60 protein-coding genes and 2 tRNA genes (1 of these 62 running past the window's edge) are annotated in these 54974 nt (G+C 68.8%); 23 read left to right on the forward strand and 39 right to left on the reverse strand.

From position 1 onward, the window contains the following. Window positions 1-217 precede the first annotated feature (217 nt). Window positions 218-1345, reverse strand: a complete 1128-nt coding sequence (gene ygfZ / locus AVR91_RS01140) for a CAF17-like 4Fe-4S cluster assembly/insertion protein YgfZ (RefSeq protein ID WP_063272417.1) — start codon at window positions 1343-1345, stop codon at window positions 218-220. A gap of 30 nt (window positions 1346-1375) precedes the next feature. Here ygfZ and AVR91_RS01145 point away from each other — a divergent pair, with 30 nt between their 5' ends. After that, entirely contained in the window at window positions 1376-2230 is an 855-nt protein-coding gene (locus AVR91_RS01145) for an aminodeoxychorismate lyase (RefSeq protein WP_063272412.1), read from the forward strand. Here AVR91_RS01145 and AVR91_RS01150 read toward each other — a convergent pair. From AVR91_RS01150 to AVR91_RS01195, 10 genes are all read right to left on the reverse strand, one after another. Then, window positions 2223-2486: a hypothetical protein gene (locus tag AVR91_RS01150; protein ID WP_211282606.1), complete on the reverse strand. Its 264-nt coding sequence runs from the start codon at window positions 2484-2486 to the stop codon at window positions 2223-2225. The two genes, AVR91_RS01145 and AVR91_RS01150, sit on opposite strands and share 8 nt — an antisense overlap. A gap of 64 nt (window positions 2487-2550) precedes the next feature. Beyond that, window positions 2551-3003 (reverse strand): hypothetical protein, encoded by a 453-nt coding sequence (locus AVR91_RS01155; RefSeq protein WP_063272413.1) that lies wholly within the window; start codon window positions 3001-3003, stop codon window positions 2551-2553. Further along, window positions 2991-3863 carry a 5-oxoprolinase subunit C family protein gene (locus AVR91_RS01160; RefSeq protein ID WP_063272414.1) on the reverse strand — a complete coding sequence of 291 codons (873 nt, stop codon included), beginning with the start codon at window positions 3861-3863 and terminating at the stop codon, window positions 2991-2993. The genes AVR91_RS01155 and AVR91_RS01160 overlap by 13 nt, the downstream gene beginning before the upstream one ends. Next, window positions 3860-4471 (reverse strand): 5-oxoprolinase subunit PxpB, encoded by a 612-nt coding sequence (gene pxpB, locus AVR91_RS01165; RefSeq protein WP_063272415.1) that lies wholly within the window; start codon window positions 4469-4471, stop codon window positions 3860-3862. The genes AVR91_RS01160 and pxpB overlap by 4 nt, the downstream gene beginning before the upstream one ends. A 10-nt stretch (window positions 4472-4481) precedes the next feature. Then, window positions 4482-5114, reverse strand: a complete 633-nt coding sequence (locus AVR91_RS01170; protein WP_016338012.1) for an FABP family protein — start codon at window positions 5112-5114, stop codon at window positions 4482-4484. Between the two features lie 209 nt (window positions 5115-5323). Next, window positions 5324-5632, reverse strand: a complete 309-nt coding sequence (locus tag AVR91_RS01175) for a DUF1416 domain-containing protein (protein WP_034312617.1) — start codon at window positions 5630-5632, stop codon at window positions 5324-5326. Then, window positions 5632-6468, reverse strand: a complete 837-nt coding sequence (locus tag AVR91_RS01180; protein ID WP_063272593.1) for a sulfurtransferase — start codon at window positions 6466-6468, stop codon at window positions 5632-5634. Before AVR91_RS01180 ends, AVR91_RS01175 begins: the two co-directional genes overlap by 1 nt. A 21-nt stretch (window positions 6469-6489) precedes the next feature. After that, window positions 6490-6924 carry a DUF4395 domain-containing protein gene (locus tag AVR91_RS01185; protein WP_063272594.1) on the reverse strand — a complete coding sequence of 145 codons (435 nt, stop codon included), beginning with the start codon at window positions 6922-6924 and terminating at the stop codon, window positions 6490-6492. Between the two features lie 194 nt (window positions 6925-7118). Then, window positions 7119-7559: a TlpA family protein disulfide reductase gene (locus AVR91_RS01190; RefSeq protein WP_063272595.1), complete on the reverse strand. Its 441-nt coding sequence runs from the start codon at window positions 7557-7559 to the stop codon at window positions 7119-7121. A gap of 7 nt (window positions 7560-7566) precedes the next feature. Further along, window positions 7567-8460, reverse strand: a complete 894-nt coding sequence (locus AVR91_RS01195) for an LmeA family phospholipid-binding protein (RefSeq protein ID WP_083737298.1) — start codon at window positions 8458-8460, stop codon at window positions 7567-7569. Between the two features lie 144 nt (window positions 8461-8604). Here AVR91_RS01195 and AVR91_RS01200 point away from each other — a divergent pair, with 144 nt between their 5' ends. From AVR91_RS01200 to pstB, 6 genes are all read left to right on the forward strand, one after another. Continuing rightward, complete coding sequence (locus tag AVR91_RS01200) at window positions 8605-9351, forward strand: response regulator transcription factor (RefSeq protein WP_063272596.1); 747 nt, start codon at window positions 8605-8607, stop codon at window positions 9349-9351. A 63-nt stretch (window positions 9352-9414) separates the two neighbouring features. Beyond that, the gene (gene mshD / locus AVR91_RS01205; protein WP_063272597.1) at window positions 9415-10290 is read left to right on the forward strand and encodes a mycothiol synthase; all 876 of its coding nucleotides are present in this window, start codon (window positions 9415-9417) and stop codon (window positions 10288-10290) included. A 229-nt stretch (window positions 10291-10519) separates the two neighbouring features. Beyond that, entirely contained in the window at window positions 10520-11644 is a 1125-nt protein-coding gene (gene pstS / locus AVR91_RS01210) for a phosphate ABC transporter substrate-binding protein PstS (RefSeq protein WP_063272598.1), read from the forward strand. A 200-nt stretch (window positions 11645-11844) separates the two neighbouring features. Then, a complete protein-coding gene (gene pstC / locus AVR91_RS01215; protein ID WP_063272599.1) occupies window positions 11845-12762 on the forward strand; it encodes a phosphate ABC transporter permease subunit PstC in 918 nt (305 codons plus the stop codon). Between the two features lie 2 nt (window positions 12763-12764). After that, window positions 12765-13682, forward strand: coding sequence for a phosphate ABC transporter permease PstA (gene pstA, locus AVR91_RS01220; RefSeq protein WP_063272600.1), 918 nt, complete (start codon window positions 12765-12767; stop codon window positions 13680-13682). Window positions 13683-13692: 10 nt separating this feature from the next. Continuing rightward, window positions 13693-14469: a phosphate ABC transporter ATP-binding protein PstB gene (pstB, locus tag AVR91_RS01225; protein WP_016338000.1), complete on the forward strand. Its 777-nt coding sequence runs from the start codon at window positions 13693-13695 to the stop codon at window positions 14467-14469. Between the two features lie 454 nt (window positions 14470-14923). Here the strand turns inward: pstB and phoU are convergent, their stop codons facing one another. From phoU to AVR91_RS01255, 5 genes are all read right to left on the reverse strand, one after another. After that, entirely contained in the window at window positions 14924-15586 is a 663-nt protein-coding gene (gene phoU / locus AVR91_RS01235; RefSeq protein WP_016337999.1) for a phosphate signaling complex protein PhoU, read from the reverse strand. An 80-nt stretch (window positions 15587-15666) separates the two neighbouring features. Further along, complete coding sequence (locus AVR91_RS01240) at window positions 15667-17061, reverse strand: LCP family protein (RefSeq protein WP_063272602.1); 1395 nt, start codon at window positions 17059-17061, stop codon at window positions 15667-15669. 817 nt (window positions 17062-17878) lie between these two features. Continuing rightward, window positions 17879-18607: a GGDEF domain-containing protein gene (locus AVR91_RS01245; RefSeq protein ID WP_063272603.1), complete on the reverse strand. Its 729-nt coding sequence runs from the start codon at window positions 18605-18607 to the stop codon at window positions 17879-17881. A 65-nt stretch (window positions 18608-18672) separates the two neighbouring features. After that, window positions 18673-19284: an isopentenyl-diphosphate Delta-isomerase gene (gene idi / locus AVR91_RS01250; protein ID WP_063272604.1), complete on the reverse strand. Its 612-nt coding sequence runs from the start codon at window positions 19282-19284 to the stop codon at window positions 18673-18675. 58 nt (window positions 19285-19342) lie between these two features. After that, a complete protein-coding gene (locus tag AVR91_RS01255) occupies window positions 19343-20176 on the reverse strand; it encodes an alpha/beta fold hydrolase (RefSeq protein WP_063272605.1) in 834 nt (277 codons plus the stop codon). A gap of 122 nt (window positions 20177-20298) precedes the next feature. Here AVR91_RS01255 and AVR91_RS01260 point away from each other — a divergent pair, with 122 nt between their 5' ends. After that, a complete protein-coding gene (locus AVR91_RS01260; protein ID WP_037334795.1) occupies window positions 20299-20583 on the forward strand; it encodes a hypothetical protein in 285 nt (94 codons plus the stop codon). Between the two features lie 46 nt (window positions 20584-20629). Here AVR91_RS01260 and dusB read toward each other — a convergent pair whose 3' ends face one another. From dusB to AVR91_RS01275, 3 genes are all read right to left on the reverse strand, one after another. Next, complete coding sequence (gene dusB / locus AVR91_RS01265) at window positions 20630-21775, reverse strand: tRNA dihydrouridine synthase DusB (RefSeq protein WP_016337992.1); 1146 nt, start codon at window positions 21773-21775, stop codon at window positions 20630-20632. A gap of 18 nt (window positions 21776-21793) precedes the next feature. Next, complete coding sequence (locus AVR91_RS01270) at window positions 21794-22042, reverse strand: hypothetical protein (RefSeq protein WP_143253838.1); 249 nt, start codon at window positions 22040-22042, stop codon at window positions 21794-21796. A 212-nt stretch (window positions 22043-22254) separates the two neighbouring features. After that, window positions 22255-22632 carry a HicB family toxin-antitoxin system gene (locus tag AVR91_RS01275; RefSeq protein WP_143253839.1) on the reverse strand — a complete coding sequence of 126 codons (378 nt, stop codon included), beginning with the start codon at window positions 22630-22632 and terminating at the stop codon, window positions 22255-22257. A 362-nt stretch (window positions 22633-22994) separates the two neighbouring features. On the opposite strand from AVR91_RS01275, the gene AVR91_RS01280 reads away from it, so the two are divergent. Together AVR91_RS01280 and AVR91_RS01285 are read left to right on the forward strand one after the other, a co-directional pair. Next, the gene (locus tag AVR91_RS01280; protein ID WP_063272608.1) at window positions 22995-24938 is read left to right on the forward strand and encodes a DUF2339 domain-containing protein; all 1944 of its coding nucleotides are present in this window, start codon (window positions 22995-22997) and stop codon (window positions 24936-24938) included. 43 nt (window positions 24939-24981) lie between these two features. After that, window positions 24982-25383 (forward strand): TIGR03667 family PPOX class F420-dependent oxidoreductase, encoded by a 402-nt coding sequence (locus tag AVR91_RS01285; RefSeq protein WP_063271760.1) that lies wholly within the window; start codon window positions 24982-24984, stop codon window positions 25381-25383. Here AVR91_RS01285 and AVR91_RS01290 read toward each other — a convergent pair. Then, window positions 25380-25931, reverse strand: a complete 552-nt coding sequence (locus AVR91_RS01290; RefSeq protein ID WP_063271759.1) for a superoxide dismutase family protein — start codon at window positions 25929-25931, stop codon at window positions 25380-25382. The genes AVR91_RS01285 and AVR91_RS01290 overlap by 4 nt on opposite strands. Window positions 25932-26014: 83 nt before the next feature. Here AVR91_RS01290 and AVR91_RS01295 point away from each other — a divergent pair, with 83 nt between their 5' ends. Both AVR91_RS01295 and AVR91_RS01300 read left to right on the forward strand, forming a co-directional pair. Continuing rightward, window positions 26015-26977, forward strand: a complete 963-nt coding sequence (locus tag AVR91_RS01295) for a DMT family transporter (protein ID WP_063271758.1) — start codon at window positions 26015-26017, stop codon at window positions 26975-26977. Then, window positions 26922-27386 (forward strand): DUF6328 family protein, encoded by a 465-nt coding sequence (locus tag AVR91_RS01300; protein ID WP_063271757.1) that lies wholly within the window; start codon window positions 26922-26924, stop codon window positions 27384-27386. The genes AVR91_RS01295 and AVR91_RS01300 overlap by 56 nt, the downstream gene beginning before the upstream one ends. Here AVR91_RS01300 and AVR91_RS01305 read toward each other — a convergent pair whose 3' ends face one another. Beyond that, complete coding sequence (locus tag AVR91_RS01305) at window positions 27387-27914, reverse strand: hypothetical protein (protein WP_063271756.1); 528 nt, start codon at window positions 27912-27914, stop codon at window positions 27387-27389. It lies immediately after the preceding gene. A gap of 77 nt (window positions 27915-27991) precedes the next feature. On the opposite strand from AVR91_RS01305, the gene AVR91_RS01310 reads away from it, so the two are divergent. Together AVR91_RS01310 and helR are read left to right on the forward strand one after the other, a co-directional pair. Then, window positions 27992-29803, forward strand: coding sequence for a LamG-like jellyroll fold domain-containing protein (locus AVR91_RS01310; protein WP_063271755.1), 1812 nt, complete (start codon window positions 27992-27994; stop codon window positions 29801-29803). A gap of 180 nt (window positions 29804-29983) precedes the next feature. Then, window positions 29984-32188 (forward strand): RNA polymerase recycling motor ATPase HelR, encoded by a 2205-nt coding sequence (gene helR, locus AVR91_RS01315; RefSeq protein ID WP_267284088.1) that lies wholly within the window; start codon window positions 29984-29986, stop codon window positions 32186-32188. 79 nt (window positions 32189-32267) lie between these two features. Here the strand turns inward: helR and AVR91_RS01320 are convergent, their stop codons facing one another. From AVR91_RS01320 to AVR91_RS01345, 6 genes are all read right to left on the reverse strand, one after another. Further along, entirely contained in the window at window positions 32268-32762 is a 495-nt protein-coding gene (locus AVR91_RS01320; protein WP_016337981.1) for an Lrp/AsnC family transcriptional regulator, read from the reverse strand. Window positions 32763-32930: 168 nt separating this feature from the next. Then, window positions 32931-34274 carry a diaminopimelate decarboxylase gene (gene lysA, locus AVR91_RS01325; RefSeq protein WP_063271753.1) on the reverse strand — a complete coding sequence of 448 codons (1344 nt, stop codon included), beginning with the start codon at window positions 34272-34274 and terminating at the stop codon, window positions 32931-32933. 141 nt (window positions 34275-34415) lie between these two features. Next, window positions 34416-34574 carry a DUF6307 family protein gene (locus AVR91_RS43265; protein WP_170064532.1) on the reverse strand — a complete coding sequence of 53 codons (159 nt, stop codon included), beginning with the start codon at window positions 34572-34574 and terminating at the stop codon, window positions 34416-34418. Between the two features lie 9 nt (window positions 34575-34583). After that, window positions 34584-34763: an RGCVC family protein gene (locus AVR91_RS01330; RefSeq protein WP_063271752.1), complete on the reverse strand. Its 180-nt coding sequence runs from the start codon at window positions 34761-34763 to the stop codon at window positions 34584-34586. After that, window positions 34760-35785: a fatty acid desaturase family protein gene (locus AVR91_RS01335; RefSeq protein WP_063271751.1), complete on the reverse strand. Its 1026-nt coding sequence runs from the start codon at window positions 35783-35785 to the stop codon at window positions 34760-34762. Before AVR91_RS01335 ends, AVR91_RS01330 begins: the two co-directional genes overlap by 4 nt. Window positions 35786-36218: 433 nt before the next feature. Continuing rightward, the gene (locus AVR91_RS01345; protein ID WP_063271749.1) at window positions 36219-37130 is read right to left on the reverse strand and encodes a dihydrodipicolinate synthase family protein; all 912 of its coding nucleotides are present in this window, start codon (window positions 37128-37130) and stop codon (window positions 36219-36221) included. Between the two features lie 71 nt (window positions 37131-37201). On the opposite strand from AVR91_RS01345, the gene AVR91_RS01350 reads away from it, so the two are divergent. Continuing rightward, complete coding sequence (locus AVR91_RS01350; protein WP_063271748.1) at window positions 37202-37639, forward strand: hypothetical protein; 438 nt, start codon at window positions 37202-37204, stop codon at window positions 37637-37639. Here AVR91_RS01350 and AVR91_RS01355 read toward each other — a convergent pair. Both AVR91_RS01355 and AVR91_RS01360 read right to left on the reverse strand, forming a co-directional pair. After that, window positions 37636-38106, reverse strand: a complete 471-nt coding sequence (locus tag AVR91_RS01355; RefSeq protein ID WP_063271747.1) for a heme-degrading domain-containing protein — start codon at window positions 38104-38106, stop codon at window positions 37636-37638. The two genes, AVR91_RS01350 and AVR91_RS01355, sit on opposite strands and share 4 nt — an antisense overlap. Window positions 38107-38139: 33 nt before the next feature. Further along, complete coding sequence (locus AVR91_RS01360; protein WP_063271746.1) at window positions 38140-39369, reverse strand: M20 metallopeptidase family protein; 1230 nt, start codon at window positions 39367-39369, stop codon at window positions 38140-38142. A gap of 76 nt (window positions 39370-39445) precedes the next feature. On the opposite strand from AVR91_RS01360, the gene AVR91_RS01365 reads away from it, so the two are divergent. The 3 genes from AVR91_RS01365 (at window position 39446) to AVR91_RS01375 (ending at window position 40696) form a co-directional block, all read left to right on the forward strand. Continuing rightward, on the forward strand, window positions 39446-39928 hold the full coding sequence (locus tag AVR91_RS01365) for a tRNA adenosine deaminase-associated protein (RefSeq protein ID WP_197684721.1): 483 nt from the start codon (window positions 39446-39448) through the stop codon (window positions 39926-39928). Window positions 39929-39951: 23 nt separating this feature from the next. Beyond that, on the forward strand, window positions 39952-40404 hold the full coding sequence (locus tag AVR91_RS01370; RefSeq protein ID WP_046200068.1) for a nucleoside deaminase: 453 nt from the start codon (window positions 39952-39954) through the stop codon (window positions 40402-40404). Window positions 40405-40489: 85 nt separating this feature from the next. After that, window positions 40490-40696 carry a CsbD family protein gene (locus AVR91_RS01375; protein WP_063271745.1) on the forward strand — a complete coding sequence of 69 codons (207 nt, stop codon included), beginning with the start codon at window positions 40490-40492 and terminating at the stop codon, window positions 40694-40696. Between the two features lie 47 nt (window positions 40697-40743). Here the strand turns inward: AVR91_RS01375 and AVR91_RS01380 are convergent. The 4 genes from AVR91_RS01380 to AVR91_RS01395 all read right to left on the reverse strand — a co-directional run bounded on the left by AVR91_RS01380 (window position 40744) and on the right by AVR91_RS01395 (window position 43345). Further along, window positions 40744-40831, reverse strand: a tRNA-Ser gene (locus AVR91_RS01380). Between the two features lie 42 nt (window positions 40832-40873). Further along, window positions 40874-41419 (reverse strand): DUF305 domain-containing protein, encoded by a 546-nt coding sequence (locus AVR91_RS01385; protein WP_063271744.1) that lies wholly within the window; start codon window positions 41417-41419, stop codon window positions 40874-40876. A 289-nt stretch (window positions 41420-41708) separates the two neighbouring features. Then, complete coding sequence (locus AVR91_RS01390) at window positions 41709-41891, reverse strand: hypothetical protein (RefSeq protein WP_016337972.1); 183 nt, start codon at window positions 41889-41891, stop codon at window positions 41709-41711. A 125-nt stretch (window positions 41892-42016) separates the two neighbouring features. Next, window positions 42017-43345 carry a BNR-4 repeat-containing protein gene (locus AVR91_RS01395; protein ID WP_063271743.1) on the reverse strand — a complete coding sequence of 443 codons (1329 nt, stop codon included), beginning with the start codon at window positions 43343-43345 and terminating at the stop codon, window positions 42017-42019. A 233-nt stretch (window positions 43346-43578) separates the two neighbouring features. Between AVR91_RS01395 and AVR91_RS01400 the strand changes: the two genes are divergently transcribed. Further along, window positions 43579-45981 carry an endonuclease/exonuclease/phosphatase family protein gene (locus AVR91_RS01400; protein ID WP_228709100.1) on the forward strand — a complete coding sequence of 801 codons (2403 nt, stop codon included), beginning with the start codon at window positions 43579-43581 and terminating at the stop codon, window positions 45979-45981. Window positions 45982-46188: 207 nt separating this feature from the next. Here AVR91_RS01400 and AVR91_RS01405 read toward each other — a convergent pair whose 3' ends face one another. From AVR91_RS01405 to AVR91_RS01430, 6 genes are all read right to left on the reverse strand, one after another. After that, window positions 46189-46560 carry a hypothetical protein gene (locus AVR91_RS01405; RefSeq protein ID WP_016337969.1) on the reverse strand — a complete coding sequence of 124 codons (372 nt, stop codon included), beginning with the start codon at window positions 46558-46560 and terminating at the stop codon, window positions 46189-46191. Next, on the reverse strand, window positions 46553-49294 hold the full coding sequence (locus tag AVR91_RS01410; protein ID WP_063271741.1) for an FtsK/SpoIIIE domain-containing protein: 2742 nt from the start codon (window positions 49292-49294) through the stop codon (window positions 46553-46555). The genes AVR91_RS01405 and AVR91_RS01410 overlap by 8 nt, the downstream gene beginning before the upstream one ends. A gap of 15 nt (window positions 49295-49309) precedes the next feature. Further along, entirely contained in the window at window positions 49310-49555 is a 246-nt protein-coding gene (locus AVR91_RS01415; protein WP_016337967.1) for a hypothetical protein, read from the reverse strand. Window position 49556: 1 nt separating this feature from the next. Beyond that, window positions 49557-49817, reverse strand: coding sequence for a hypothetical protein (locus tag AVR91_RS01420; RefSeq protein WP_005167132.1), 261 nt, complete (start codon window positions 49815-49817; stop codon window positions 49557-49559). Between the two features lie 140 nt (window positions 49818-49957). After that, window positions 49958-50042: transfer RNA gene (locus AVR91_RS01425), tRNA-Ser, on the reverse strand. Window positions 50043-50114: 72 nt separating this feature from the next. After that, a complete protein-coding gene (locus AVR91_RS01430) occupies window positions 50115-50861 on the reverse strand; it encodes a PP2C family protein-serine/threonine phosphatase (RefSeq protein ID WP_083715323.1) in 747 nt (248 codons plus the stop codon). Window positions 50862-50938: 77 nt separating this feature from the next. Between AVR91_RS01430 and AVR91_RS01435 the strand changes: the two genes are divergently transcribed. The 4 genes from AVR91_RS01435 to AVR91_RS01450 form a co-directional block, all read left to right on the forward strand. Next, window positions 50939-52579, forward strand: coding sequence for an N-6 DNA methylase (locus AVR91_RS01435; RefSeq protein ID WP_063271739.1), 1641 nt, complete (start codon window positions 50939-50941; stop codon window positions 52577-52579). 1 nt (window position 52580) lies between these two features. Next, window positions 52581-53465, forward strand: a complete 885-nt coding sequence (locus tag AVR91_RS01440) for a serine/threonine-protein kinase (RefSeq protein WP_063271738.1) — start codon at window positions 52581-52583, stop codon at window positions 53463-53465. Window positions 53466-53737: 272 nt separating this feature from the next. Continuing rightward, window positions 53738-54382: a L,D-transpeptidase gene (locus tag AVR91_RS01445; protein WP_063271737.1), complete on the forward strand. Its 645-nt coding sequence runs from the start codon at window positions 53738-53740 to the stop codon at window positions 54380-54382. 301 nt (window positions 54383-54683) lie between these two features. Then, window positions 54684-54974: the beginning of a PQQ-dependent sugar dehydrogenase gene (locus AVR91_RS01450; RefSeq protein WP_063271736.1), read on the forward strand. It continues 2520 nt past the right edge of the window; the window shows 291 of its 2811 coding nt (coding positions 1-291); the start codon lies at window positions 54684-54686; its stop codon lies beyond the right edge, outside the window.

Consider the following 54974-nt stretch of genomic DNA (forward strand, 5'->3'; position numbering starts at 1 on the left):
AAGGGGTCCTTCACGTACTTCGGTCGTGAGTGAAGGCCGAGTTTCCAGCGCTCAGCCGAGGGATGGGGCCCTTCACGCGCGGCCGCCGGCGGAAAGCCGCGGACGCAGTGTCCCCAATGTGGCATTGGNNCCGATGCCACATTGGGCGCACCGGCTGAGGCGCCGGAAGGAGCCCAGACTCTGAGCAGGCTGGTGGACGGACAGCCAGAAACCCAGCTCAGCCCCGCAGCCGCTGAGCAGCTTCCCGGCCGGGAGCCGGAGCCTCCCCCGGAACCGAGTCCGGGTCGATGGTCGCCTGCACGACGCGGTCCTCGGCGCCCACCAGCAGCTCCGCGCCCGGCTGCGTCGAGCGTTTGACCAGCGCCAGCGCGATCGGGCCCAGCTCGTGGTGCTGCACCACGCTGCCGACGCGCCCCACCGTCCGCTCGCCCAGCACCACCGGATCGCCGGTCTCCGGCGTGATCTCCGGCGAACCGTCCAGGTGCAGCAGCGCCATGTACCGTGGCGGCCGCCCGACGTTGTGGACCTTCGCGACGGTCTCCTGCCCGCGATAGCAGCCCTTCGCCACATGCGCGGCGGAGTCGACCCAGTTCACCTCGTGCGGGATCGTGCGCTCGTCGGTGTCGACGCCCAGCCGCGGCCGCAGCGATTCGACCCGCAGCGCGTCGAAGGTCCAGCTGCCCGCCGGTCGCGCGCCGGCGTCGGTCAGGCGCCGCCACCAGTCGGCCAGTTCGGCGCGGGGCACGGCGAGGTCGACGCTGTGCCGTCCCGGCCACGGCATCCGCCGCGCGAAACCGCCGGGGATCGCCACGACCGAGTACGGGTCCGAGCCCACGGAGACACCCACGGCGTCCAGCACGCGGTCCGCGTCGGGGCCGAGGACGGTCAGCAGCGCCAGCTCGTCCGAGACATCGCGGATGTCCACTTTGGACCAGAATTTCATCGCTTCGAGGTAGTCGCGCAGTGTCTGCTTGCCGCCGGACGGCAACGCGCTGGTGGCGACCGCGCCCCGGTCGCTGTCCAGCCACACCGTGCCGTCCGCGTGCGCGACGACCATGTGGGTGTCGACGCGGCCTTGGCTGTCCAGCACGAGCGCCTCGGTGCCGGTGCCCTCGGCGAGCCCGGTGACATGCTGCGAGATCACCAAATGCAACCAGGACAACCGTTCTTCCCCGGTCACGGCCAGGATCTCGCGGTGCGAACGGTCGATCACGACCGCGCCGCGCGCCGCGGTCCGTTGCTCGGCGAAGGGGTCACCCCAGTGCCACGGGACACCTTCCTCCGGATGCCCGTCGGGTGCCGCGATCGGTCCGGGAAGCTCGAGCAAGGGGGAGCGGTAGGGCATGAAACCCATGCTAGTGAGTACCGTGTCCCTATGCGCGTGCTTGCCTTCCTCGACGGGACCCTGGCCGACCCCGAAGCCGCTCACCTGCGGGTGGACGATCTGGGACTGCTTCGCGGCGACGGCGTGTTCGAGACGATCCTCGTCGTCGACGGACGGCCCCGCGAGCTGCGCCCGCACCTCGAGCGGTTGGCCCGTTCCGCGGCCATGCTCGACCTGCCGGAGCCGGACCTCGCGGTCTGGGAGCGCGCCGCGCAGGTCGTCATCGACAACTGGTCCGGCCCGGCCGAGATCGCGCTGAAACTGGTGTACACCAGGGGAATCGACGGCGATCCGGAGGCGAAGCCGTTCGGGTTCGCGCTCGGCGTGGAGATCGACGAGAAGGTCCAGCGGGCCCGCGTCGAAGGCGTCGCGGCGATCACCCTCGAGCGCGGTATCGAGCCCGACCTCGCCGAGCGCGCGCCGTGGCTGCTGCTGGGCGCGAAGTCGATTTCGTACGGCGTCAACATGGCGGCGTTGCGGGAGGCGGGCCGCCGCGGCGCGAGCGATGTGATTTTCACCGCCGCCGACGGTTCGGTCTTCGAAGGGCCGACTTCGACGGTCGTCCTCGCGAAGGACAAGACGCTCTACACGCCGCCGGCGACCATCGGCATCCTGCCCGGGACGACGCAGGCGGCGCTGTTCCGCGGCGCCGAGCGCGCGGGCTGGTCGGTCAAGGTCGAACCGCTCAACGTCTCGGACCTCACCGAGGGCGAAGGGCTGTTCCTCGCCTCGTCGGTCCGCAAGCTGACCCGGGTGCACACGCTCGACGGCGTCGCGCTCACCGACTCCAGCGCGATCCACGCCGAGCTGGCCGCCGCGTACGAGAGCGAGTACGCGATCAGCTGAGCGTCGCGCGCAGCTTGGCGATGGTGCGAAGGATCTCGTCCCGGTGCTTGGCAGTCGTGATCCAGGCGGGCAGCCGGGCGACCAAGGTCATGCCGGGACGATTCCCGAGCCCGCGTTCGCGCGGCTTCGCCGCGACGAATCGTTCGAGCAGGTCGAGGTGACGTTCGTGGAACGCCCAAAGGGTGTTCCCGCCACAGCAGTCGGCGCGCAGCCACAGCGGTTCGCGGAAGAACGGGTCGATGGGCCGGTTCCACACGTGGTAGTGAGGTTCAGGGGGTTCCCGAGCCGAATTTGGGGATCGCGGAACCGCGGCGCGTCCATCAGCCGAGCGGGCTGATGATCAGCAGGTGCGGCAGGATCTCCTCTTCGCGGTAAGCCGCGATCTTGTGGTGCCCGTCGAGGATCACCGCCGCGTCGGTGGTCTCCAGCACGACCGCGACCGGCCGGTGCCCGCTCTTGATCGCGGTCCGGTAGTAGCCGATCCGGGACACGTCGGCGGGCGGCCAGTCGGCGCTCGGGGTCAGGTAGCGGTCCTCGGCCAGCCGTTCGGGTCCGGTGACCTGGTATTCGCCGTCGGCGAAGAGTTCGAGAAGCGGGCGGAGCGTGTCGCCGAGTGGACGCCGTATCTGGCCGGTGGCCAGGGCGATCCGCAGCGACTGCGGGAGTTCCGGTTGGGTTGGGACCCGGTTCGAAGCACTCTTTCCCGCTGAGAACCAGTTTGCGCTGTTCGTGTCGATGACACCCGTGCCACCGTCGACCTTTACCTGTTCCACACCCTCGTGGACGAGTGAAAGCGGAGAAGGGTTCCGGGTCTGGCCTGCGCGAGGGCCGGGAGTGACGCCTGTCTCACCACGGCCGCCACCGGATAACCACCGGTAGTCGGATGATCCGCCAAGAACACCACCGGCAACCCGTTCGGCGGGACCTGCACGGCGCCGGTCAGCAGGCCTTCGCTCGGCAGCTCCCGCTCCGCGTAGTCGTCCCCGCGAGTCAGCGCGGGCCCGTCGAGCCGGAGCCCGACGCGGTTGGATTCCGCCGTCACCGTCCAGGTCTTCGCGAGCCCCGCCGCGAGATCCTCGAACCAATGCGCCCGAGGGCCCGGGTCCACGCGCACGATCAGTTCCGCGGGTGCCGTCGTGGGCAGCACGACGTCGGCGCCGTCGGACACGCGTGGTGTGCCGAGCGGCAGGACGTCGCCCTTCTTGAGCGGCGCGGGGCCGATCTCCGAAAGGACGTCCCGCGACCGGCTGCCGAGTTCCGTGTCGACCGTGATGCCGCCGGAAACCGCCAGATAGCACCGTAATCCGGTGGCAGGCGCGCCGATCGCCACCACCTGCCCCGCCGCCAGCCACACCGGAGCGTGCGAGCCGACAGGACGTCCGTCCACCTCGACGGCGACGGAAGGGCCGGTCACCGCGACCGTGCAGGACGTCGTCGCGCGCAGCCGCAGCCCGCCGAACAGGCACTCCACGCCGGCCGCGTCCTCGGTGTTGCCGACGAGCCGGTTGGCCAGTTTCAGCGCCGGGACGTCGAGCGCGCCCGACGGCGGCACGCCGAGATGGGCGTAGCCGGGCCTGCCGAGGTCTTGGATCAGCGCGATCGGGCCGGTCTCGACCACTTCGAGGGCCCTCATCGTGCACTCCGGAAGCGCACGCGGTCGCCGGGCGACAGCAGTGCCGGCCGGTCGGCGCGGGGATCGAACAGGACGGTCCGGGTGTGGCCGATCAGCCGCCAGCCGCCGGGCGAGACGCGTGGGTACACGCCGGTGAACTCGCCCGCGATACCGACCGAACCCGCCGGCACACGAGTGCGCGGAGCGGACAGCCGCGGTTGCCGGAGCGGCTCGGGAAGTCCGGTCAGGTAACCGAATCCGGGCGCGAACCCGGTGAACGCCACGGTGTAGACGGCGCCGGTGTGCAGCCGGACGACGTCCTCTGTGGACACTCCGGCGTCCCGCGCGACGAGTTCGAGATCCTCGCCGTCGTAGGTCACGTCGAGGGTGATCTCGCGGGATGCGCCTTCCGGCGGATGGTCGAGGTCGGCGTCCGCCAGCAGCTCACGGACGGCCGCGAGCGCGCCCGAGCCGGGGGTTTCCACCACGAGCAGGCTGCGGGCGCCGGGAACGAGTTCGGTGATGCCGTCCGGGCGCGCGGCCGAGACCGCCGCGTGCGCCGCCATCGACTCGGCCAGGGAAGCGCAGTCGAGCAGGGCGGCGTGCTCGCCGTAGGCACGCCACCGCATCGGAAGAACGTCAGCCCACCACGCGACGCAGCAGCGCCGACGTGTGCGGCTGCAGTTCCTGGCCCATCATGGCGCGCTCCTCGACGTAGCCGAGTTCGCCGTTGACGATGCCGTAGAGCCGCTGCGAGGCCGTGACGTCCTTGGCCGTCGACGTGCGGACGACCGCGTCGGTGCCCAGCTCCCAGGCCGGGACCGAGGCCTTGCCGCGCGGCTTGCCGTAGAAGAGCTCCACGATGCCGGTGTTGTGCGTCAGCAGCAGCTCGATCGTGTCGTCGGCCTGCGGACGCCAGAACCCGGATTCGCGCGCGGCGGGACGGATGACCTTGCCGTCCTCGTCGAGCAGCCAGGCACGTGCCTCGTGCGTGAGGAACGGGCGGCCGTCGTGCGCGATGGTCAGCTGCATGCCGAACCGGTACGGGCCCTCGATGGTCGGGTAGTCGACCTCGCCCTCCCCGCGCCACACGCCGACGAGCGGCAGCAGCGCCAGGCAGGCGTCGTTGAGGTTCGGACCCTCGCGCAGGTTCGCGGTGTCGCCCGGGATGGGCATGTCAGGGAAGGTGCCGTACGGAGGCAGGTTCCGGTCGCGCGTGGTCTCCGCGCGCTTTTCCGCGGCCTGGATGGCCTCGTCGCCACTAGCCGTCATGGGTCAGCGCTGGTCCGCGTAAAGCCGGTAGACGACGTACACGGCGAACCAGGTGATCGCGACGCCGGCGAGCACCAGCAGGGTCGTAAACAGGATCTCCACGACACGCACCTTAGTCGCTACCTGCCCGGACAGGCCTGCCGAGGTCGCGTGGCAGTGCCCACACGCGCGTGAAGGCCCCCTTCNNGGGGCCTTCACGCGCGAAAACGTCAGGCGACCGAGATGGCGAGCTGGTGCACGCCGGGTCCCTGCGCGGTGACGGAGGCTTCGCCGTTGCCGGAGCGGTGCAGCGCGCGCACCGTCCAGTCACCGGGGGCCGCGTAGAAGCGGAAGTCGCCGTCGGCCGACGAGACCACCTCGCCGGTGAAGTCGCCGCCGCCGTCCAGCAACCGCACGAAGGCGCCGCCGACGGGGCCCTCCGAGCCGGTCACCTTGCCGGCCAGCACGACCTGGCCGCGGGTGTCGTAATCGGCGGGCGTGGCCTCCTGGGCCGGCGCGCCGCAGCTGTCGTCTGCCATCACTTAGCTCCCAACTCGACCGGCACGCCGACGAGCGAGCCGTATTCCGTCCACGAACCGTCGTAGTTCTTCACCTGGTCGTAGCCGAGGAGCTCGTGCAGCGCGAACCACGCGATGGACGAACGCTCACCGATCCGGCAGTACGCGATGGTGGCCTTCGACTCGTCGAGGCCCTCGTCGGAGTACAGCTCCTTGATCTCTTCCTCGGTCTTGAAGGTGCCGTCCTCGTTGGCGACCTTCGCCCACGGGACGTTCAGCGCGCCGGGGATGTGGCCCGGGACCTGCGACTGCTCCTGCGGCAGGTGCGCCGGGGCGAGCAGCTTGCCGGAGAACTCGTCGGGCGAGCGCACGTCGACGTAGTTGCTCTTGCCGATCTCGGCGACGACCTCGTCGCGGAACGCGCGGATCGACAGGTCCTGCTCCTTGGCCTGGTACGTGGTGGCCTCGCGCTTGACCTCGTCCGCGTTCAGCTCGCGGCCGTCGAGCTCCCACTTCTTGCGGCCGCCGTCGAGCAGCTGCACCTTGTCGTGGCCGTAGAGCTTGAAGTACCAGTACGCGTACGCGGCGAACCAGTTGTTGTTGCCGCCGTAGAGGATCACGCGGTCGTCGTTCGAGATGCCCTTCTCGGACAGCAGCTTCTCGAAGCCCTCCTTGTTGACGAAGTCGCGGCGGACCCCGTCCTGCAGGTCCTTGCGCCAGTCGAACTTCACCGCCCCGCGGATGTGTCCGTTGTCGTACGCGGTCGTGTCCTCGTCGACCTCGATGAACACGACACCCGGGGTGTCCAGGTTCTCCTCGGCCCACTGGGTGGTGACCAGGACGTCTTCACGGCTCATGGAGCTGACTCTCTTTCTGGGTTAGGACGCGCGAGGGCTGGGGCTGAAACGCTTGATGAGCAGGTACATCTCGCAACCGAGACAGAAGTTGAACGCCGCGTTGAGGAACGCCGCGAACAGCGCGAACGCCGTGGCGACGAAGCCGAGCGCGGTCAGGCCGGTGGCGAAACCGACGGTGCCGACGACCGCGAACACGAACCCGACGGCCTGCGCGAACCGCAGCGGGGCGGCGTCTTCGCGTTCGGTCGCCGGGCCCAGCCGCGGCGCGACCAGGTAGCGATAGATCAGGGAGTACGGCGCCGGCTTCAGCCCGATGAAGGCGCCGATCGCGAACACCACCGCCTGCGCCGCGAGCAGTGGCCACCACTGGGTGATGAGCACGACCGCGAGCACGATCGTCGTCAGGATGGCGGCGAAACGCGGACCGCGGGGGTCGACGGCCGGTCCTGCGGACATGGTTCCTCCTGCGAACGAGAGGGAAGGCGATGCGTGCCGGACGGGCACGCGCAGGCGAGGTTCAGCGAACGCCGGGACACAGGCTGCTGCGAACGCGGCACAGATCCACTGCGCGGCGCTGGGTCAGCAAGGTTCGGGGCAGCCTGTTCACGGGCACGAGGGTACGCAGAGCTCCCTCAGGTTGGGAACCGTGTTCACACCTTGGGACGCTTCCCGGAATCCGGGATCAGATGCGGCTCCAGAGCCTCGAGAAGCTCCTGACCTCGGGGAACGCCGCCCACGCGGAAGACCTCCCGGCCGTCCGGCGTCAAGGCCAGCGTCGTCGGGGTCCGCAATATCGAAAGTGCCTGGGCGACTTCGGGGGTTTCGGTGACGTCCAGATCGACGTGTGTGAGGCCGTCGGTCTTGTCCGCGAGCGCCGAGAGGATCGCGCGGGTGTGACGGCACGGCGCGCAGAACGTCGTGGAGATCTGGACCAGGGTGACGCCTTCGGGCGCGAGGGCGCCCGAGACACGACCGGGCAGGGTGGGCGCGCCGGGCTTGGCCGCGCGGATCCGGCCGTTGCGTGCCCGCATCAGCACGCCCGCGACCCCGCCGAGCACCAAGACGCCCAGCAGCACCCACACTCCGGTCATCCGCAAATCACCCCTGAGGCTTCGCTCCGCTGAAGGCGACGTTCTTGCCTTCGCCCTTGATGGTCACCGAGCCGCTGTTCACGCGCACCGACGTCGGGGTCACCGAGAACGGCATCGCTCCGGTGTCGATGGTGGCGTTGAAGTTCGGCAGCAGCGCGTCCTGGACAGCCTGGGGAACGACGGTGGTCTCCTTGTCATTCCCGAACTGCAGCCGCTTCGGCTCGAGACGGATCTTCTGCCCGTCGAGTTCGATCATCGCGAAGCAGAAGATCTCCACCTTCTGCCCGGCGATCTGGACGTTGCCCGAAACCCGGATCCCGGCGCTGGCGGTGTCCACCGGCTCGCCGTTCTCGTTGGTCGCCGTCGGCTTCGTCTCGCCCTGGCCGCTGTCGCCGTTGCGGACGTAGTCCTCGGTGACCGGTTCGATCCGGAGGTTCTCGATCTTGTCCAGCGGCGCCTGCCGCGCGATGTCCGCGGCCTTGATCGTCACCTCGCCCTTGAGCGTGCCGATGACGATCGACTTCGTGTTGCCGGACGTCAGGTCCGAGAGCGGCGCCGTGACGTCGCTCATGTCGGCGTTGAAGTCCACATCCCTCAGACGCGGCGGAACGGCCACGCCCTGGGCGTTGATGGTGATGTGACTGTAGTCACCGGAAAGGGCCTGGGTCAGGAACGGGAAACCGTGCACCGTGACCGCCGGATCGTTGGCCAGGTTCAGCTGTTCGCGGGCCTTCTGGGAGATCGTGTGCTCGGCGTACGCCGCGGCCCCGAAATCGGCGCCGACCAGCAGCACCACCAGTACCGCGAGGGCGATGAGCCAGCCCCGGCCACGGCGCTTTCCTCGCTTGGCGGGCCGCCCGGGAGAGGGTCGGTCGTCCTGCGCCACGGGCCTGCTCACCATTACGTCGAATCTCCTTCGTCAACCTCTTCGGCCAGGTGTGATCGATCCAGCACGGGGTAGGTCCCCGGCTGTTCACCCGCTATTCTCACTAAGCACCGGCGGCCGCCACGTTCGAGGCGGCCACGATCCGAAGGCGGTGCGGCGATGAGCCTGGACCTTCTGGTACTGACCGCGGAAGCAGATGCCACCACGGTGTTGCCCGCCCTGGATCTGCTGCCCCACACCGTACGCGTCCGTGCTCCGGAAGTGACCGCGCTGCTCGACGCGGGCCACCGCGACGTCATCGTCCTCGACGCGCGCACCGATCTCGCCTCCGCGAAGAGCCTCTGCCGTCTGCTCAAGGGCGCGGGTGAGGACGAGACCTCCACGCCGGTCATCGCCGTCGTCGGCGAAGGCGGCCTGGTCGCGGTCAGCGCGGAATGGCGCACCGACGACATCCTCCTCCCGACGGCCGGTCCCGCCGAGGTCGACGCCCGGCTGCGGCTGGTCACCACCCGCGACGGCAGCGCCGCGCAGGTCGACGCCGAACTCCGCGTCGGCGACCTCGTCATCGACGAAGCGACCTACACCGCGAAGCTGCGCAAGCGCACTCTCGAACTCACCTACAAGGAGTTCGAACTCCTCAAGTACCTCGCGCAGCACGCCGGCCGGGTGTTCACCCGCGCGCAGCTGCTGCAGGAGGTCTGGGGTTACGACTTCTTCGGCGGCACGCGCACGGTCGACGTCCACGTCCGGCGTCTGCGCGCGAAGCTGGGGCCGGAGCACGAGCAGATGATCGGGACCGTGCGCAACGTCGGCTACAAGTTCGAGCGGCCTTCGAAGGGAGCGGCCAAGCAGGCCGTCGCCCCGGACGCGAGCGTCTACGAGCCGAGCGAGCTTTCTTCGCACTGAGTCCCCCTTCCTGTGTGACAAGACGTCCAGGCGGAGGGCGGGTTCCCGGGTAGGGTCGATTTCATGCTCGATCTGGCTTGGACCGGTGAACCGGACACGGAAGAGATCCACGACTTCCTCCTCGCCGTGCGCGAGGCCGACGGCCGCCCGGAGGACTCCGGGTTCGACGGTGGGCGGCACCTCCTCGGTCACGTCGACGGCGTGCTGGTCGCGTACGCGCATCTGGACACCGCAGGCGACTCGCATGGCAACCAGGTCGCCGAACTGTTCGTCCATCCCGCGCACCGCCGCTCCGGCCACGGCAGGGCGCTCACCAGGGCACTCGTCGAAGAGACAGCGGGAAAGCCGCTGCGCGTCTGGGCGCACGGCGACCACCCCGCCGCCGTCCATCTCGCCGGGACCGAGGGCTTCGAACGCGCCCGCGAACTGCTGATCCTCCACGCGGACGTCGAGACCGCCGACTGGCCGGAACCCGTGACGCGTGAAGGGGTCACGCTGCGCACGTTCGTCCCCGGCCAGGACGAGGAAGCGATGGTGCGGGTCAACGCCCGCGCCTTCGACTGGCACCCCGAGCAGGGCGCGCTGACCGCCGACGAGGTCCGGTCGGCCGAGAAGGACGCCTGGTTCGACCCCGAGGGCTTCTTCCTCGCGGAAGAGGACGGGAAGGTCATCGGTTTCCACTGGACGAAGGTCCACGAGGCCGTCCCCGGCCGCTTCGGCGGCGAGCCCGCGGGCGAGGTCTACGTCGTCGGCATCGATCCGGACGCCCAGGGCGGCGGTCTCGGGAAGGCGCTCACGCTCGCCGGGCTGCGGTACCTCCGCGACCGCGGGCTGGGCCAAGTGATCTTGTACGTCGAAGGTGACAACGCGCCCGCACTCGCCGTGTATTCGAAGCTCGGCTTCACCCGATACGAGGTAGACGTGCAATACGCACGGTAACCGCGTTCACACGGGCGGCACTTGACCGGTCACGGAGAGCGGACGCGCAGGTCACGGGTGGGACACGGGCCACTTTCGGAGTAGTCGCGCTGCTCACATCGGCCGCCTTGTTCACCTGTCGTTCACCCTTAGACGGCCGCCTGTCCACTGTCGGTGCTTAATGTCCGGGTCCGGAAGGAACGCTCCCGTTCCACCGATCCGGCGAAAGTCTCCCAGTGGAGGAAATGCAGTGAAGATCATGCGGCCCGCGGGCGCGATCGGCATCGTGGCCACCGCCGCCCTCGTGCTCGGCGCCTGTGGATCCGACCCGGCGGCGACCAAGCCCGGCAGCACGGGTGCCGCCGCCGCTCCGAGTGGCGCGGCCAACGTCGAATGCGGCGGCAAGAGCCCGCTTTCGGCCGAGGGCTCGTCCGCGCAGAAGAACGCGATCGACATCTTCGTGCAGGCTTACGCCGCCAAGTGCTCCGGCCAGAAGGTGAACTACAACCCGAGCGGTTCGGGCGCCGGCATCAAGCAGTTCAACGCGAACCAGGTCGACTTCGCCGGTTCGGACTCGCCGCTCAAGGACGAAGAGGCCGAGAAGGCCAAGGCCCGGTGCGCCTCCGACGCGTGGAACCTCCCGCTCGTCGTCGGCCCGGTCGCCGTCGCCTACAAGCTTTCCGGGGTCGACAAGCTGACCCTGACCCCCGAGGTCACCGCCAAGATCTTCAACGGTGGCATCACCAAGTGGAACGACCCGGCCATCAAGGCGGTCAAGGGCAACGAGAGCCTCAACCTGCCGGACAAGGCCATCCAGGTCATCTCGCGTACCGACGAGTCGGGCACCACCGACAACTTCCAGAAGTACCTGAAGGTCGCGTCCAAGGGCGCCTGGACCCAGGGTGACGGCAAGAAGTTCAACGGCGGTGTCGGCAACGGCGCGGAGAAGTCCAACGGTGTCGCCAACGCCGTGAAGTCGGCCGACGGTGCCATCACCTACGTCGAGTCCGCGTTCGCCAAGGACGGCATCAGCACCGCCCTCATCGACAGCGGCTCCGGCGGTGTCGAGCTCAGCGCGGCGAACGTCGCCAAGGCCCTCGACGCGGCGAAGTTCAAGAAGGAGGGCTCGAACGACCTGGCCCTCGACCTGGACGCGATCTACTCCAGCAACGTGCCCGGCGCCTACCCGGTCATCCTCGCCACCTACGAGATCGTGTGCTCCAAGTACGCGGACGCCGAGGTCGGCAAGGCCGTCAAGGCCTTCCTGAACGTCGCCGCCACCGACGGGCAGAAGCCGCTTTCGGAGAAGGGCTACGTGCCGATCCCGCAGAGCCTGCAGGACAAGGTCCTGACCGCCGTCAAGGCCATCGCCTGATCCTTCCGGTTGCTCGGTAAAGACAGGCTGGACAGAAGTAGTCGATGAGCGATTCATCTTCGCCCAGAACGCCCACCGGCGACCCCGGTGGGCGTTCTGGCGTCCGCGAGACCTTCACGGAGGACCCGATTTCGGAGCAATCTGCCGCGTCACCGCCCGAGCAGTCCTCGGTGCGCCTCGCGAGCCCCAATTCCAGGACGGTGCGACCCGGTGACCGCATCTTCCAGATCCTGACCACCGGAGCCGGCGTCTTCGTCGTCTCGCTGATCGGCCTGATCGGGTTGTTCCTGCTGGTGCAGGCCATCCCGGCGCTCCAGGCCGACAACGTGAACTTCCTGACCAGCCAGGTCTGGCAGACCACCCCGGACGACATGCGCTTCGGGATCATGGGCCTGCTGCTGGTCACGGTGTACTCGTCCCTGCTGGCGCTGATCATCGCGATGCCGATCTCGCTCGGGATCGCCCTCTTCCTCACCCAGTACGCGCCGAAGCGGCTGGCGCGGCCGTTCGCGTACGTGATCGACCTGCTCGCCGCGGTCCCCTCGATCATCTACGGCCTGTGGGGCCTGATGGTCTTCGCGCCGGCGATCGAGCCGTTCTCGCAGTGGGTCAACGACACCTTCTCGTGGATCCCGCTCTTCGCGGCGGGCAACGTCTCGCCTGACCTGCGCGGCACCATCTTCACCGCGGGCATCGTGCTGGCCGTGATGATCCTGCCGATCATCACCTCGCTGTCCCGCGAGATCTTCGAGCGGACCCCGACCCCGCATATCGAAGGCGCGCTGGCGCTGGGCGCCACCCGCTGGGAGGTCATCCGCACCACGGTGCTGCCGTTCGGCAAGGCGGGTTACATCGGCGCCTCGATGCTCGGCCTCGGCCGCGCGCTCGGCGAGACGATCGCGCTCGCGATCATCCTGACCGGCGCGGTCGGCCGCGAGTTCACCTGGAGCCTCTTCGACGGCGGCGCCACGTTCGCCTCGAAGATCGCGGCGGACTACGCGGAACTCAACAACGAGATCTCGGCGGGCGCGTACATCGCGGCGGGTCTCGTGCTGTTCCTGCTGACGCTCGTCGTCAACTTCATCGCGCGATCCGTCATCGCCAAGAAGGGGGACTGAGCATGTCCACCACGCTCGAGAAGACCCCCGCCACCACGCCCGCCTTCCAGCAGGTCAGCCTGGCCAGGAAGGTCAAGAACGGCTTCGCCACCACACTGATCTGGCTGTCGTTCCTGATCGCCGTCGTGCCGCTGGTGTGGCTGCTGGCCACGGTGATCATCAACGGGGTCAAGCGGATCCCCTACAGCAACTGGTGGACCGAGGACTTCGGCTCCGTGCTGTCGGACGAGGTCGGCGGCGGCGTGCTGCACGCGGTCATCGGTTCGGTGCTGCAGGGCCTGGTCTGCGCGATCATCGCGGTCCCGATCGGCATGCTGGTCGCGATCTACCTGGTCGAATACGGCCGCGGCAAACTCGCGAAGATCACCACCTTCATGGTGGACATCCTCTCCGGTGTCCCCTCGATCGTCGCGGCGCTGTTCATCTACGCGCTGTGGATCACCACGTTCGGCCTGCCGCGCAGCGGTTTCGCCGTGTCGCTGGCCCTGGTGCTGCTGATGATCCCGGTGGTCGTGCGCTCCTCGGAGGAGATGCTGCGGATCGTCCCGGACGACCTGCGCGAAGCCTCGTACGCGCTGGGCGTGCCGAAGTGGAAGACGATCATGAAGATCGTCCTGCCGACCGCGCTGTCCGGCATCATCGGCGGCATCATGATGGCGCTCGCCCGCGTCATGGGCGAGACCGCGCCGCTGCTGGTCCTCGTGGGCTACTCGGCCTACGTGAACTGGGACATCTTCGGTGGCGAACAGGCCGCTCTGCCGCTTCTGATGAACAACGAACGGGTCAGCAACCCGTTCGACGAGGGTACCGTCGCGTTCGACAGGATCTGGGGAGCGGCGCTCACCCTGGTACTGATCATCGCGATCGTGAACCTCCTCGCCATGCTCTTTGCCCGTCTTGTCGCCCCGAAGAAGAAGTGAGCTGTTTGAGATGGCCAAACGAATCGACGTCAAAGACGTGGACATCTACTACGGCAAATTCCACGCCGTGGACGGCGTCACCCTCTCGGTGCCGCCGCGGAACGTCACCGCGTTCATCGGCCCGTCGGGCTGCGGCAAGTCGACGGTGCTGCGCACGCTGAACCGGATGCACGAGGTCATCCCCGGCGCCCGCGTCGAGGGTGAGGTGCTGCTCGACGGCGAGGACATCTACGGCGCCGGGGTCGACCCGGTGCAGGTCCGCCGCACGATCGGCATGGTGTTCCAGCGCCCCAACCCGTTCCCGACGATGTCCATTCGCGACAACGTCGTGGCCGGCCTGCGCCTCGGCGGCACCAAGGGCAAGAAGGAGCTCGACGACGTCGCCGAGCGTGCCCTGCGCGGCGCCAACCTGTGGAACGAGGTCAAGGACCGGCTGAACAAACCGGGCGGCGGCCTCTCCGGTGGTCAGCAGCAGCGGCTCTGCATCGCCCGGGCGATCGCCGTGCGGCCCGACGTGCTGCTGATGGACGAGCCGTGCTCCGCGCTCGACCCGATCTCGACGCTCGCCATCGAGGACCTGATCGGTGAGCTCAAGAAGGAGTACACGATCGTCATCGTGACGCACAACATGCAGCAGGCGGCGCGGGTTTCGGACCAGACCGCGTTCTTCAACCTGGCGGGCGTCGGCCAGCCGGGTCGCCTGGTGGAGCTGAACGACACGGAGAAGATCTTCTCGAACCCGGACGAGAAGGCGACCGAGGACTACATCTCGGGTCGCTTCGGCTGAGTCTCGTTTGCGCGTGAAGGCCCCCTTCCCTCGGCTGAGCTGTGGGAAGGGGGCCTTCACGCGCTTGGGGCTGTGTTGGGCGCGGCAGGCTGAGGACGTTGCGAAAGCCACTTTCGCAACGTTGAAGGTTGCGAAAGTGGCTTTCGCAACACCTTCCCGCGGTGCGGTGCGGTGAGCGGGTGCTGGGCATCTCGCGTGATTGGACGGGCGACTCGCGTGATTAGACGGACGACTCGCGTGACTGGACGGACAACACGCGTGTCCAGAGGGATGGCTCGCCGCGTAGCTCGGCCGCGGTCGTGTCGTCCATCGGATCACGCGTGTCGTCCGTCCAGTCACGCGAGCCGTCCGTTCCGTCACGCGAAACGGCCGATGTCGGTTCCGGCGCCGGCATGACGAAGGGGCCCTTCACCGTATGGGATGCGGTGAAGGGCCCCTTCGCGGGAAAAGCCCCTTACAGCTCGTCGGGTCCGTAACCGGGCATCTTGCCGGTCACCACGAAGATCATCCGGCGCGCGACCGAGACGGCGTGGTCGGCGAAGCGCTCGTAGAAGCGGCCCAGCAGGGTGACGTCCACGGCCGCGGCGACGCCGTGGTCCCAGTTCCGGTCCATGATGACCGTGAACAGGTGCTTGTGGATCTCGTCGACCTCGTCGTCGTCCGACTCGATCGTGCGGGCGGCCTCGACGTCCTTGGACTTGATGACCTGCTCGACCTGCCGGGCCAGGCTGACACCGACCTCGCCCATCTTGGCGAAGTCCGCCTTCACCTCTTCGGGCAGCACGGGGTCCGGGTGACGGCGGCGCGCGGCCTTGGCCACGTGCAGTGCCAGGTCGCCCATCCGCTCCAGGCTTTCCGCCGCGTGGATCGCGGCGAGCACGGTCCGGAGGTCGGTCGCGACGGGTGCCTGCAGGGCCAGCAGCGCGTACGCCTGCTCCTCGCATTCGGCGCGCGCGTCGTCGACCTTCGCGTCGTCGCTGATGACCTGCTCGGCGAGCCCGAGATCGACCTCGAGCAACGCCCGGGTCGCCCGCTCCATCGCGTCGGCGACCTGGAGGGACATGCTCGCTAGGTTCTCGGCGAGCTGTTCGAGTTCGACATGGTAAGCCTCACGCATGGCCCAACCCTACGGGGAACAGGGGCCAAAAGCCGCATCCCAGAGTGAACCTGACGTGAACCCGGACTAACGAATGATCCTCAGCCTGAGCTGCTGCTCTTCTTGGCGCCGCCCGACTTGGCGGAGCTGGTCGGGGGCGACGCGGTATCGCTCGCTGGAGGGGCCGGGGCCTTCTCTTCCAGCGGGGTGTTGTTGATCAACGCGTCGAAGACGGCCTTCGCCTTGCTCTGCAGCAGCACCTCGTTGCCGCGCTTGTTCGCCTCTTCGGTGGTGGGCACGGTGAGGAACTTGACCTTGTCCGAGCCCATCCCGCGCATCGACTTCGCCAGCGTCATCATCTGCTTGATGCCGAGGTTCTCGCCGAAGGTGGCTTTGGCGAACGCGTCGATGAAACCGCTGAGCTTGCCGGTGTCCAGGATGACGTCCTTCGACATCACCGTCTTCAGCAGCGCGCCGAGGAAGGCCTGCTGCCGTTTGATCCGGCCGTAGTCGGACGTCGGGTCACCCTTGACGTGCCGGGCCCGGACGTAGTTCAGCGCCTGGTCGCCGGAGATCCGCACCTCGCCCGCCTGCGGGATGATCATGCCGAGCGTGGTGTCGTCGATCGGCTTCTCGTTGTACACGGTGACGCCCTGCACGGCGTCGACCATGGATTTGAAGCCGTTGAAGTCGATCCCGACGAAGTGGTTCATCTTCATGCCGGTGATCTGCTGGATCACCTTCGTGACGCACTGCGGGCCGCCGACCGCGTAGGCGGTGTTCAGCTTCGCGATCTTCTGCGCCGGCGAGGTCTCGTCCGAATACGACGACGTCGCCGGGTCCCAGCGCTTGCATTCGGGGCGGCTGATCTCGAGGTCGCGCGGGAACGACACCATGACGACCCGCTGCCTGTCGGCGGGGACGTGCGCGATCATGACCGTGTCCGAGCGGGCGCCCGGGGTGCCGTCGGCGTCGCCGACACCGTCTTCGGCGGCCGCCCCGTCACGGGTGTCGGAGCCGACCATCAGGAAGTTCTCGTCACCGGTCTGGCCCGCGGCGTCCTGGATGTCGGCCGAGTCCTCGTCGAGCGAAGCGACGGTGTTGAACTTCGCGTCGAACCAGGTCTGGGCGCCCCACGCCGAACCGATGGAGAGGAACACGAGCGCCGCGACCACGGCGGCGGTGATCCGGCCCGCCTTGGCCGTCTGCCTGGTCTTGCGTTCCTTCTTCTCCTGCAGCCGGGTCTGCGGCGCGGATTCCTCGGCAGGCTCGGGGTCGGCGGTCGTGACCACCCGTTGCAGCGCCGTGCGGGTCTGCTCCAGCAGGGCGGCGGGGCGCAAGGCGAGCCGCTCGCGGCGCTCGCGCTTCTTGGCCTCTTCGGCCTCGAGTTCGTCGTGCGCGGCGGAGAACCGGGCGAGCGTGTGGTCGATCTTGCGCTTGATGATCGTCGCGTCGTCGATCGCCTCGAGCTCGTCGGTCATGGTGAGCCGGTCCATCTCGGACCGCGGCGGGACACCCGGCGATTGCGGGGCGGGCGCCTGCTGCACCGGCCGCTGCGCCGGGCGGCGGGGACGGCGCGGGGGCGGCGGTACCGCGGGCTGCTGCTGGGCGCCGGGGTTCACCACCGGCGGGCGGCGCTGCGTGGGCGCCTCGGGACTGGGCGCGGCCTGCGGAGTGCGGCGCGGCTGGCGCGCGCGAGGCGGGCGAGGAGCTTCGTCGGGCTGCGGGCTCCGCGGCGGCGTCTGGGCACGCGGCGGGGCGGGTTTGGCCGCGCGAGGCGCGGGTGCCGGGCTCTCGGCGGGGGCGGCGGGCCGCGGGCGTCGAGGCGCGGGAGGCTCCGTCCGGGCGGCTCGCGCACCGGGTCTCGGAGGCGCCGGAGAAGGCTCGCTCTGCCGGAGCCGTCGCGGCGCGGGCGGCTCGGCGGAGGGGTCGAAGATCGGGCGTTCACCGGTATGACGTGCGACGACGTCGGAAACGCTGATCCCGCCGTGGGTGTCCATCGAGCGGCGTCGAGCCCTGCGGCCGCGCTCACCGGCGTTCCTGTCGGTGTTGCTGTGGCGACCGGTCCCCGGGGTGTGGTGCTCGTCGGGCACTCGGTCTCCTTTCAGGCCTGGCGTCGAAGCTCTTTCGTTATCGTACGGACACCTCAGGTTCGTGACGACAACCATCCCGGAATTTTCTTCACCCAAGGTACCGAGAAGCGCCGAACGGTCCATGCGATCGGGTGAGCGGTCGTGGTTAAAGCTGCGTTAAAAGGTTCGAAACCACTACGCAGAGTGCGAACGGTGACTGTGTGAGTGGGCGCCGAGTGGGCTAGGCGCCGGCGGACTCCGCGGCGTTCACCGGATGAGGAATCGTGCGTGAAGATTCCTTATCCCGATACGCCACTTTGTTTCGTCCGGCCCGTTTCGCCATGTACAACAAAGCGTCGGCACTGCGCAACTGCCGTTCCGGTTCGGCCGCGAGATCCGGCTCCATCCGGCTTTCGTGCGCGAGCCCCACGCTGATCGTCACCGAGAGACCGGGGCGGATGCGGCGCCACGGATGGCGGGCCACCCGGATGCGGGCGGTGTCGGCGATGCGCACGGCGCGGGCGGCGTCGACGTCCGGGATGACGAGCGCGAACTCCTCGCCGCCGTAGCGGGCGCAGAACGCCTCCGGCGGAAGTCCCTGTTGCAGCAGGTCGGCCACCTCGCGGAGCACCCGATCGCCCACCAGATGCCCGAACGTGTCGTTGACGTCCTTGAACAGGTCGAGGTCGACCAGCGCGATCGCGACGCCGGGCGGGCCGCGGTGGTCGACGGCCGGGCCGTGCAGCCACTGGTCGAGGTAGCGGCGGTTGTAGCTCGACGTCAGCGTGTCCCGCAGGTTGCCCGCCCTGGCGAGGTCGAAGGCGGATTTGAGGTGGTGGTACGCGCGTCGCCAGTCGCCCTGCGTGGCCAATACCCCGGCGATCGACTCGTGGAGGCTGAGCAGATCGGTGGTCGGCGCGCCCGGTGGGAGCGCGGCCTCGTCGTCGGCTGCCACGCTCACCTCCGCCACGAATTGGTTTTCGTCGTATAGGAGGGATCTCTTGAGGTATGAGTACGGGCCAAAGTGAATATCGCTCAAGAGGACGACGGTTCGGCGCCATTGTCACGCACCGAAGTGCCGTTCCGTAAGGACGAAAACGGCTCGGCGTCCTTGAGCTGGGAAAACTGATCCTTTGCCCAGTAACTCACGTCAGTCACATCGTCATTCAGCAACAGTGCGTAATCATTCCAGCTCAGCCACCGCCAGTCGCCGACCTCGTCGGGATGCGGTTCCGGATCTTCGTCGACCCAGGCGACGAAGACCGGGCAGAACTCGTTCTCGACCACGCCTTCGAACGGCGGCGTGGAGTAACGGTAGGCCGGAAGGACGCACCGGAGCCCGTTCAGCCGGGGCAGCCCGAGCTCGAAGGCGGCGCGGCGCCGGACGGCCTCCTCGATCGGTTCACCCGGTGCGGGGTGCCCGCAGACACTGTTGGTCCACACGCGGGGCCACACCTTCTTGGTGGCGGCGCGGCTGGTGATCAGCAGGGCCTGGTCGCTGCCGCGCAGCAGGTAGCACGAGAACGCCAGGTGCAGCCGGGTGTGCTCGTGGTGCGCGGCCAGTTTGGGCGCGGTTTCGCCGGTCGGCTCGCCGTCCTCGGTGACGTAGACGATGCGTTCGGTGTCCACTTCGGTCATGTTGTTCATCGGCCCCACTGAACCAGCAGGCTCGCTGTAACCGGTACCGCGACCAGAGTTACCCCTGTTAGTGGGACGAAAGGTGCTCCACGAGCAAAGATGTGACGGCTTCGGGAGCCTCCTCCACGACCCAGTGAGAGACGTCCTCGATCATCTCGAAGCGGTACGGCCCGGTGACCCGGTTCGCGGTGTCGAGCGCGGCCGTCGAACCGAAGGCGGCGTCCTCGGTGCTCCAGACGTAGAGCGTCGGGACCTCGATCGGCCCGATCTTCCCGCCGGGACGGCCGGCGCGATACCAGTTGAGCGCGGCGGTCAGCGCGCCCGGCTCGGACAGGCGCTGGACGTACTCGTCGATCTTGCTCGGCGGCACTTTCCAGTCGAACATGCGGCGCAGCGCGTCGGCGTTGTTCTCGAGCATCCGCCGTTCGGTGACGCGGGTCTGCCGCCATTCGGTCATGTAGGCCGACCGGAGGTGCTGGTCCTCGTCGGTCTTCATGGCCTCCGCCAGCGCCGCCGGATGCGGTGTCGAAATCACCGCGAGACTGCGGAGCCTGCCGGGATGCGCGTCGGCCGTCCACCACGCGACGGCGCCGCCCCAGTCGTGTCCGACGAGATCGAATTCGTTCCACCCCAAGCGATCCGCGATCGCGATGACATCACCGACGAGGTCGTCGATCCCGTATTCGGAGGCCTGTTCCGGCCGGACGCCCGGGGAGTAGCCGCGCTGATCCGGGGCGACCGCGCGATAGCCGAGCACGCCGAGCGTCGCGACCTGGTGCTCCCATTCCACCGCGGCCTCGGGAAACCCGTGCAGCAGCAGGACGGGGCGGCCGTCCTCGGGGCCCGCCGCGATGGCGTCGAAGGAACCGGCCGCGGTGGGGATGCTCAGCTGCTCGATCACGACGCCGACTTTACGGGTCCCGGGTTTCCGGCAGGCGGCAAGGGATTGACGACGAGTGTTCCTTGATCGTCTAATGAGCGCGCTGCCGATCTTCGGCCGCACTGGGGAAACTGGGGTATCACATGTCGAACAGTTGGAGGCGCCGGCTCGCCGTCGGCGCCGCTTCCGTCGCGCTCGCGGGCGGAATCGGTGTCACCGCGGCGAATGTCGCGGTCGCGCAGGAAGCACCGGTTTCGGTGCTCGGGGTCTGTGACGGCAACCCGGGTTGTCATCTCGGGCCGTACCCGACCTACGAAGCGTGTCTCATCGAGCAGAGCAACATGGCCCGGTATTACACGATCACCATGCGGTGCTTCGAGGTCGACCACGACCAGTGGAAGTTCGCCTACAAGACCAGGGGAACCTGAGTCCTGAACGAAACGCTCCCGCCGCCCGGCGGGAGCGTTTTCCGGTTCAGCCGCCCGAGTGCATGTCCTCGGCTTCGGGGACGCAGTCGTCGTCCGGGTCGTCGAGCCAGCCGTGCGGCAGCGTGACCTTGCCCGGCGAACCCTGCCGCCCGCGCGGACCGGTGGCCGCGGTGGGGAACGGCGCGTCGTGGTCGAGCTTGGCGATCAGGTCGTCGAGCTGGTCCATGCTGGACAGCATCGCGAAGCCGCGTCGCAGCTCCGAACCGACCGGGAAACCCATGAAGTACCAAGCCATGTGCTTGCGGATGTCGCGCATGGCCTTGTCGTGGCCGTCGTGCTCGACGAGCAGTTCCGTGTGGCGGCGCAGCACCTTCGCGACCTCGCCGAGATTCGGCGGCGTCGGCTGCGGACGACCGGCGAAGGCGGCCTCCAGCTCGCCGAACAGCCACGGCCTGCCCAGGCAACCACGGCCGACGACGACACCGTCGCAACCGGTCTCGTCGACCATGCGCAGCGCGTCCTCGGCGGAGAAGATGTCGCCGTTGCCGAGCACCGGGATACTGGTGACGGCCTCCTTGAGCGCCGCGATCTTCGTCCAGTCGGCCTGGCCGGAGTAGCGCTGCGCGGCGGTGCGCGCGTGCAGGCTGACCGCCGCCGCGCCCTCGGCCTCGGCGATGCGCCCGGCGTCGAGGTAGGTCAGGTGGTCGTCGTCGATGCCCACCCGGAACTTGACCGTGAACGGCACCCCCGCCTCGGCCGCCGCCTTCGCCGACTCGCGCACGATGTCGGCGAACAGCTTGCGCTTGAACGGCAACGCCGCGCCGCCGCCCTTGCGCGTCACCTTCGCCACCGGGCAGCCGAAGTTGCTGTCGATGTGGTCGGCGAGCCCCTCGCCGGTGATGATGCGGACGGCCTCGGCCATGGTCTTCGGGTCGACCCCGTAAAGCTGCATGGACCTGGGCTTTTCGTTCTCGCCGAAGGTCATCATGTGCATGGTGCCGGGGTGGCGTTCGACCACCGCGCGGGCGGTGATCATCTCGCAGACGTAGATGCCGGCGCCGTACTCCTGGCACAGCTGCCGGAACGCGACGTTGGTGATGCCCGCCATGGGAGCGAGCACGACCGGCGGATCGACCTCGTAGGGGCCGATCTTCAGGCTGGGCTTGCTCAGGGTGGCTGTCACGTCCTCCATTGTCGCCTGTGGTGTCTGTCACTCGCAGGTGGGCCGGGCTCCGCCGCCGATTTCCTCGCCGCGCGGGGCGATCACAGTCCATTTCAGCTGCCCGTCGGGATAGGTCCCGTCGATGTAGGTCATGCGACCGGCGGTGATCACGCCCGTGTGCTTCGGGGATCTCAATTCGATCCGCAGGTTGTACATCCGGTACTTCTCGTTCTCGATGACTTCGTCTTCGTCTCTCCATACGGTCAGCTCGGGGAAGTGAAGGTTTTCGAAGCGCACAGACCGGACGCCTTCGAAGAGGAGTTCGACAGGATCGGTCTCCGGCCTGAACCCGGACCGGTGGATCAACTGTGAGTGTCCGGCGCCCGGGCCTGACGTTTGGCTCCCTGCGTGACCGTGTGGATTTTGGGACGTCAGATGTCCCAAAATCCACACAGTGCTCCGTGAGATCGTCGCCGGGCGTGAGTGGTCCGTGCGCGGTCATCGGCAGATCAGGACGACTTCGCCAACTGGCTGACTCGCTGGAAGGACATGCCGAGTACTTCACCCGCTTCGCGTTGTGAAACGCCAAGAGCAAGCAGTTCTTGAACGGCCGCACGGTGTTCCGCGGCCGCTTCGGCCTGCTTGAGCTGGGCCTCTTCGCGAAGGACCTTGGCGCGGGCTTGATGGTCCTTCACCGAACTCGGCAGGTGTACTTCGAGATGTAGGTCGTACTCGTCCTCCTTGACGCTGTCCATGATCTCGATGAGCTCGTTGGCCATCGTCACGACGTCCTTGTAGCGGAGAGCCTGGGCCGAACGGTCGATCTCGCGGACACGGATGAGCCAGAACCTGCCATCGCGAGTGACTTCGGCGTGATAGGTCTTCACCCCTTCCACCGTCCTTTCCCCAGGACGCCCTCGCATTCCTTGAAGATGTCGACGGCGAAGACCTCGCCCAGTTGGTGCGCTTGGCACCTTCACGTCCAGGATCGACGCCGCGCGTTGCCGCCTGGCAGCGACGGCGATCTTCTTGATGACCTCTCGCAAGCGTCAACTGCGGGCTGGAGATCTCCCGAGATCGGAGGAAGGAGGCCGCCTCGTTGCCGCTGCGCATCACGGCAGATCAGCGACGCCAACATCGGCAGATCCACGGAGGCAGGCAGGCCCGATCGCGATGATCTTGCAGGTCGCGACCACATCGTCATCACGATTGAGTAGTGCTACGGATCCCTCGGCGCGCGTCAGGCCGCATGCTGATCGCCATGACCACCGATGGGGATGTGCTCCTCAGGCTCGCCGGGGAGATCGACGACCTTGGGGCCCGCCTCGCGCGGGTCGGCACCGAGCTGCGGACCGTCCGGTCCGCGGCGGAGCCGAAGCACGAAGAGGCGCCTGAGCAGGCCGAAAAGCCCGCCGAGCAGCAGGAAGAGCAGCAGGCAACGGCACCGCAGGCAGAGCAGCCGCAGGCCGGGCAACCGCAGCAGCCCCAGGTGCCGCACCAGGCCCAGCCGCAGCAGCCCCAGATGCCCCAGCAGCCGTACCAGCACTACTACCCGCACCCGCACTACCAGGGCCGGCACCACCAGCAGGCCCAGTACGCACAGTGGCAGCAGTACCAACAGCAGCAGCCGCAGCAGCCCTACCGCCCGTACCAGCCCGCCCCGAAGGTGTCGCTCGCCGAGAAGCTGGGCAAGGAGGGCGCCGGCAGCAGGCTGCTGGCCTGGATCGGCGGCGCGGTCACGTTGCTCGGCATCGTGCTGTTCCTCGTGCTCGCGATCCAGCGTGGCTGGTTCGGCCCGGTGCCGCGGGTGATCGGCGGTGCCGTGCTCGGCGCGGCGCTGGTCGGGATCGGCCTCCGCCTTCACCGCACGCCGGCGGGCCGCACGGGGGCGTTCGCGCTCGCCGCGACCGGGATCGGCGCGCTGTACCTCGACGCCATCGCGGCGACGACGATGTACGAGTACCTCCCGGCTTACGCCGGTCTCGCGATCGGGCTCGTGATCGCGGTCGGCGGGTTGCTGCTGGCCGTGCGGTGGGAGTCGTCGCTGCTCGCGACGGCCGTCGTGCTCGGCTGTGTGATCTGCGCGCCGATCATCACGCAGGGGTTCACCCCGCAGCTGGTCGCGTTCCTTCTTGTCGTCCAGATCGCTTCGACGCCGGTGCAGCTGCGCCAGTCGTGGCCGTCGGTCGCGGTCGCGTCCGGGATCCCGCCGCTGCTCGCCTCGGTCTGCAGCACGGCGTTCGTCGGCTTGGGCGGCAGCACGGCCAACACCGCCGCCGCGCTGGCCGCGGGTGGCACCGCTCTCTCGCTGGCCCTGATCGTCACCCTCAAGCGGCCGGGAGACGCCGCCGGGCTCGCCCTGCTCGCCGTCGCCCCCGCCCCGTCGTTGCTCGCCGCGCTGTTCCTCCCGAAGACCCCGGCCGTGCTCGTCACCGCCTCGGTCGCGCTGGTGCTGCTCGCGGTGTGGGCGGTCGGGCAGTGGCTCGACGGCTGGACGGGTGAGCTCGCCGGAGCCGCCGGGCTCGTCGCGGCCCTGCAGACGACGATGACGCTGTTCGACGGCAGTGCCCGTTCAGGGATCCTCATCGGCGAAGCGGTCCTGCTGGCCCTGGTCGCGCTGTGGACGAAGAAGCACGTGGCGCTCTTCGGCGGCCTCGGGTTCGCCGTCATCGGCGGCATGATCGCGCTGGTCCTCGACGTCCCGCCGACGCTGTTCTTCCTGGTCCGCAACCGGCCGGACGCCGACCTCGCCGCCGCGTTCCTGGTGGCGCTGGCGATCTTGGCCGCCTCGATCACCCTTCCGTGGGTCTCGCACCGATTGGGGTTGTTCAAGGGCGCGGCGGAGAACGTGGTGCCGTGGCTCTTCGCCGGGGTCTGCGGGCTCTACGGCGCGGGCGCGATGGTGCTGGCCGGCGCGCTGCTGGTGGTTCCCGGCCGGTCGGGCTTCCTGCTCGGCCACGTGGTGATCACGGTGTCGTGGACGGTCGCCGCGCTGGTGCTGCTCATCCGTGGCATCTCGGCGGTCAACCTGCGGGTGATCGGGTTCGTGCTGGTCGGCGCGGCGGTGCTGAAACTGGTCCTGTTCGACCTCTCCGCGCTCGACGGCCTGGCCAGGGTCGCCGCCTTCCTCATCGCCGGCCTGGTGCTGCTCGGCGCGGGGACGCGGTACGCGAAACTCGTCGCGTCTCGCTGAGCGGACGCGGAAGAAAAGCCGCGGGGTCGTGGTTGGTCGGTGCATGACCTACCAACCCGATCCGCGGCTCGCCGAGCGGGCGAAGGAGAACGTCGCCTGGCTGACCACGATCAGCCCGAAGGGACGCCCTTCGCCCCGCCCGGTGTGGTTCGTGCTCGACGGTGAGGATTTCATCGTCTTCAGTCAGCCGGACACGGCGAAGACCCGCCACATCGAAGCCAACTCCGAGGTCAGCCTCCACTTCAACAGCGACGAGCACGGGGGCTCGATCCTGGTGATCGGCGGCAAGGCCGAGATCCTGCCGGACGGTCTCGCGTCGGAACAGCCGGGCTTCCTCGCCAAGTACGAGAAGCACTACCCGGCGATCGACTACGACGTCCCGAAGTTCGACCGCGAGTACAGCGTCCGGATCAGGATCCGGCCGGAACGCACCTGGGGTTTCTAGAAGCCGACCGTCACACAGGCCAGCCGGGCCCCCGCGGTCCCGGCGTGGCCCGGGTCGGTGTGCGTATGCGTTTCGTGGATCACGATCGAGTTCGCGCGCCGGTCGGTGAACGTCCAGTCCACTTTGGACACGGCGACGCCGCGGCCGGTGGCGTCGGAGGTGAGGTCGAGCCAGATCTCGTTGCGGGGGTTGGCATAGGCCGGGTCCACCGACGGCTTCACCGGGTCTTCGACGTTCTGGTAGTGCGGGCCGGCGAGATCACCGGTGGCACCGCACGGCTTCGTGTGCGCGTGGGCGCCGTATTCGCGGTTGGGCAGCAGGCCGGTCACGAGGATCGCGGTCGAGGTGCCGAAGGCCTTGGAGGTCAACCCGAAGACGTGCGCGCGGGCGCCGGGCGGCACCAGGTCGGGTTTGTAGATGGTCAGGCCGCTCTTTGCGGTGATGACATGGACCCGGGAGCCGGGGACGGCGGTGGCCGGCCCGGCGCCGGCGGTCAGGGCCAGTGCGGCCGCGGACAGGACGAGGGCGAGTGCGGGGACGGGGCGCATGCCCCTTGCCTAGTCCGCACGAATCGGACACGCCAGAGCGGTCACTCGGTCGGGCGATCATTCTCAAACTATGGGCAGGACACGTGAGTAGCAACCCTCCGGATCGCACCTGGCTGGTCGCGGTCGCCGCCGCTCTTTGGGGCACAGACGGGCTTCTGCGGCTTCCGCTGGCCGAGGCGCTCCCGGCGGCCACGGTCGTCTTCTGGGAGCACCTGCTGGTGGTGCTCGTGCTGAGCCCCTTCATCCCCGGCGCCTTCCGCGCGCTGCGCCGGACCGGCCCGCGGGAATGGCTGGCCGTGCTCGCCATCGGCGGCGGATCCTCCGCGCTCGCGACGGCGATGTTCACCGCGGCCTTCAAACTGGGCGACCCGGTGACGCCGCTGGTGCTGCAGAAGCTCCAGCCGGTGTTCGCCGTGCTGGCGGCATACTTCGTCCTCCGTGAGCGGGTCCGCCCCGGGTACGCCTTCTTCGCGATCCCGGCGTTGCTCGGCGCCTGGCTGCTGGCGTTCAAGGATCCGCTGAACATCCAGCTCGCCGCGGCGAAGGCGGCGCTGCTGGCGGTCGGCGCGGCCGCGTTGTGGGCGGCGGGCACGGTGCTCGGACGGCTGCTTTCCACCGAACTGGCGCCGAAGGAGGTCACCACGCTGCGCTTCACCGTCGGGCTCCCGGTCGCGGCGGGCATCGTGGCGTACCAGGGCGGCGAGTTCGCGGTCGGCTGGGACAACGCGCTCGGGCTCGGCCTGCTCGCCCTGGTCCCCGGCCTGCTGGCGCTGAGCCTGTACTACCTGGGCCTGCGGTCGACGCCCGCCGCGAGGGCGACGCTGGCCGAGCTCGCGTTCCCCGTCACCGCGGCCGTGATCGGCGTATTGTGCTTGAACGCCGAATTGTCGGGTACTCAGTGGCTGGGCCTCGCCGTCGTGGTCGTGTCAGTGACGTCGCTCGGCTGGCACGAAAAGGTCAGGCGTCAACCGATGGTCTTGGAGCCGCCGCATGGTCGAGCACACCGGCGAGACGAAGAACGAGCGCCTGACCCGCAACGTCAGTGAGCTCCTGCAGGAGCTGCGGGTCGCGCAGGCCGGTGTCCAGATCCTCTTCGGTTTCCTGCTCACGGTGGTGTTCACCGACGAGTTCCACAACGCGAGCGGGTTCGAGAAGTCCGTTCACCTGACGGCCGTCCTGCTCACGGTCTGCTCGACCGTGTTGCTGACGGCGCCGGCCGCCTGGCACCGGCTGCTGTTCCGCACGGGGAACCGTGAGCGGATCCTCACCGTCGGCAATCGTTCGGTCCTGGTCGGCCTCGGCTGCCTGGCGGCCGCCATCACCACGACCGTCGCGCTCATCGCCAAGGTCGTCTACGGCCCGATCGCGATGACGATCCTCGGCGTGGTGTCGGCGGTGCTGTTCGTCGTCATGTGGTTCGTCGTGCCGAAGAAGATCGACCGCAACGGCGACTGATCACCGCCCGGTGCGCACCGGGGTGCTTTCGGGCAGGCCGAACGCGGCGGCCGAAACGCTCCGAGGGTCGTCCGGGCTCGCGCCGCCCAAGACCCGGCGGGCGCCGACCCAGGAGAACATCTCCTTGACCGAATGTGAGTAGCCGGCGCCGTCCTCCGCGAACTTCCGGTCGAGCACGCGGAACCCGCCGGGAACGCGTTCGACGCGGTACACCATCGGCTGGCGGCGGAATCCGCCGAGCGTCACGAGCCCGTCGCCGTCCTTGGTCACCTCGTCGCAGCTCGCGACCAGGCCGATCTTGACCTGTTCGCGCTCCGGCCGGGTCTCGATCACCTTCTGCGTGCACACCCAGCGGCTTCCCGCCGCACCGGAACCGGCGAGCGCGCGCAGATGCTCGTCGATCGGCGGCAGCGCCTCGCGGGCGACGGCGTCGTCCACCGTCGGCATCTCGTCCACGATCCACCAGCCTGCCGCGGCCACCACCACACCGACCCCGGCGAGCACGGGCCAGCGTTTGACGTTCCCCATGGGACGAAGCTACCGAGCGGGGCAAGTGTTCACCCGCGGTTCGGGACGCGTTGCCTCCGCGACCGTAGGTTGCGGCCGTGAACGACTCATCCAGACGGACCTTCCTGCGCGGCGCGGGCCTGCTCGGCGCCGGTGCGGCGGTCTCCGCGTTACCCACGCTCGGCGCCCCGGCCGCTTCGGCGGCCTTCGGGCGTGGCCCCGACACCGAAGACGGCCGCTTCAGCCTCGCGGTCCTGCCCGACACGCAGTACCTCTTCGACGCCGACCGCGGCGACCCCGCGCCGTTGGACGCGACGCTGCGGTACGTCACCGGCGGCGACGAGAACATCGTCTTCCTGGCGCATCTCGGCGATCTCACCGAGAACGGGCAGCCGGGCGAGTTCGACCAGATCAGCCGGTCTTTCCAGCACCTGGACCGACGCCGGTTCCCGTACAGCACGCTGGCGGGCAACCACGACATCAAGTCCTCGACCGACGACCAGCGCGGCCGCACGCCGTACCTCGACGCCTTCGGGCCGCAGCGGCAGCGCGGTTCGCGGACCTTCCGCGGCGCGAGCCCGGACGGCTACAACAGCCACCACGCCTTCCGTGCGGGCGGACGTGAGTGGCTGCTGCTCGCGCTCGACTGGCGGCCGTCGGCGGGCGGGCTGGAGTGGGCGCGGTCGGTGCTGGCGCGGAATCCGCGGCTTCCGGCCATCCTGACCATCCATGAATTGGTATGGGCCGACGAGGCCGGGCAGGCGCAGTTCTCGGAGTTCGGGCAGAAGGTGTGGGACGAACTGGTCGACGGCAACGACCAGATCTTCCTGACGCTCAACGGGCACTACTGGCCGCCCGGACGCATGGTGAAGCAGAACAAGGCGGGCCACGACGTCCATCTGCACATCACGAACTACCAGGACCGCTACTACGGCGGCAGCGCGATGATCCGGCTCTACCGGTTCGACCTCGCGCGCAACGTGATCGACGTCCGCACGGTCTCGCCGTGGCTCGCGGACCAGGCGCCGCGGCTGAACGAACTGCAGCGGCAGGAGATCGAACGCACCGGCCCGGCGGACTACTTCAGCCTGGAGATCGACTTCGAAGCGAGGTTCGCGGGGTTCGCGCCGGTCCCGGTGCCGCCCGCGCGGCCCGCCGAACGCCAGCTGATCCGCGGGACCGTGGCGTACTGGCGATTCGAGGGCCGTGACGGGGCGCCCGTGGACGGTGTCCGTGACCTTTCGGGCCGGGGCAACGACCTGGTCCGGGTGACCCTGCCGGGTAGCGCGCCCGAGGCGTTGCGGTTCTCCGGCGAGTTCTCCCCGCGTCAGCCGTCGAGGTCGAGCCTCCGGTTCGACGGCGGCAAGAAACCGGCTCGCGGCGGGTACCTGCGCACGGCGGACTCGGCGCCGATGAACGCGGAGACGTTCGCCCGCGGCTACACCGTCGAGGCGTTCGTGAAACTGCCCGAGGATTTCAAGGACGGCAAGCATTCCTGGGCCGCGATCTTCGGCAGGCAGGGCTCGGGCGGCAAGGCGGGCAAGACCGGCGACGATCCCGGCGAGCCGTCGGCCACACTGTCCCTTTCGGACGGTGCCGCGTTCCAGTGGGCGGTGTTCCCGGTGAACCAGAACGGGATCTCCACCTGCTGGGGGCACGAACTGGCGTTGCGGGAATGGATCCACGTCGCGGCCGTCAACGACGGCAGGCGGACGACGCTCTACGTCGACGGCTGCCCGGTGCTGCGGAACCCGAAGACGACGGCGGCGGGGATCGCGAACCCCGGCGGCTCGTGGCTGATCGGCGCCTACGCCTATGACTCGATCGTCGAGCAGGCGTTCCACGGCTGGCTCGGCGACGTCCGCGTGGTGGGCAGGGCGCTGGACCCCCGCGAGTTCATGCTCGGCTGAGTTTCGCGCGGATCGTGCGCGGTAATGGTGGACGACCGTCCCCATTATCGCGCACGATCGTTTCCGGGGGAATGCGGGGGGCCTCTTGACAAGCGGGGGACAATAAAAAATCGGCGTCCGAATCAGATTCACTGATCAGTACGCCGAATGTGTTGTCAGTCTAACCGCTGTGAGGGGAACTTGTCAAATCAGGGGTACGACGAGGAATTGCGATCCGAGCGGCGTTACGTGGCGTCGCTCTACGGGCGGCTGGACACCGAACGCGTGCGCGTGAGCGAGGCGTATGCCGGTGCGCTGCGCGGAGAAGGCTTCGCGCTGTCCGACCGCGAGGTGTCCGTCGGTGCGAAGGCGCGCGAGATGGCCAGGCTGAAGATCGCCGACGAGGGCCTTTGTTTCGGTCGTTTGGACGCCCTTTCGGGAGAACGTTCGTACGTCGGCCGGATCGGTCTTTTCGACGAAGAGAACGACTACGAACCCTTGGTGCTGGATTGGCGTGCGCCGGCGTCGCGCGCGTTTTACTGCGCCACCGGCGCGTCACCCGAAGGAATGGCGAGGCGCCGTCAATTCCGCACCCTCGGGCGTGAGGTCCTCGACTTCACCGACGAGGTCTTCGGCCGTCCGGAAGCGGAGGGGGAACGGGGCGATGTCGCGCTCCTGGCCGCGGTCAACGCGCCGCGCGGCGAGGGGATGCGGGACATCGTCGCGACGATCCAGGCCGAGCAGGACGAGATCATCCGGCTCGACCACTCGGGTGTCGTGGTGGTGGAGGGCGGCCCCGGCACCGGGAAGACGGCGGTGGCATTGCATCGCGTGGCGTATCTGCTGTACACGAAACGGGAACGCATGGAGCGCCGCGGCGTGCTCGTGGTCGGGCCCAGCAGTGGCTTCCTCGACCACATCGGCCGGGTCCTGCCGTCGCTCGGCGAGACCAGCGCCGTCTTCGCGACGCCTGGCGACCTCGTCGCCGGTCTGCGCACCGAACGGGAGGATCCGCCGCCGGTCCAGCGGATCAAGGGTTCGCTGGCGATCCTGGACGTGCTCGCGGCGGCCGTGGCGGACCGGCAGGAACTGCCCGCCGAACCGGAGCCGATCGAGCTCGACGACGTCACCGTGCCGTTGGACGCCGGGCTCGCGGCCGCCGCGCGCGAGGTGGCCAGGGAAAGCGGCCTGCTGCACAACGAGGCCAAGGCGGTCTTCGAACGCACGATGATCGCCGCGCTCGCCGTCCGCGCGGTCGACCGGATCGGCGCGGGCTGGCTGCCGGCGGACGATCGGCACACCCGTCCGGAGATGCTCGAGAACGCCCGTCGTGACCTGGAGGCCAGCGAGGACCTCGGCGCGGTGCTCGATCGGCTCTGGCCGTCGCTGACGCCGCAGCGGCTGCTGGCCGACCTGTACGCCTCGCCGGAGCGGTTGCGGGCGGCCGGGGCCGATCCGGCGCTGTTCCGTGAGGACGCGGACGCGTGGACGGTGTCCGACGTGCCGTTGCTGGACGAAGCCGTCGAACTGCTCGGCCGTGACCGCACCGCCGAGCGCCGGGCGGAGGAACGGCGGCGGCTGGCGCGCAAGGAATACGCGGAGCGGGTGCTGGAAATCGTCGAGGTCGAGGACGACCACGACGACTACGAGTTCGCGCTGCGGCCGACGGACGTGCTGATGGCGGAGGAACTGGCGGACCGGTTCGCCGAACGCGACGAGCGGGATCTCGCGGAACGCGCCGCCGCCGACCGGGAATGGACCTATGGGCACGTGGTCGTCGACGAGGCACAGGAACTGTCCGAAATGGACTGGCGGGTGCTGATGCGGCGCTGTCCCAGCCGGTCGTTCACCGTCGTCGGGGATCTCGCGCAGCGCCGGTCGCCGTCCGGCGCTCGATCGTGGGACGAGATGCTCTCGAGGTACGTCGCCGATCGGTGGGTGTACCGGAAACTGACCGTCAACTACCGGACGCCGTCGGAGATCATGGCGGTGGCGGCGTCATTGCTGGCGAGTTTCGCGCCGGACGTCGTTCCGCCGGAATCGGTGCGTTCGTGCGGGGTTCGGCCGTGGGCGCGTCGACTGTCCGAAGTGGACATCGAGGACGCCGTCGCCGGGTTCGTCCGCGAAGAGGCGGGGCGAGAGGGGACGTCGGTCGTCATCGGGCCGCCGGGAGTGCCCGGCGCGATCGCGCCGTCCGCGGCCAAGGGGCTGGAGTACGACGCCGTCCTGGTGGTCGAGCCGGCGCGGATCCTCGCCGAAGGCCCGAACGGTGAGGCGGAACTGTACGTCGCGCTGACGCGGGCGACGCAGCGGCTCGGGGTCCTGTACAGCGGGGTGCTGCCGAAAGTCCTCCGCGGTCTTGATTCCGGGCGGCGGACTCCCGACGCTTACCTGCACTGCGTCTGACCCTCCCGCGAGTGCCATGAACGGGCCGTTCCTTGCAAATTTCGCAAGGAACGGTCCGTTCATTGCGCGGGACGTGCTGTCATCGGGTCAGGTTGCCCCAGGCATATGTCTGCTTTGCGAGCTTCAGGTAGACCAAGGTCTCCGTGCTGACGACACCCGGGATGGGCCGGATGTCGTCGTTCAACACACTCAAGAGGTGTTCGTCGTCCCGGCAGGCGACCTCGGCGAGCAGGTCGTAGCCTCCCGCGGTCAGCACGACGTAGTGGATGTCCGGCATTCCGGAGAGCTGGTCGGAGACCGCCCGCGGATCGCCTTGCACCTTGATCCCGACCATCGCCTGACGGCCGAGCCCGACGTTCGCCGGATCCGTGACCGCGACGATCTGCATCGTCTCGTCCCGCAGCAGCCGCTGGACGCGCTGCCGCACGGCGCCCTCCGACAGCCCGACGGCCTTGGCCAGTGCCGTGAACGAGGCCCGCCCGTCGACTTGCAGTAGAGCGATCAGGGTGCGATCGGTATTGTCCAAACCTCTAGGTGTGCGCTGCTCCATCTGCGCGCGTGGTTCGTCACCCATGCCGTCCCTCCCTTTGTTTCGGCATGCGATTCTTGTCGCGCAGCGTATCGATAAGTGTCCAGAATGCTACCGCCGTTAAGTTGTTTGTCGTGATTCTCTTTCTCGGCGCCTTCGCGCGAAGGATTCTGTCGTTCGATAGGGCGAGTGCCGAGGTTTTCGGATGACGCGTCAGCCGAGGTCGCGTTTCAGCAGGTCTTCCTCGGTTTCGCGGCGGACGAGCAGTGTCGCGGTGCCGCGGGAGACGCCGACCACCGGCGGCCTGCCGACGAGGTTGTAATTCGACGCGAGCGAGTGGTGGTATGCCCCGGTGCACGGGACGGCGAGCAGGTCGCCGGGGTGGACGTCGTCGGGGAGCGAGAGCCCGTCGGCGAGGACGTCGCCCGATTCGCAGTGCCGCCCGACCACCGTCATCGGACGGCGGGCGGTGCGGCTGCGCCTGCCGATCAGCCGCGCGGTGTACGCCGCCCCGTAGAGCGCGGGCCGCGCGTTGTCGCTCATCCCGCCGTCGACGGCGACGAAAGTGCGCGAGCCGCGTTTCACCGCGCAGACCCGGTACACGGTGATCCCCGCCGGGCCGACGATCGCGCGGCCCGGTTCGATCGTCAGTTTCGGCAGGGGGAAGCCGTGCGAGGTGCATTCGTAAGCGAGCGCGACGCGCAGACGGCGTACATAACCGTCGATGTCGAAACCCGTGTCGCCGGGCAGATAGCGCACGGCGTGGCCGCCACCGAGATCCAGTTCCCGCAGGGTGAGGCCGTGGCTCTCACGGAGTGCGACGAGCACCCCGATCATCCTGCGGGCGGCCAGTTCGTAGAAGTCGATCCGCGACACCTGCGAACCGATGTGGCAGTGCAGCCCGGCCAGCCGGAGGCCGGGCTGCGCGAGCACGGCCGACACGGCGCGCCCGAGGTTGTCGCGGACCTCCTCGCGCAGCGAGAAGCCGAACTTCTGTCCTTCGGTGCCGGTGGTGATCGCCGCGTGCGTGCCGGCCGCGACGTCGGGGGTCACGCGGATCAGCACCTGCTGCGGGCCGGTGGCCAGCGCGCCGAGCTGTTCGATCTCGTCGAGCGAGTCCACCACGATCCGGCGGACGCCGTAGGACAGCGCGGCCTTGAGGTCTTCGGGTGTCTTCGCGTTGCCGTGCAACAGGATCCGCTCGGCGGGGAAGCCGATCGACCGCGCCACCGCGATCTCGCCCGCCGAGCAGGTGTCGAGGGAAAGGCCCTCCTCGGCGACCCAGCGCAGGACCGCGCGGGTGCACAGGGCCTTGCTCGCGTACGCCACCTCGGCGTCGGGCAGCGCCTTCCGGTACGCGCGGGCGTTCTGCCGGACCTCGTCCTCGTCGAGCAGGTACGCCGGTGTCCCGAACCTCGCGGCGAGGTGGGACACCGGCGCGCCCGCGAACAGCAGTTCCCCGCCCGGCCCGAGCCGGGTGCTCCGTGGCCAGACCCCGGGTTCGAGGTGGTCGGCGGCCTCGCAGCCGAGGCTGGGCAGGAGCTCGCTGAGCGTCACGGTTACCTCCGCGTCGATCGGTCAGTGCCTCCTCAGCACAACTCCGATCGGCCCGGCCCGGCCGTCGCGGCAACGTCTCCCTGACGCTTCGCGAGGCCTCGCTGACGCCTTGTTAACGCGCGAGTAACCCCGGTCACGCCGCTAGCGGACCGGCTCCGGGACGGTGTCGAGCGCCCGCACCATGTGCACGGCCAGCGCGAACGCCGCCTCGTTGCCGAGGTCGGTGTGTTCGTTGACGATCTTCTTCACGGTGTCGACCCGGATCTCGTAGCGGGAGACGGGGACGGTGTCGGCGTTCATGGTGATCCTCTATTCGGTTGTTTCGGGATTCGTGGCGCAGGTGCAGCCGCGGCTGAACCCGCCTGCCGCGGTCGCGGTGCAGAAGCGGCGGGCGATCGTGTCGTGCGTGGACAGCGGATGCGGGCAGACCGGGCAGCGGTCGTCGGCGGCAGGCTCGGCGACGTCGCCGAGGGAGCGGGCGGAGGTCACCGCACGCCTGCCGGTTGAGCGCGTAAAGGCGCCCCGACCTCGTGCAGATGCCGGAGGACGTACCCATAGGACGCCGCCCAGCCGCACTGCGCGTACTCGATGCCGTGCTTCGCGCAGAACTCGCGCACGATCACCTGCGCGTGCTTGAGGTTCGGCCGTGCCATGCTCGGGAACAGGTGGTGCTCGATCTGGTAGTTGAGCCCGCCGAGCGCGAAGTCCACGACCCGCCCGCCGCGCACGTTACGCGAGGTGAGGACCTGCTTGCGCAGGAAGTCGAGCTTGTGCCCGGACGACAGGGTCGGCATGCCCTTGTGGTTCGGGGCGAACGAGCAGCCCATGTACACGCCCCAGAGGCACTGGTGCACGGCGATGAAGACGAAGCCGACACCGGGTGAGAGGACCACGAACACCGCGGTCAGGTACGCGGCGATGTGGGCGAGCATCAGCGCCGATTCGAGCTTCCGCCGTTTGAAGCCACGCTGGAAGATCGCCGTCACGCTCGACACGTGCAGGTTCAGGCCTTCCAGCAACAGCAGCGGGAAGAACAGGAACGCCTGGTACTTCGCCATCCAGCGGAGGAAACCGCGCCGCTCGGCGCCCTGCGCCTTGGTGAAGATGAGCGCGGCGAGGTTGACGTCCGGATCTTCGTCTTCGTGGTTGGGGTTGGCGTGATGGCGGGTGTGGGTCCCGATCCACCAGCCGTAGCTGAGCCCGGTCAGTCCACCGTGGACGAAGCCGGTGACGTCGTTCGCCTTGCGGCCGCGGAAGATCTGCTTGTGTCCCGCGTCGTGGCCGATGAAGGACAGCTGCGTGAACATCATCGCGAAGAAGGCGGCGAGGAACAGCTGCCACCAGGAGTCGCCGAGGTGTGCGAACGCGACCCAGCCTCCCGCGAAGGCGAGCAGATTCAAGGAGATCTTCACCGCGTAGTACTTGCGCCGCCGTTCGAGGAGGTCGGCGTCTTTGACCAATTTGGACAGTTCAGCGAAATCGCTGCCCTGCCTCGTCTGGGTGGAGGTCATGGGGAGATCACACCGTTCTGGTTCGTGAAAGTGGACAATCCAGCAACGGGTTCACAACACCGAAGGGAGCTGGTGCGGCCGAGAAGAGGCACTGGTACCACAACACGCCACGGACGCTCCGTGGCCTGCCTTCAGTGTTCCACGACGGCGGAGCGGAAGCAATTCACCAAAGCCGCACGATCTGGCGTACAGTCGAAGACATCGAGGGAAATTTCCCCCGGTTCCGTCCGGTCGCGAGAATCGATCGGAGACAGGAGCACCGGCCAGACATCGTTCTTCGCGCTCATGGTCCCACCGGCCTCGCCGGTGAGCAGCCGCCCGCCGCGCAACAGCGCGCCCCGAGGCGCCCATCCGGGCCACGCCGCGATCGTCGATGGCCACGACCTCTGACCTGTCACCGTGTCCGCACCCGCCCCAGTGGGTGCGGACACGGTCAGAAAAACGTCAGCGCCGCGCGGACCTGTTCTCGTTCCGCGCCGGTCAGGGCGCGGCTCGGCGGCCGGACGTCGGCGCGGCACAAACCCAGCTGTGCCAACGCTTCCTTCACCACGCTCACGTTGTTGGCGTTGCCGTCCGCGGCCCGTAGCTCCTCGAAGGGCCGGATCCGCTCCCAGATGGTCATCGCCCCGGCGAAATCGCCGTCCCGCAGCGCGCGGAACATCTCCAGCGAGAGCGACGGCGCGACGTTCACCAAACCCGACGTGAACCCGGTCGCGCCGACGGCGAAGTAGCCAGGCGCCGACAGCTCCGCGAGCCCGGCGATCCACGCGAAGCGATCGATCCCCGCGTCACGCGCCACCGAGGCGAAGCGCACCGGATCCGGCACCGCGTACTTCACGCCGATGACGTTCTCCGCGACGTCGGCGAGCCTGGCCAGCTGCTCACCCTCGATGCGCGCGTCGCGCACGTACAGCACCACACCCAGCTCCGGGACCGCCGCCGCGATGGCGCGGTGGTACTCGACCCAGCCCTCCGCGGAGACGTACGGATGCACCGGCTGATGGATCATGACCAGATCGGCGCCCGCGTCCCGGGCGTGCCGGGCCGAGCCGATCGCCGTCCGGACGTCGTGCCCGACCCCGGCGACCACACTCGCCCGTCCCGTCGTGGCCTTGACCGTCACCTCGAGGCAGTGCCGCGTCTCGGCCCCGTCCAGCGCGTAGAACTCGCCGGTGTTCCCGTTCGGCGTCACGACGTCGATGCCGGCGCTGATCACCCGATCGACCAGGCGCCCGTAGGTCTCGGAATCCACCGCGCCGTCGGCGTCGAACGGGGTCACCGGGATGGCCACGACCCCGGACAGCCGCCGTTTCCGCTCGTCGAACCGGGGAGAGGTCACTGGCATGTCCGATCTGATATATGATGTGACAGGGTCAGGCTAGCATGGCGGGACGACTGTCCCGAATATCAGGACGAATGGTCCGATGCAACCGGGGCGGCCGGTTCGCGCGTCTCTCCGGTATGCGAAGACGGCGGCTCTGGGGGACCCCGGCGAAACTGGTGCTGTTCGGTCTCGTGCTCGTGTTCCTGAACGCCTCGTGCGGCCCGCCGGCGGTGGGCGACGCGTTCACGTTCCGCCTCGGCGGCTGGACGGTGCTCCCGGACGAAGACCTGCGCGTCGCCTATCTGGCGGTGCTGGACGAGCGGTGCCCGCACGGGGAGATATGCGCTTCGGCGGGACGCGCGATCGTGACGATGTCCTACGCCCGGCCGTCGGCGGGCCCGGCGGTGTCGTTCACGCTGGACGCGGTCAAGGCCGAGGGGGCCACTTTCGGCGGCTACCGGGTCGACTACGCGGATCTCTCGCCCGGTGCGGACTTTCTCACCTTGCGCCTCGGTCGGCAGTCCACTTAGGACAAAGCGGCGAGGAAGATCTCCAGCTGCTCGACGACGAAGGCGTGATCATCGGCCTGGGGCAGTCCCGAGACGCCGACGGTGCCGACCGGACCGACTCCCTCGACGATCACCGGGAACACGCCGCCGTGCGCGGCGTAGAGATCCGGGTCGAGGCGGGAGCCGGCCTCGAACGTGGTGCCCTTCGCGCGGAACTGTTCGCCGACGAAGTACGAGCTGTGCCCGTATCGGTCGACGACGCGGCTCTTGCGGTCGATCCACGCGTCGTTGTCGGCGGAGGTGCCCGGCAACGCCGCGTGGAACAGCCGCTGTCCGCCGCGGCGCACGGAGACCGTCACCGGGAGGGCGCGGTCCCGTGCCGCCGCGAGCAGCTGGGCGCCCAGCTCCAGCGCGGTCTCGTTGTCGAACCGGCGGAAGACCAGGCGCTCCTCCTGCGCGGCCAGGACGGCCAGGGTGTCATCGCTCATGCCACCCATTAAATCAACGCTGTTGTGTAATCGCTAGCGAAGGGCGTCCAGGGCGAAGGCGGCGTACATCGCCACGCCGTTGGCCATCGCGTCCTCGTCGAAGACCACCCGGTTCGAGTGGTTCGCCTCCACCGTGGCCAGGTCGGCGCCGGGCGGGCAGGCCCCCAGGAACGCGAACGCGCCCGGAACCCGCTGCAGGACGTACGAGAAGTCCTCCGCGCCCATCACCGGGTTCTCCATGACCTCGGAGTTGCGGGCGCCGAGCACCTCGCCCGCCAGCTCCAGCACCCTCGCCGCGACCTGGGGATCGTTCACCGTGACGGGGTAGCCGGGGAGGACCTCGGCGCTCACTTTGACGCCGTGCGCCGCGCCGACCGCCTCGCACACCCTCGGCAGTTCCTCGCGCACGAACGCCTGCGTCCGCTCGGACAGCGTGCGGATCGTGCCCTCCAGGAACGCCGTCTCCGGGATGATGTTCGTCGTCGTCCCCGTCTCGATGCGGGTCACCGACACCACCGCGGGCTCGAACACGCTGACCTTGCGGGTCACCATCGTCTGCAGCGCGCCCACCATCGCGGCCGCCGCCGGCACCGGGTCGATCGCCTGGTGCGGCGCGGAGCCGTGCCCGCCCCGGCCGGTGACGGTCACGTGGAAGCTGTTCGCCGACGCCATGATCGGGCCCGGTCGCGTCTGCACGACGCCGGACGCGGCCGAGGTGAAGATGTGCAGGCCGAACGCCTTCTCGACGCGCTCACCAGCGGCGTCGAGCACGCCCTCGTGGATCATGTGGCGCGCGCCGTGCTCGCCTTCCTCACCGGGCTGGAACATGAACACCACCGACCCGGCCAGCTCGTCGACGTGCTCGCAGAGCAGCCGGGCGGCCGACGCCAGCATCGCGACGTGGGTGTCGTGCCCGCAGGCGTGCATCGCGCCGTCGTCTTCGGAGGCGAAGTCGAGCCCGGTGTCCTCGTGCAGCGGCAGCGCGTCCATGTCGCCGCGGAGCAGGATCGCCGGGCCCGGCTTCCCGCCGCGGAGGACGGCGGTCAGCGAGGTGGTCGATTTGCCCTCGGTGATCTCCAGCGGCAGGCCCTCGAGGGCGGCTTTGATCGAGGCCTGGGTCTTCGGCAGGTCGAGGCCGATCTCCGGATTCCGGTGGATCTCCCGGCGGAGCTCTACGGTTTTCGTCTGGAGAGCGCGGGCTTCGTCCAGCAAACCGGCGAAGCGCGCGTCGGGGAGGGTGGGCAGGTCGGTGGGTCCGGTCATGTCTCGATAGTGGCGCATGCGGCGCTTCGGGCGCACCGTGCGTGCGTTCCGAATGCGGGCGGAATACGGTGTGCGCATGGCGGTGCAAGAGCCGATCACGGGGTTCGCGGTGGCCGTGGTGCGGGAGGACGGTCGATGGCGGTGCAGTTCCCTTGATCCGGGGGCGCTCGGCGAGCTCGACGCTGCGATCACCGAGCTCGGCAAACTGCGTTCGACAGGGGCCGCGTTCGGGCTGCTGGCGGTCGACGACGAGTTCTTCGTGATCGTCCGGCCGAGCCCGAGAGGCCCGTCGCTGCTGTTGTCCGACGCCGCCGCGGCGCTCGACTACGACATCGCCGCCGACGTCCTCGACGTGCTGAGAGTCGACCCGCCGGACGAGGACGACGACGCGGTCTGGCCGGAAGGCGACCTGGAGATCCTGTCCGACCTCGGACTGCCGGGGGCCGAGCTGCAGGTGATCGTCGGCGAGGTCGACCTCTATCCGGACGAACAACTCCAGATGGTCGCGCAGCGGTGCGGCTTCGCCGCCGAGTTCACGAAGATCCTGGACGAGATCTGAGCCCCACAGCCTCCGCCGCCGACATCGCCGCCGTCCGCGCGGCGATCGTCGCGGCGCGAGGTGCGGGCGAAGACGTGCCGATCGGTGCCGTCGTCCTGTCCCCGGACGGGACCCCGCTCGCTTCCGCGCGCAACGCCCGCGAAGAACTCGGCGACCCGACGGCGCACGCGGAGATCCTCGCGCTGCGGGCCGCGTCGAAGATCTACGGTGACGGCTGGCGGCTCGAAGGCTGCACGCTCGCGGTGACGCTGGAGCCGTGCACGATGTGCGCCGGCGCCCTCGTGATGGCCAGGGTCGCGAAGGTCGTCTTCGGCGCCTGGGAGCCCAAGACCGGGGCCGTGGGATCGCTGTGGGACGTCGTCCGCGACCGGCGGCTCAGCCACCGCGCGGAAGTCGTCGGCGGGGTCCTGGAGGCCGAATGCGCGGCCCTGCTCGAAGACTTCTTCCACGGGCAACGGGGTAACCGCACCGGGTGAAGGATGTGTCGGACCCCGGGACACGGGTAACCCTCCGGACAGGCGGCCGCAGACGGTGGCCGCAGTCGAAGGAGGAACATCCGCCATGAGCGTTTTCGACAAGGCGAAGGACAAGGCCGAGCAGGCCATCGGCGCCGCCAAGGAGAAGCTCGGCGAGAAGACCGACAACCAGGACCTCGCGAACTCCGGCCGGGCCGACCAGACCGAGGGCGAGGTCAAGGAGGCCGGACACGACCTTCGCGACCGCGCGGAAGGCGGCGTGCAGGACCTCAAGGACAAGTTCAACAAGTAACCGCGAACGCAGAAGAGCCGGTCTCCGTGGAGACCGGCTCTTCGCCGCGGTGGCGGTGGGATTTGAACCCACGGACGGGTATTAACCGTCACACGATTTCGAGTCGTGCTCCTTCGGCCGCTCGGACACGCCACCGCCGAGAACAATACCGGAGGGTCTTCCGGGGTCTTCAGGGGGTCAAGGAAGCTGCGCGGTGATCTCGCCGATCGCCGCCGTCTGGTTCTCGACGATCTCCTGTGCCAGCGCTTTCGTCTCGGCGTGCTCGCCGGAGGAGAGCACCGTCTTGGCCATCGCGACGCCGTTGCGCAGATGCTCGGCCATCAGCGGGAGCCACATCTTGTCGAATTCGGCGCCGGTCAGGTTCTGCAGGGACGCGACCTGCCCTTCGGTGATCATCCCCGGCATCGCGTGCCCGGCGTGACCCGCCGCGGGGAGCACGGCCGCGTTCCACGACTGGAGCCACGCGGTCATCGTCTGGACTTCGGCCGACTCCGCCTTGACGATCTTGGCCGCGGTGGCCTTCACGTACTCGGACGCCGACCGCTCCGACGCCAGGTTCGCGACCTGGATCGACTGCTGGTGGTGCGGCACCATCTGCTGGGAGAACGTGATGTCGGCCTGGTTGGCGCCCGGTGTCGCCGGTGCCGCGCCCGTGGCCGTCGAGCAGCCCGCGAGCACCCAGGCGACCAGCGCGAACAGGGCCATCGGCAGTCGCCGTCGCATCGATACCTCCGTTGTCGGGAAAACCGGCCCCTCTCCGTCTTGTGATACGGCCGTGACCTTCCGGCGGTTCAAAACCGGATCAGCCTTCGGCGCGAAACTCGTGAGTGTCTGGGCGGACGATGCTCGGTAGGGCTCGGCTAGCCGCCGCGGTGGCTTTCGCAACGTCGGCTGCGGCTGGAACCGTGCTTGAAAAGACTCACGAGGCGGAAATGACGCACCGCCGGTGTACGGGCTCCGTCCTCCCCCGACGGGTCCCGTGCACCGGCGGTGCGCCCCCAGTTCCCCCTGCTCACCCTCCCCGGTGAGCGTCCAGAAGTCGTTCGCCCGGATCGGCCTCGCGCAGAACGGCGTCGAGCCGTGCCCCGCCGAACGGGGCCACCGGGCGTCCGCCGCGTTTCCGGTCGCGCAGGTCGACGGCCAAGGCGGTGGTCAGCAGCAGAACCAGTGCCGTACCGACGATGAGCCAGTTCATCGGACACCTCCTCCGGCGACGTGAGGGAGGATTTGTGTCCTCGCTCACGTCGCCAAAGGTAGCTCCGGAAATGCCGGGTTGTACCCGGACTTGAGGTTCATTTAAGGCAGCGGAACACCAATGGGCTATTTCCGCGGGGTTCCCGCGACATAAATGTCACCGTCGGCCACGGAGACGTCACGGGCACTGGACGCGCCGGTCGCCAGAATGCGGGCGGGGTCCCGGAAACCGGTGATCATTTCGACGCGCTGGACCGGTTTCGGCGTGGTGATCAAGGTTTCCGGCGTCCAGACGCGGCCGTTCCCGAGCAAGAACGTTTCGATGCCCGGCTGTCCGTCGCGCGTTCCATAAACGCGCCAAGTGCCGCCATTGAGCTGTTCGATCTCGCGCAATCGGAGTCCCTTGGCGACTTCGCGCACTTCCCAGTTCCGGCCGTTCCACGCGCCCGCGAAATCGCGCGGCGAGCCCGCGGCGTCGAACTGGAACCAGGTGACGAACGGCTTGCCGTCGCGCTGGATGCCGACCTGCAGGATGTAGTCCGGCGACTTGAGCCCGCCGGGGAGTTCGAGCGGGGTGTCGACGACCTTGAGGTACCGCTCCTGCTCGGCGTCGTCGACCTGTGTGCCGAGATCGCGGCCCGACGCGGAGAAGAAGTGCAGGGTCCGGACGTCGAACGACAGGTGGTAGACGTTCCGGTGGTAGACGTCGTGCTTGTGCTGTGACGGCCCGCCGCCCGCGAGTGTGTAGGCGAAGTGGATCCGCCCGGACGACGGCACGTACCGCAGCTGCCCGACGTAGATCTCGTCCATGTGGTCCGCCCGACCCAGCGAACCGAACGCCCACCGCTTCCCGGTCAGCTGCACGGAGTTCCTCCACGTCTTCCCATGATCGCGGGAGACGAGGTACTTCATCGGGCGGAAGTCGGAGTTCGCCGCCGGATCCAGTTCCTTCGTGGTCTCCCGGTAGAACAGGAAAAGCGTGCCGTCGACGGTCTTCACCGGCATCGGGTAGCTCGCCGCGGCGCCTTCGGGGACCTCGATGTCGGTCCAGGTGCCGTCGAGGGAATGCGCGAGCGGCGCGCGGCTGAGCACGGTCCGCTTGTTGTGCATGCCGCGGAAGATCAGCAGATGCCCGTCGCCCGCCGGCAGCATCGTCGGGTAGTTGTGCGGATCGGACTCGCCGTCGGCGATCTTCTTCGGCGCCGTCCAGACATCGGTCCGGTGGTCGTACGCCTGGACGTAGGTGTCCGCGGCCTTGCCGGACCACGAGATGAAGGTCTTGCGCGCGACCGGGTCGAAGATCCCGCCCGCGTTCGGCCGCCGGTCGGTGCGTGACGCGACCGTGCTCGCCGGGGTCATCACGTCGAACACGGCTTTCCCCGGTGGTTCGGCGGCCGCCGCGGGAACCGGCATCACGAGACCGGCCGCGACGAGCACGCAAAGCAGTCCGCGCATGAAAAACGCCTCCTGGTTGGTAGCAGGCGGCGGAGTCCGATCTTCTCACGCGAGGATCCGGACGGGCTAGTGGTGACGAATCGTTGTCTCACCGTCTTCCTCATTTCACTTGTTCGGGGGAGTATGCCTCGACCGATCTTGCGAAAAGGGGACTCAGCGTGACCACATCCCGACGTGCTGCCCGGAGACGGGCCCTGACCGTGGCCGTCGCCTCGGGCCTGGTCGTGAGCGGCATGACCGCTCCGGCCGCGCTCGCCGCGCCCAGCGCCGACGCCGTGATCGCCGAGGTCTACGGCGGTGGTGGCAACTCGGGTGCCACGCTGACCAACGACTTCGTCGAACTCGCGAACCGCGGCGCGGCCGCCGTGAGCCTCGACGGCTTCAGCGTCCAGTACGCGCCCGCGTCGGGGAACAGCTGGCAGGTCACGCCGCTGACCGGCACCGTCGCGCCGGGCGCTCGGTATCTCATCGCGCAGGCGAAGGGCTCGGGCGGCACGGTCGCGCTGCCGACGCCGGACGCCACCGGCTCGCTGGCCCTGTCCGCGACCGCCGGCACCATCGCGCTCGTCCAGGGCGCCACGGCGCTGACCTGCAAGACCGCCGCCGACTGCGCGGCCGACAGCCGGATCAAGGATCTGGTGGGCTTCGGTTCCACCGCCGTCATCCGCGAGGGGGCCGCGGCGCCCGCGCCGTCCAACACCGCGTCCGTCGCCAGGGGCACGACGCTCGCGGACACCGACGACAACGCGGCCGACTTCACCTCCGGCGCGCCGACGCCGACCAACGGCAAGGGTGAGACGCCGGGCGAGACCGGCCCGCCGCCGGTCGACGCCAAGATCCACGACATCCAGGGCACCACGCGGATCTCGCCGCTCAAGGACCGGAAGGTCGCCGGGGTCACCGGCGTCGTCACCGCGATCCGGGGCTTCGGTTCGGCGCGCGGGTTCTGGATCACCGACACCGCACCGGACGCCGACCCGCGCACCAGCGAGGGCCTGTTCGTCTTCACCGGCTCGACCACGCCGGCCGTGGCCGTCGGCGACGCGGTGACCGCCACCGGCACCGTCCGCGAGTTCTACCCGGACGCTCCGGCGACCTCCCCGTACCAGTCGCTCACCGAGCTGACGAGTGCACAGTGGACGGTCCAGTCGAGCGGAAACGCCCTTCCCGCCCCGACCGTCGTCACGCCGGACACGGTCCCGGACACCGTCGCCCCCGCGCCGGGTGGCAGCATCGAACCGCTGCCGCTGGAGCCCGCGAAATACTCGCTCGACTTTTGGGAGACCCACGAGAGCGAGATCGTCAGCGTCTCCGACGCGCGCGTCGTCGGCCCGACGTCGCGGTTCAACGAGCTTTACGTGACCACCAAGCCGAAGCAGAACCCGAGCGTCCGCGGCGGCGCGGTGTACCTGGACTACGACAGGCTCAACACCGGCGTGCTCAAGGTCGCGTCGCTGATCCCGTTCGCCCAGCAGCCGTTCCCGAAGGTCAACACCGGCGACGTGCTCACCGGCGAGACCTCCGGCCCGGTCGAGTACAGCAACTTCGGCGGCTACACGCTGTTCGCGACGAAGCTCGGCGCAGCCAAGGACAACGGGTTGCAGCGTGAAAGCACCCGCCCGCAGCGCGGCGGTGAACTTTCCGTGGCGACCTACAACGTCGAAAATCTGTCCGCTTTGGACAGTGACGAGAAGTTCGGCGAGCTGGCCAAGGCCGTCGCCACCAACCTGGCGAAGCCGGACATCCTGAACCTGGAAGAGATCCAGGACAACAACGGGCCGACGAACGACGGCACCGTCGCCGCCGATCAGACGTTGCGGAAGTTCGCCGACGCGATCGTCGCCGCCGGTGGCCCGCGTTACGAGTGGCGTCAGATCGACCCGGAGAACGGCAAGGACGGCGGTCAGCCCGGCGGCAACATCCGCGTCGGCTTCCTGTTCAACCCGGCTCGGGTGTCCTTTGTGGACCGCAAGGGCGGCGATGCGACCACGCCGGTCGGTGTGGTCAAGGAGCGCGGCGAGACCCACTTGACCGTCTCGCCCGGCCGCGTCGAGCCCGGGAACGAGGCGTGGGAGGACAGCCGCAAACCGCTGGTCGGCGAGTTCGTCTTCCAAGGCCGCACCGTGTTCGTCATCGCGAACCACTTCAACTCCAAGGGCGGCGACCAGCCGACGCACGGTCGCAACCAGCCGCCGGTCCGGAGCTCCGAGGTGCAGCGGGCCAAGCAGGCGACCCTGCTCCGCGGCTTCGTCGACAAGCTGCTCGCTTCGGACAAGAACGCGAACATCGTCGTGGCCGGCGACCTGAACGACTACCCGTTCTCGCCCGCCGTGCAGACGCTGACCGCCGGTGGCGTGCTGAAGGACCTCATCGCGTCGCTACCCGAAAACGAGCGGTACAGCTACGTTTTCGAGGGTCAGTCGCAGGTGCTGGACCACATCCTGGCGTCGAGGGCTCCGCGCGGGCTCGACTACGACGTCGTGCACCTGAACGCCGAGTTCGCGACGCAGGCCAGCGACCACGACCCGCAGGTGCTGCGGTTCCGGCCGAGTGCCGGCAACCCGGTCCAGGACGCGTTCTGGGACCTGGCGGACCACCTGGAGAAGATCTTCGGCCCTTACCTGCCGAAGCCGTAACTCTCCCGCGTGAAGGCCCCCTTCCATCGGCTCAGCCGAGGGAAGGGGGCCTTCACGCGAGTTACGTCCTCGATCACGCGAGTTCGCCTTCCAATCACACGTGTCGTCCGTCTGATCACGAGTCCCTCCATCGAGTACGTGTGATTGGGGACGTAACTCGCGTGATTGGAAGGCGAACTCGCGTGATTGGACGGACGACTCGCGCGGTCAGGAGCGTTTGGCGCGCCAGCCCAGGGAAAGGACGGCCTGCACGAGTTCCTGGTAGCTCGGCTTGACCTCTTCCAGGTACTTCTCCAGGTACCCGGCCCGCGCGGTCGGCACCGGACGCGGGTCTTCGTCCTCCGGCAGCCACGAGAGGCCTTCGACGTTGTGCTGCGCCATCTTCCACCAGCGCGTGCACCGGTCGACGGCGCGCTGCTCGCGTTCGGCGGCGTCCGCGACGGCCTGGTGCGCCTCGGCGAGCCGGGCCTCCAATTCGTCCGCGCGGCCGATCTCCCAGTTCCGGAGGTTCTCCGCCGAAGCGCGCGCGAGGCCGACGATCTCCTTGTACCGCATGGCCGCGGTGATGCCGTCATCCATCGAGAAGCCCTTCCGGACGCTGGAACGGGATGATCACCTCAGGGGCGCCGTGCGTGGTGCGGTCGAAGAACAGCGCGCGGCCCGGCCGCGGTGACCAGTGCACCACCTGCCCGGCGGCGAACGGCGACAGTTCGTTGCCCTGGACGTCCAACGCCGCCCAGGTGCCGATGTCGTCGGTGCCCGCGAAGCCGAGCGTGTCCTTCAGCCTGGCGATGCTTCGCCACCAGCCGATGGTGTGGACGCCATGTGTCGGGCCCTGCTTCAGCAGCACCCGCAACTGATCCAAACCGCTCTTGAGCTGTCCGGGTGCCTTCGCCTCCAGCGCGGGGATCGACGCGTCGACGCCGTACAGCAACAGTACCTGTGCTCTGTCCAAAGAGGACAGATTCTCCGCGATATCGATTACCCGGCCGGGCAAATCGTCGACCAGGGTCGCTTGGTGGCCCTCCGCGCGCAGACGGTCGACCAGCTCGGAGACCGCGGGGACGGACGCTTCGATGGGGCACGAGAGCACGAACTCCACTGAGCCGTGCGGATGCTGCCGGGCCAGTGACCGCGCGGCCGAGTCCATGATGGACAGTGCCTCGGCCGTGGCCGCGCCGAGGACGGCGACGTTCCGCCCCGGCGCCTTCGGCAGTTCGACCCCGCAGGCGGCCTCGTCGACGTCGATGGACTGGCCGAGCAGCGCCCGCGGTTTGTCCGTCGGCTTCAGATCGGCGAACGCCGGGAACTGTTCCAGCACCGGGGAATGCGCGCCGTCGAACAGCCTCGGCCGCTTGAACGACTCCGAGTACCGCTCCCAGAGCCGGTGCTGCAGCTTGTTGAAGACGTCCTTGCTGCTCGCGTCCGGGACGTGGGCGAGCTGGTTCCCGTGCGCCACACCGGAATCGTGGTTGATCACCGCGTGCCACTTCGGCGCGGAGACGGCCGCGTTGTTGGTCTCGGACAGCACTCGCCGCGCCTTCGGCATGGCGATCCGCAGCGTGCACTGCTCGAACACCGCCGGTTTGCCCCAGAAGGCCTCGATCCCGGCGACGTCCTGGCTCGCCAGCACGAGGTGGATGCCCTGAGACCGGCCTCGCCGCGCGATGTCCTCCAGCAGCTGGGTCGCGGTCGCCGTCACGCCGTCGCGGCCGGCGAACAGGTACTGGAATTCGTCGATCACCGCGACGATCCGCGGCCAGTGCCCGCCCGGATCCTGCTCGCGCAGATCCGCGAGGTTGGTGACCTCGTGCAGTTTCGCCGCGGCCGACCGGCGGCGCAGCTCGTCGGCGAGGAACCGCAGCAGTGCCAGGCCGAACTCGCGGTCGGTGTTGACGTTGACCCCGATGAGCTTGGCGTGCGGCAGCCAGCTGGCATCCCGCCTTCCCGGCGCGAGCCCGGCGAACGACACGCCTTCCTTGAAGTCCAGCAGGTACAGCGCGAGCTCGTCCGGCGAGTACCGCGCCGCGAGGCTGCCGAGCAGCGAATACAGGAAGTTCGTCTTCCCCGAACCGCTCGGCCCGCCGATGAGCACGTGCGGGCTGGCGTCGCCGATGACGACCTCCACCGCCTCGCCCTCGAAGAACCCGACCGGCGCCCGCAGCTCCCGTGCCGAGCTCTCCTTGCCGAGCTCGGTGGGCAGGAGATCGGCGAACGCGCGCGGCCCGCCCTGTTTGGCGATCAGCGCCTCCGCGATCCGCCCGGCGGCGCGGATGACCTGCCCGGACGGCATCGGCGGATCGAGGTCGACGACCAGGTCCGGGCCGGTCATGCTGGTCATCGCCCGCCGTTCGTCGTGCAGGCTCAGCGATTCGACCGACGTCGACAGCATGGTCGGCACGTCGATGAGGATCAGGCAGATGCCGGCCGCGAGCGCGCCGGTGGCGACCCGTTTCAGTTCGCGGGCGCGCTCCGGTTCGAGGGTTTCGCCGTTGCCGTAGAGCACCGCGACCCGGAACGGTTCGACGCGCTGGCCGCTCGCCCGCCGGATCTCCCGCAGCGACGTGTGCCCGGCCTGCATCCCGGTCGCGTGGATGCGGCGGATGTGCCCGGCCAGTTCGTCGAGGAGGTCCTCCAGGCGTCCTGGGTCGTACAGGGTGAGCGCGCTCGTGCGGCTCAGCGGGTACAGGTCGGGGAGGATCGCGGTCAGCTGCCCGACGTCCCACAGATGGACGCGCACCGCGCCGGGTTCGAACGTGCTCAGGATCCGCATCAGCAGGTTCTGCACGATGCCGTCCACCGCGGCCCTGGTCTTCGGCGCCGACGTGATGGACAGATGCGACTCGTCGAGCAGCGGGACCGCGACGTCGAAGGTGCGCGGGACGTCCTGGCCCGGCACGGTCGCCGAGCCGACGCGCCACAGCCCGGGCGCGGTGATCCCGGGATTCGTGCCGACGCGGCCGAGCCAGTTGCCCGGCTGCCGGCTCGCGGGCCCTGGCGCGTTGCTCGCGACGAGTTCGCGCAACGCGTTCGGGCCCGCTTCCCAGTCGGCGTAGAACTGGCCGCGCACGTTGGTCAGCAGGCCGAACACCTCGTTCGCGGCGGGATGCCGCGACCATTCGGCGTACTGCTCCGAGGTGGAGTTGTTCATCCCCACCCGGACGATGTGCTGTTCCAGCTGTAGTTTGGCCAGTTCCGCCTCGGCGGCCTGACGGGCGCCGGCGGCGGCGCCGAGGACGAGCCCGATCTGGTGCCGGACCCGCTCGAGCGCCGTGGCGACGCGATTGCGCTGTTCACTCGCTTTGCTGCCCATACCGGCTCGCCGATCTCAGAGGCGGGATTGGTAACCGCTGACCAGGTCGTCAGCGGCGGAAAGGCGCGTCAGGAGGTTTTCCATTCCCTCGTCGGCCTGCGCCAGCTGCGGCGGCACCCATGGCACGGCCTGCGCCTGGGGTTCCACGATGGCGCGTCTGGACTCTTCGAGCAGGCTCCTGGCCCGCTCGGCATGGGCGCGTCCGTCGGCGAGGCCGGTTTGGACGGCCGTCAGCAGCTGGTGCAGTTCCTCGAGGTACATGTCAGAGACGGGTCGAGTACGACTCGGCCGACGAGATGCCCGCCTGGATGGTGCTCTGCATACCGGTGATGCCTTGCAGGGCTTCGGCGAGAAGCCCGTGCGCCTGGCTCACCTCGTGCTGGGTGCTGCCCTGGGTGGCCTGGGAAAGCGAAAGCTGGGCTTCTTCGAGAGACTGCGCTGCCTGCTGAAGTGCGGCGATGCTCGCGGATGCCTTCTCGTTCGCGAGCGCGATACCAGCGCGGATCTCTTCGACTCCGGCCATTTTGGCGGACTCCTTGGGACGTCGGGGGCTGGAACGACCACTATTAAACTTAGCGTGATCAACTGACTCTGTTAAGTGAAGGTCCTGCTAAGTAATCAACAAGGCCCCGGACGTCGGAACGTCCGGGGCCTTGCTGACGGCGGAGGATACAGGATTCGAACCTGCGAGGGCGTGAACCCAACACGCTTTCCAAGCGTGCGCCTTAGGCCGCTCGGCCAATCCTCCGTGGGGAACGATACCGGATGCCGTTTCGCCCCCGCGAAGGCGGGTCTGACCTGCGTTTGCCGCTTCGGCGGCTCAGGCGGCCGCGGGCGTGAGAACGTCGGCCACGACGCAGGTGATGTTGTCCGGCCCGCCGCCTTCGTTGGCCAGGTCGATCAGCCTCGGGACGGTCTCGGCGGGATCTTGGAAGGCACCCAGGACGTCCTTGATAACGGTTTCGACAACCGTTGCCGTTAACCCGTCCGAGCACAGCAGGAGACGGTCGCCGGGGGCGGCGTCGAAGGCCCAGATGTCCGCTTCGCCACTGCCGGTGCTCAGGAGTGCCTTCATCAGCAGCGAGCCGCGGGGATGTCCCTCGACCTCCGAGGGGTCGATGCGGCCATCGTCCGCCAGGGCCTGCGCGAGGGTGTGGTCGCGGGTGAAGCGCTGAAGCGTGCCGCCGCGGAGGAGGTACCCCTTCGAGTCGCCGATGTGGGCGGCCGTGAAGTGTGTGCCGTCGAAGAGCAGGGCGGTCAGGGTGGTGCCCATACCCCGCGTCTCGGGCTCCTGCTCGGCCTTCGCGGAGAGCCGGTCGCCGATGGCGCGGAGGCCGTCGGTGAGCACCGCGGTCAGGTCGACGTCCGCGAGGTCGAAGCCGCGGAGGTCCGTGTCGAGCCGGGACAGGACGCCGACCGCTTCGGCGCTGGCCACTTCGCCGTGCGGCTGCCCGCCGATGCCGTCGGCGACCGCCAGCATCCTGGCGCTGGCGTAGACCGAGTCCTGGTTGACCTGGCGGCGGCGTCCGACGTCCGAGCCGGCGGCGTACCGAAGGGTGTACCTCATGGGTCCCAGTAAAGCAGCTGTGTACTGAGTTCACAAACAAAGGGTTGGAATCGTCAGCTGTCGGTTACGATGCGGCGATGGAGGAGCAAGCCACCGTCACCGCGGCGGACATCGCGCGCATCGCCGGCGTCGGCCGCGCCGCCGTCAGCAACTGGCGCCGACGTTACGGCGATTTTCCGCCGCCCGTCGGCGGGACGGCGTCGAGCCCCCTCTTTTCCCTGTTCGCCGTCGAAAACTGGCTGCGTGAGCGGGGGAAGCCGGTCGAGATCTCGCTCGGCGACCGGGTCTGGCAGCGGCTGCGGAACCTCGGCGACGATCTGGCGCTCGGCGACCGCGTCGGCCGGGTGGGCTCGTATCTGTCGCGGCGCGGCGTGTGGACCTACTCGCCCCGCTACGACGACGCCGAACTGCTCGGACTGCTGGACCGCTTCGTCGAAGAGCGAGGAGCGCGCGAAGCCTACGAGTTCCTGTGCGAACGCTACGTCGAGGCGCATTCCCGCCAGCTGTCCGTCACGCCGGAACCGGTGGCGGCGTTGATGTCGCGGCTCATCGGCCCCGAACCCGGTGTCGTGCTCGACCCCGCGTGCGGGCTCGGGACGCTGCTGCTGGCCTCCGGCGGGACCCGGCTGCTCGGCCAGGTCGACGATCCGGCGACCTCGTGCATCGCCGCGCACCGGCTCCTGCTCGCGGGGGCGGACATGGAGATGTACGGCGCGGACGCCCTGTCGATGGACTCCTACGAAGGGGTGCTCGCGGACGCCGTCGTCTGCGATCCGCCGTTCAACGAACGGGAATGGGGTTACGACGAACTCATCGGCGACCCGCGCTGGGTGTACGGCCAGCCGCCGCGCGGCGAACCGGAGCTGGCTTGGGTGCAGCATTGTCTCGCGCACGTGAAACCCGGCGGGCTCGTCGCGATCCGCATGCCACCCGCCGCGGCCGGCCGTCGCACGGGGCGGAGGATCCGCGGGAACCTGTTGCGTGCCGGGGCTTTGCGTGCCGTGGTCACGGTCGGCGGCGCGGATCTCTGGCTGTTGCGGCGGCCGGAACCCGGCGAACGTCCGCCGTCCCGGCTCCTGCTGGCGACCGATCCGTCCACTGTGGAGGAATATCTGCGCGGTGCGGACGTGCCGGGCACGGTCCGGATCATCGAACTGCTCGACGAAGAGATCGACCTTTCCCCGGCCCTTCATCAGGCGCGCGGCGAACACGCCGGCGAAGCGTTCCTTGAAGTCCTCAAGCGTTTCGAAGGTGTTCGGCCGGAACCCCCCGCGCTGGTCGTGTCCGACGAGAAGCCTTCGTACGTCACGATCGGGGAGCTGCTGAAATCCGGCGTGCTCACCGTGCCGGAATCGGTGGAAGAAGGCGATGTCGTCGCGTCACCCGCCGTTCCCGCGTATGTCCACAGTGGAGAGACGTTCGCGGCGGAGCCGACGATGTCGAAGTACCGCACCGATCCCGAACGGCTGGACGCCGCGTTCCTCGCCGGCTGCCTGCGCGCGGCCGGGCGGATCGCACCGACCTCCTCGACCAGGATCGACCTCAAACGCACCCGGATCCCGCGGCTGCCGATCGAGACACAACGCGCGCACGGGGCGGCGTTCACCCGGCTCGCCGCCTTCGAGGACGCCCTGCGCGAGGCGGCGGAATCGGGCCTGGAGCTGGTGAGGCTAGGCTTGGCCGGGCTCACCGAAGGACAGCTCAAGCCGGAGAACTAGGTTGCTTATCGCCGACCGCTACGAACTCGACGAGCTGCCGCTCGGACGGGGTGGGATGGGCGCGGTGTACGCGGGCCACGACCGGCATCTCGGCCGCCGCGTGGCGGTGAAGTTCCTCGGCCTTCCCGGCGGCCCGGACGCCGAACTCGAACAGCGCTTCATCCGCGAGGCGCGGATCCTCGCCACCCTGGAACACGCGGGCGCGCCGACGCTGTACGACTTCGGCACCTACGACGAGCGGTTGTACCAGGTCATGCAGTTCATCGAGGGCGTGACCGTCGCCGATCTGGCCGCCGAACACGGGCCGCTGCCGGTGCCGTGGGCGGCCGCGATCGCCGCGCAGGCCTGCGCCGTGCTGTCCGCCGCGCACGCGCTTTCCATCTGCCATCGCGATCTCAAACCCACCAACCTGATGCTGTGCCCCGACGGCAGCGTGAAGGTGCTCGATTTCGGGCTCGCGATGCTGCGCGAGACCGACGTCGCCCAGTTCACCCGTGCCGGGCAGATCCTCGGCACCCCCGCGTACATGGCGCCGGAGCAGATCCAGCGCGGGATCGCCGGGCCGCGCAGCGATCTGTACGCGCTGGGCTGCGTCCTGCACGAAATGCTGACCGGCAGGCAGCTGTTCACCGGCCCGACGGCGTACGCGGTGTTCGAGAAGCAGGTCAAGGAGAGCCCGGCCGAAGTGGCCGGTGTCCCGGGTGGACTGAACGTGCTGCTCGCGGATCTCCTGGAGAAGGACCCGGACCGGCGGCCCCGCGACGCGGACGAACTGTTCGGGCGGCTGGCCGTGTTCGCGCGCGACCTGCCGCCGCTGCCCGGATATCTGGACGAAGGCGCCAACCCGGGCCGGATGTACGCGAGGGTCGTCGGCCGCGTGCCCTGAGTTTTTGCTGGTGAACCCGCGTCCGCGATCGACGTCGGCAGGGCGCTGTCTGGTCTTTCAGGTCGCGATGGTGGTGAAGGGCGCCCTGCCACCGCGATAGCGGGGCCTTCGGCCAGGGCGGGTTCACGCGTTTGGGCACGCTTCGGGGTAAACCTTCAGCTCCGCCAACAGGCCCTGAGACGCGATCGTGACCTGCCGATCAACAACCCCGCCCGGGTGAGCTCCGTCTTTACCCATGTCGGACGGACTACGGACAAACGGGGGTAAGGGTCGTGAAGAAGTTCCTGGTGGGGGTGACCGCACTGGCCACCGCGCTGGTGCTGACCGCGTGTTCGGGCGACGCCGGTGGCAGCGCGCCCGGTGGCGGAGCCGTCGCGCAGGGTGCGCCCACGACCACGTCGGCGCCCTCTTCGACTCCGGCCACGTCGTCGTCCCAGACGCCTACGCCGACGCCGAGCAGCAGCAGCTCCACGCCGAAACCGACGTCTTCCAAGCCCAAGCCGACGCCGAAGCCCACGCCGAAACCGGCGCCCAAGCCCGCCGCGAACGCCGCCGACGTGCCCTGCAAGGCCGCGCTGGCCTCACCGGGCGTGAGCGCTTGCGTGGACCTTTCCGCGCTCAAGACGTGGCTCCTGCAGGACGGCAAGGTCATCTACGGTCCGGTCAAGCAACTGCCCGGCAAGAAGGGGTACGCCACGCCGACCGGCGTCTTCCACGTTTCGGCCAAGGTCAAGAACTACCACTCGAAGCAGTTCGACGCGCCGATGCCGAACTCGGTGTTCTTCCTGCCGGGTATCGCGTTCCACACGGGCAGCCTCTCGGTGTACTCGCACGGCTGCATCCACCTGTCCGCGGCCGCTTCGCAGAAGTACTTCACGACCCTGCAGAAGGGCGACGTGGTGCAGGTCGTGGCCTGATCCGCAGGTCGTGAGTGATTTGGGTGGTTCTAACCCTCATTTTCACTCACGACCCCCGTACAGAAACGGGCGGATAGGCATCAAACGGACATCTGATCGACACGAGATGTCCCTTGTGGACACTCAGGGCCTTTGTCTACGGGTCAATGGAACCCGAAACGACCCTTGGGTAATTGACCGAGCGCGATCCGTGGCGATCATTGCGGTTCGGTTGCTTTGAGATAAATGAAAGCTCCCGGCGGCAATGACTTCCCCGCTCCCGGCGACGTGCCCAGGACACGCCGGAAATGGGGAAGTGCCGATGATCTGGAGCCGGGTACTCGTCGCACTGTCGGTTTCCATCCTGCTTCTCCCGGGATGGGTGGGCGCTCCGGAAGCGACCGGAGCGCCCACTCTGCCGTCCGGCTTCGTCTTGCGTGATCAGCCGAGCGGCCAGGCCGCGTTCGACCTGACCGATTTCGCCTACCTGCCGGACGGTTCCGTGCTCAGCATCGGCAAAAGCGGCAAGGTCGCCTGGGTGCCGGTCACCGGTGCGGCCAGGACGGTCGCGAACCTGCCCGTCCACGACGTCGGCGACCTCGGGCTCGTCGGT

This window comes from Amycolatopsis keratiniphila subsp. keratiniphila (assembly GCF_001620365.2).
Classification (GTDB): Bacteria; Actinomycetota; Actinomycetes; order Mycobacteriales; family Pseudonocardiaceae; genus Amycolatopsis; species Amycolatopsis keratiniphila.

Excerpts from the sequence above, each read along its gene's own strand:
- pstA (WP_063272600.1), top strand. The coding sequence starts at position 12,765 with ATGTCCACCACGCTCGAGAAGACCCCCGCCACCACGCCCGCCTTCCAG.
- ygfZ (WP_063272417.1), bottom strand. The coding sequence starts at position 1,345 with ATGCCCTACCGCTCCCCCTTGCTCGAGCTTCCCGGACCGATCGCGGCA.
- AVR91_RS01345 (WP_063271749.1), bottom strand. The coding sequence starts at position 37,130 with ATGCCAGTGACCTCTCCCCGGTTCGACGAGCGGAAACGGCGGCTGTCC.
- AVR91_RS01200 (WP_063272596.1), top strand. The coding sequence starts at position 8,605 with ATGAGCCTGGACCTTCTGGTACTGACCGCGGAAGCAGATGCCACCACG.
- AVR91_RS01415 (WP_016337967.1), bottom strand. The coding sequence starts at position 49,555 with ATGTACCTCGAGGAACTGCACCAGCTGCTGACGGCCGTCCAAACCGGC.
- AVR91_RS01195 (WP_083737298.1), bottom strand. The coding sequence starts at position 8,460 with ATGGTGAGCAGGCCCGTGGCGCAGGACGACCGACCCTCTCCCGGGCGG.
- AVR91_RS01395 (WP_063271743.1), bottom strand. The coding sequence starts at position 43,345 with ATGCGCGGACTGCTTTGCGTGCTCGTCGCGGCCGGTCTCGTGATGCCG.
- AVR91_RS01180 (WP_063272593.1), bottom strand. The coding sequence starts at position 6,468 with ATGAGCCGTGAAGACGTCCTGGTCACCACCCAGTGGGCCGAGGAGAAC.
- AVR91_RS01430 (WP_083715323.1), bottom strand. The coding sequence starts at position 50,861 with ATGAGGTACACCCTTCGGTACGCCGCCGGCTCGGACGTCGGACGCCGC.
- AVR91_RS01285 (WP_063271760.1), top strand. The coding sequence starts at position 24,982 with ATGACCTACCAACCCGATCCGCGGCTCGCCGAGCGGGCGAAGGAGAAC.
- AVR91_RS01390 (WP_016337972.1), bottom strand. The coding sequence starts at position 41,891 with ATGAACTGGCTCATCGTCGGTACGGCACTGGTTCTGCTGCTGACCACC.
- AVR91_RS01145 (WP_063272412.1), top strand. The coding sequence starts at position 1,376 with ATGCGCGTGCTTGCCTTCCTCGACGGGACCCTGGCCGACCCCGAAGCC.
- pxpB (WP_063272415.1), bottom strand. The coding sequence starts at position 4,471 with ATGCGGTGGCGTGCCTACGGCGAGCACGCCGCCCTGCTCGACTGCGCT.
- AVR91_RS01320 (WP_016337981.1), bottom strand. The coding sequence starts at position 32,762 with ATGGGTGACGAACCACGCGCGCAGATGGAGCAGCGCACACCTAGAGGT.
- AVR91_RS01365 (WP_197684721.1), top strand. The coding sequence starts at position 39,446 with ATGGCGGTGCAAGAGCCGATCACGGGGTTCGCGGTGGCCGTGGTGCGG.
- AVR91_RS01170 (WP_016338012.1), bottom strand. The coding sequence starts at position 5,114 with ATGACGGCTAGTGGCGACGAGGCCATCCAGGCCGCGGAAAAGCGCGCG.
- AVR91_RS01335 (WP_063271751.1), bottom strand. The coding sequence starts at position 35,785 with ATGACCTCCACCCAGACGAGGCAGGGCAGCGATTTCGCTGAACTGTCC.
- AVR91_RS01435 (WP_063271739.1), top strand. The coding sequence starts at position 50,939 with ATGGAGGAGCAAGCCACCGTCACCGCGGCGGACATCGCGCGCATCGCC.
- AVR91_RS01355 (WP_063271747.1), bottom strand. The coding sequence starts at position 38,106 with ATGAGCGATGACACCCTGGCCGTCCTGGCCGCGCAGGAGGAGCGCCTG.
- AVR91_RS43265 (WP_170064532.1), bottom strand. The coding sequence starts at position 34,574 with ATGAACGCCGACACCGTCCCCGTCTCCCGCTACGAGATCCGGGTCGAC.
- AVR91_RS01400 (WP_228709100.1), top strand. The coding sequence starts at position 43,579 with ATGACCGCTCCGGCCGCGCTCGCCGCGCCCAGCGCCGACGCCGTGATC.
- AVR91_RS01405 (WP_016337969.1), bottom strand. The coding sequence starts at position 46,560 with ATGGATGACGGCATCACCGCGGCCATGCGGTACAAGGAGATCGTCGGC.
- AVR91_RS01360 (WP_063271746.1), bottom strand. The coding sequence starts at position 39,369 with ATGACCGGACCCACCGACCTGCCCACCCTCCCCGACGCGCGCTTCGCC.
- AVR91_RS01240 (WP_063272602.1), bottom strand. The coding sequence starts at position 17,061 with ATGGACCGGCTCACCATGACCGACGAGCTCGAGGCGATCGACGACGCG.
- AVR91_RS01290 (WP_063271759.1), bottom strand. The coding sequence starts at position 25,931 with ATGCGCCCCGTCCCCGCACTCGCCCTCGTCCTGTCCGCGGCCGCACTG.
- AVR91_RS01160 (WP_063272414.1), bottom strand. The coding sequence starts at position 3,863 with ATGAGGGCCCTCGAAGTGGTCGAGACCGGCCCGATCGCGCTGATCCAA.
- AVR91_RS01305 (WP_063271756.1), bottom strand. The coding sequence starts at position 27,914 with ATGGGGAACGTCAAACGCTGGCCCGTGCTCGCCGGGGTCGGTGTGGTG.
- mshD (WP_063272597.1), top strand. The coding sequence starts at position 9,415 with ATGCTCGATCTGGCTTGGACCGGTGAACCGGACACGGAAGAGATCCAC.
- AVR91_RS01385 (WP_063271744.1), bottom strand. The coding sequence starts at position 41,419 with ATGCGACGGCGACTGCCGATGGCCCTGTTCGCGCTGGTCGCCTGGGTG.
- idi (WP_063272604.1), bottom strand. The coding sequence starts at position 19,284 with ATGAACAACATGACCGAAGTGGACACCGAACGCATCGTCTACGTCACC.
- AVR91_RS01190 (WP_063272595.1), bottom strand. The coding sequence starts at position 7,559 with ATGACCGGAGTGTGGGTGCTGCTGGGCGTCTTGGTGCTCGGCGGGGTC.
- AVR91_RS01260 (WP_037334795.1), top strand. The coding sequence starts at position 20,299 with ATGTCGAACAGTTGGAGGCGCCGGCTCGCCGTCGGCGCCGCTTCCGTC.
- phoU (WP_016337999.1), bottom strand. The coding sequence starts at position 15,586 with ATGCGTGAGGCTTACCATGTCGAACTCGAACAGCTCGCCGAGAACCTA.
- dusB (WP_016337992.1), bottom strand. The coding sequence starts at position 21,775 with ATGGAGGACGTGACAGCCACCCTGAGCAAGCCCAGCCTGAAGATCGGC.
- AVR91_RS01350 (WP_063271748.1), top strand. The coding sequence starts at position 37,202 with ATGGTCCGATGCAACCGGGGCGGCCGGTTCGCGCGTCTCTCCGGTATG.
- AVR91_RS01280 (WP_063272608.1), top strand. The coding sequence starts at position 22,995 with ATGCTGATCGCCATGACCACCGATGGGGATGTGCTCCTCAGGCTCGCC.
- AVR91_RS01420 (WP_005167132.1), bottom strand. The coding sequence starts at position 49,817 with ATGGCCGGAGTCGAAGAGATCCGCGCTGGTATCGCGCTCGCGAACGAG.
- AVR91_RS01375 (WP_063271745.1), top strand. The coding sequence starts at position 40,490 with ATGAGCGTTTTCGACAAGGCGAAGGACAAGGCCGAGCAGGCCATCGGC.
- AVR91_RS01185 (WP_063272594.1), bottom strand. The coding sequence starts at position 6,924 with ATGTCCGCAGGACCGGCCGTCGACCCCCGCGGTCCGCGTTTCGCCGCC.
- AVR91_RS01175 (WP_034312617.1), bottom strand. The coding sequence starts at position 5,632 with ATGGCAGACGACAGCTGCGGCGCGCCGGCCCAGGAGGCCACGCCCGCC.
- AVR91_RS01300 (WP_063271757.1), top strand. The coding sequence starts at position 26,922 with ATGGTCGAGCACACCGGCGAGACGAAGAACGAGCGCCTGACCCGCAAC.
- AVR91_RS01410 (WP_063271741.1), bottom strand. The coding sequence starts at position 49,294 with ATGGGCAGCAAAGCGAGTGAACAGCGCAATCGCGTCGCCACGGCGCTC.
- pstB (WP_016338000.1), top strand. The coding sequence starts at position 13,693 with ATGGCCAAACGAATCGACGTCAAAGACGTGGACATCTACTACGGCAAA.